Here is a 57,671-nt window from a genome sequence, read left to right as displayed (position 1 = left end):
CCTGGTCGATCAACTGGGACCGCTTCGGCGGCTGGGAGTTCTCGAAGAACTTCGACGCCTACTTCGGCGGCTAGGGGGGAGCCGCCGGACACCCCCTAGTCCCCGGAGGAGCCGTGGAAGCCGATGTGGGTGGGCTGCCCGTCCGTGTACAGCAGGACGTACAGCCCGCTCCACCGCAGGTCCGCCTCGCCCAGCAGGCTTTCCGTGTACTCCTCGTGGCTCATCGCCCGCTCCGCCCGTGCGAGTGCCCCCTCGTACTGGGCCACGGTCGGCCGGTCCGTCCCGAAGTGGTGGAGCAGCCGGTCGGCCGCGAGGGGACGGACGGCGCCGTCCTCCTCCTCCGGGCCGGGGGCGACCCGTACGACGTCGAGGATCGTGTGCGTGCCCTGCGTACCCATGAACTCGTGGTCGGCCCACAGCGCGGCCAGGTCCGGGTAGTCGTCCATCTCCCCGAACTCCTCCGCGAACACCCGCTCCTGAAGGGCGCTCAGTGATGCCTCGACGCTGCCCTCGTACTCCGTGACGTAGTCCCACCCGCTGGCACCCATCGCGCCACCCCTCCCTCGCCGATACGGAACGGGTGTCAGGCTAGGCGGAGGGTCTGACAGCGCGGCGTACGGCGTGGGCGACGGCCAGCAGCAGGGGCGCGCACAGGAAGCAGCTGGCCAGTACGTCCAGGGGCCAGTGCCAGCCGCGCAGGATCAGGCCGGTGGCCGTGGCGGCGGTCAGGACGAGCGCGGCGGCCATCGGCCACGCGCGGCGCGTGTACGGGCCGATCAGCAGGGCCGCGCCGATGTACGCGACGGCGGAGGTGGCCGTGTGGCCCGAGGGGTAGTAGCCGGCGGCCCACGGCTCCAGGGGCCCCGGGCGGGCGGTCCACTCCTTCAGCGGCACGATCACGGCCGGGACCAGGGCCATCGCCAGCCCTGCCGTCAGCGCCGGGACCCAGGCCCGGGAGCGCCGGACGGAGTACGCCATCGCCAGCACCAGGACCGGCACGGCGACCGGGACGTTGCCGAGGTCGGAGAGGCGCTCGGTGACGGAGTCGGGGACCGTACGGACCAGGGCGCGGCTGAGGCTCTCGTCCGGCGTGAGCAGCGGACCCGCGACCAGTACCTGCCAGGTCGTCAGGGCGAGCCCCAGCAGGGAGAGAAGGAGGAGGATGGCCGGCCGTCCCGGAACAGGGGGGATGGTTCCGGGACGGCCGCCCGGATCGGGTTGCCGAGCGCCCCGGGGGGTTTGGGGCGAACGGCCGTCCGATCGGTGAGGAGTGTGCGCGAACGCAGGCCCAGTGCGGCGCTGGGGAAGCCCGGTACTGGTGTCGCCCCCGGTTTCCCGGGAGCGGGGTGTCTCACTCATCTGCAGAAACCGTACGGCAGCGGAAAGGGGACCGACAGCAGGATCGCGCTCCTGCCATCGGCCCCCCACATCTTCTTCACAGCGTCCGCCCGTTACCGGGGGTACCGGCGGGCTCCCGTGTTCGGAAGGTCGCTCAGACGTCCGTGCCGATGGCCGCGAACGCCGCCTCGATGAGGTCCAGGCCCTCGTTCAGCAGGTCCTCGCCGATGACGATCGGGGGGAGGAAACGGAGCACGTTGCCGTAGGTGCCACAGGTGAGGACGAGCAGGCCCTCGGCGTGGCAGGCCTTGGCGAGCGCGCCGGCCGCCTCCGGGAACGGGGTCTTGGACACCGGGTCCTTGACCAGCTCGATCGCGATCATGGCGCCGCGGCCGCGGATGTCGCCGATGATGTCGTACTTCTCCTGCATGGCCGTCAGACGGGTCTTCATGACGGACTCGATCTTCTTCGCCGCGGCGTTGAGGTCGAGCTCCTTCATGGTCTCGATGGAGCCCAGCGCACCGGCGCAGGCCACCGGGTTGCCGCCGTACGTGCCGCCCAGACCGCCCGCGTGCGCGGCGTCCATGATCTCGGCGCGGCCGGTCACGGCGGCGAGCGGCAGACCGCCCGCGATGCCCTTGGCGGTGGTGATCAGGTCCGGGACGATGCCCTCGTCCTCGCACGCGAACCACTGGCCGGTGCGGCAGAAGCCGGACTGGATCTCGTCGGCGACGAAGACGATGCCGTTCTCGTTGGCGAACTTCACGATCGCCGGCAGGAAGCCCTTGGCCGGCTCGATGAAGCCGCCCTCGCCGAGGACCGGCTCGATGATGATCGCGGCGACGTTGTCGGCGCCGATCTGCTTGGTGATCTGGTCGATCGCCTGGGCGGCGGCCTCGGGGCCGCAGTTCTCGGCGCCGGTGGGCCAGCGGTAGCCGTAGGCGACCGGGACGCGGTAGACCTCGGGGGCGAACGGGCCGAAGCCGTTCTTGTACGGCATGTTCTTCGCCGTCAGCGCCATCGTGAGGTTGGTGCGGCCGTGGTAGCCGTGGTCGAAGACGACGACGGCCTGGCGCTTGGTGTACGCACGGGCGATCTTGACGGCGTTCTCGACGGCCTCGGCGCCGGAGTTGAACAGCGCCGACTTCTTCGCGTGGTCACCCGGGGTCAGCTCGGCCAGCGCCTCGCAGACCTCGACGTAGCCCTCGTACGGCGTGACCATGAAGCAGGTGTGCGTGAAGTCCGCGAGCTGCGCGGAGGCGCGGCGCACGACGGCCTCGGCGGAGGCGCCGACGGAGGTCACGGCGATGCCGGAACCGAAGTCGATCAGACGGTTGCCGTCGACGTCCTCGATGATGCCGCCGCCGGCGCGGGCCGTGAAGACGGGGAGCACGGAGCCCACGCCGCCGGCGACCGTCTCGAGACGGCGGGCCTGCAGCTCCTGCGACTTGGGGCCGGGGATCGCGGTGACGATCTTGCGCTCCTGCGGGACAGCGGTCATGGAGGGCTCCTGGGGGGGTGTTTTCGGACGCACTTGTGTCTTTGTCCGCAGGCTAGGCCCGGGGGAGGGGGTACGGCATGCTCCGTTCGGGAGTGGTGCCCGCGTGTCCTTGTCCGTGACGGCCATAGGAAGGACCCGCCGCCTGTCTTGTGGACGCTGCGGAGACAGGGGCTCGTACGGGGCCCACGGCCGCCTCCGGGCAACTACATTGAGCGACGCAGCGCAGGCACGGGCAGGGGGCAGGGGTTTCATGGACACCGACGGCACGTACGGCACGGACGAGAAGCGCCCGCCGCGCGCCGGGCACGTCCCGCGCCCCGCCGGCCCGCCACCCTCACTCCCGCCGAAGCCCGCCCACGCCCCCGCCGGTTCCGCCCCGTCCCTCGCCGACTGGCTGCGCACCCCGCGCAGTTCCGACGGGCCCGGCGTGTGGACGTACGGACACGTGCCGCGCGCCGCCGAGGAGCCCGAGCGGACCCCGACCCGGCAGCTGATCAGCGGTGCGCTGATCGCCCTGCTCGCCGGGCTGCTGCTGTGGTCCCTGCTCTGGAACGGCTACCTGGGCGGCTTCTGGCTCTGGCCGCTCTACATGTTCACGCCCGACTCCTGGGCCGGGAAGCTGCCCTCCGTGGTGGCCTCGTACATCTGGTACGGCCTGGTCATCGCCATCCTGGCCGTCGGTTTCGGGCGGCTCGGCCGCTGGCCCGAACTGGCCCGCCGCATGCTCCGCAGCCGAGCCGTACAGGCGGTGCAGGCGGCCGTCCCGGCCCGGCCCGAGGAGGGCGGTCCCGACGATCCCGTGGGGTGGCCCCAGGTGCGGGGCGCCGGGTTGGGGGAGACCGCCGACCGGCTCGGGGCCGAGGTCGGGGCCGGGCGGATGAACGACGTCGACTACGCGCGGATCCGGCGCGCCTGGGAGTCCGTACGGGCCGAGCCCGCACGGGCCACCGCCTTCGCCGACGCCGTGCGCGACAAGGGCGCGGGCGCCTGCGTCCACCCGTCAGGGGCCCGGGACCTGCCCGTCCGGGCCGCGCGGCACGACCTGCTGGCCCGGCAGGTGCTGCTCGGCACGGTCGACGACAGCGAGCGCAACCCGTACGGCCGGCGCGGCACGCGCCTGGCCCTCGACCCCGCCGTGCTCGGCACCTCGCTGCTCGCCGTCGGCCCGTCCGGCGCGGGCAAGACCCGGCAGCTGGTGCGGCCCGTCGTCGAATCGCTCGCCCTCCAGGCGCTGGCCGGACAGGCCGCCGTCATCGCCGTCGCCTCGGCCGGCGCCCAGCTCGGGCCGGACACCGCGTACGACGTCGTGGTCCGCGTCGGCGACCCCGACTCCGTCTACGACCTCGACCTCTACGGCGGCACCACCGACGCCGACGAGGCGGCCACCCTGCTCGCCGAGGCCTTCGTCGGCGACGTCCCCGGCCTGGAGGTACGCCGGGCCGCGACGGCCCTCGCCCAGCTGCTCGGCCCGTTCCGCGCGGCGTACGGCCGCTTCCCCGCCGTGCCCGAACTGCGCGAACTGCTCGACCGGGTACCCGAGGCCCTCGGCGGACTGCGTACCGACCTCGAAGCCGCCGGACAGCAGGTGATGCTCCGCGAACTCGACGCACGCGAACGGCAGTACGCGGCCCAGGGCGACCCGGGACCCGCCCTCGCGGACCGGGTGGCCCTCCTCGACCGGCCCGCCTTCGCCGGCTTCTTCGACACCACCGGACAGGGGCGGCCCTTCTCGCTGCGCGCCCTGGAACACCCGCTGCGCGTCCGCATCGACCTGCCCGAGCGCGGGCACGCCGACGCCTCCCGGATCCTGGCCCGGCTGCTGCTCGCGCAGTTCAACGCCTCCGCCGCCGCCCGCGCCGACCGGTCGCTGTTCGCGTTCCTCGCCTTCGACGACGCCTCCCACACCCTGACCCCGCAGACCGTGCGGGGCCTGCAGCGGCTGCGCTCGGCGAACGCGGGCGTACTGCTGACGCTGCGCACGCTGGACGACGTACCGGAGGCGCTGCGCACTCCGCTGCTCGGGGCGGTCGGCTGCCGGATGGCCTTCTCCGGGGTCACCACCTGGGACGGCAAGCGCTTCGCCGAGGCCTGGGGCACCGAGTGGGTGGAGACGCGCGACGTCACCCACCGGACCGTCTTCGCCGACCAGCCGCTGACCCGGGCCATCCACGCCTTCCGCAAGCTGGTCACCGGCAAGGCCGTGACCACGGACGCGGTGACCGTGCGCCAGGTGGAGCGGGAGCGGTGGTCGGCCTCCGAGCTGGCGCACGCCGTACCGCCCGGGTACGCGGTGCTCTCGCTGACCTCGGTCCGCGGCGAGCGGGCGGCTCCGCTGCTGGTCCGGCTGGCCGCGACGGGCTGAGCCGACCCGTACGAGGTGGCAGAATCGAGGGGAGTCGTTCATACGACAAGGCGAAATTCCGCGCCGCGCCCCTCCTTCCTCTAAGGCCCCTGGTACCCGATGCCGCTCACCCTCGCCTCGCTCGTCCAGCACTCGGCGCTCAAGCTCAGCGTCCGGGCGGGGGAGAGCCGCCTGGACACCCCCGTCCGCTGGGCCCACGTCAGCGAGCTCGCCGACCCCGTCCCCTATATGGAGGGCGGGGAACTGCTCCTGATCACCGCGATGAAGCTGGACGCCGAGGATCCGCAGGAGATGCGCCGGTACGTACGCCGCCTCGCCGCGGCCGGGGTCGTCGGCATCGGCTTCGCCGTCGGCGTGAACTACGAGGCGGTCCCGGAGGCCCTGGTCGAGGCCGCCCGGGCCGAGGACCTGCCACTGTTGGAGGTGCCGCGCAGGACCCCGTTCCTCGCGATCAGCAAGGCCGTCTCCGCGGCCCTCGCCGCGGACCAGTACCGCGCGGTGACCGCCGGATTCGAGGCCCAGCGGGAGCTGACCCGGGCCGCGCTGTCCGCCGACGGCCCCGCCGAGCTGCTGGCGAAACTGGCGGCGCACGTGCACGGCTGGGCCGCCCTGTACGACACCTCGGGCGCGGTGGTCGCCGCCGCCCCGGAATGGGCCGCGCGGCGGGCCGCCCGGCTGACCCCCGACGTGGAGCGGCTGCGGGAGCGGCCGGCGCCGGCGAGCGCGGTGGTGGGCGGCTCGGAGGACCGGGTCGAGCTCCAGTCGCTGGGGACGGGCCGGCGGGCCCGCGGCGCGCTCGCCGTCGGCACCGGGGCCCCGCTGGGCACGGCCGAGCGGTACGCCGTGCACTCGGCGGTGGCGCTGCTGACCCTGACCACCGAGCGCTCGAGGTCGCTGCACGACGCGGAGTCCCGGCTGGGGGCGGCGGTGCTGCGGATGCTGCTGGACGGGGAGGCCGAGCACGCCCGGGCCGTGGCCGGGGACTTGTACGGGGCGCTGCTGGAGGCGCCGTTCCGGCTGATCGTGGCGGAGCCGGCGCTGCCGGGGACGGCGCAGCCGGAGGGCCTGGCACTGCTGGCCGACGCCGTCGAGTCGGCGGCGGCCCGTGCGGGGGAGGCGCTGCTGGTGGTGCCGGAGCCGGGGCGGCTGGTGGTGCTGGCGGCCGACGGGGGCTCCGCGGTGCAGGCGTGCGCGGACCACGCGGAGGCCCTGGAATCGCGGCGCGGACGGGAGACGACGGGTCCGGAGCCGGACGAGCTGGTGGTCGGCCTGTCCGCCGCCGCGGTGCCTGCTGGGGTGGCGGCGGCGTTCAAGCAGGCCGACCAGGCGCTGGCCGTGGCCCGGCGGCGAGGGCGGCCGATGGTGGAACACGAGGACCTGGCGGCGGGGTCGGTCCTCCCGCTGCTGGCGGATGAAGCGGTACGGGCGTTCGCGGACGGCACCCTGCGGGCGCTGCGCGAGCACGACGAGAAGGGGCGGGGGGATCTGGTGGCTTCGCTGCAGGCGTGGCTGTCGCGGCACGGGCAGTGGGACGCGGCCGCCGCCGACCTGGGCGTGCACCGGCACACGCTGCGGTACCGGATGCGGCGGGTGGAGGAGATCCTGGGTCGCTCCCTGGACGACCCGGACGTCCGCATGGAGCTGTGGCTCGCCCTCAAGGCCACCTCGCCCGCGGCGTAGCCCCGGGCCGCCGCGCAGCGGGACCGGGGCGGCGACACTGACAAAGCGGCGTGGGCAAGGCTCTGCACACTCCACCCCGGCTAAACGCCGAAACCCGGACGGAGTCCTACGGTGGAGGGGACAAGGACCCCGCACACACTCGAAGGGCCGGGATTCGCATGACTTCCACCCACGCCTTCTGGCTCGCCGGCCGCCAGGCCACCGGCGAGGACAGCTTCGACGTCCACTCCCCGTGGGACAACCGGCTCGTCGGCACGGTCAGCGTGCCCACCGACGCCCAGGTCGAAGAGGCCGTGGCCGCGGCGTACGCCGTGACGGCCGAGTTCTCCGCGACTCCCGCCCATGTCCGTGCCGCCGCCCTGGACCACGTGTCCAAGCGGCTCGTCGAGCGCACCGAGGAGATCGCCCAGCTGATCTCCGCCGAGAACGGCAAGCCCATCAAGTGGGCCCGCGGTGAGGTCGGCCGTGCGGTGTCCGTGTTCCGTTTCGCCGCCGAAGAGGCCCGCCGCTTCAACGGCGGAGAGGCCCAGCGCCTCGACACCGACGCCGGTGGCGTCGGCCGTCTCGCCCTGACCCGCCGCTTCGTCAAGGGCCCGGTCCTCGGCATCGCGCCGTTCAACTTCCCGCTGAACCTGTGCGCCCACAAGGTGGCCCCGGCCATCGCCGTCGGCGCGCCGATCATCCTGAAGCCGGCCCCGGCCACCCCGCTCTCCGGCCTGATCCTCGGTGAGCTGCTCGCCGAGACCGACCTCCCGGCCGGTTCCTGGTCGGTCCTGCCGGTCGCCAACGACAAGATGCCGGCCCTGGTGAAGGACGAGCGCCTGCCCGTCATCTCCTTCACCGGCTCCGACAAGGTCGGCTACGCCATCCAGCAGTCGGTGCCCCACAAGCACTGCACCCTGGAGCTCGGCGGCAACGCCGCCGCCGTGGTCCTGGACGACTGGTCCTCCGAGGCCGACCTCGACTGGGCCGCGACCCGTATCGCGACCTTCTCGAACTACCAGGCCGGCCAGTCCTGCATCTCCGTGCAGCGCGTGATCGCCGACGCCGCCGTCTACGACCGCCTCGTCGAGAAGGTCGTCGCGAAGGTCCAGGCCCAGGTCACCGGCGACCCGTCCGACTCCGCGACCGACGTCGGCCCCCTCGTCTCCGAGGACGCCGCCAAGCGGGTCGAGTCCTGGGTCGACGAGGCGATCTCCGCCGGAGCCAAGCTGCTCACCGGTGGCAAGCGCGAGGGTGCCTCGTACGAGCCGACCGTCATCGCCGACCTGCCCGCCGACACCACCCTCGCCGTCGAGGAGGTCTTCGGGCCGGTGCTGACGCTGACGAAGGTCGAGAACACCGACGAGGCCTTCGCCGCCGTCAACGACTCGAAGTTCGGCCTGCAGACCGGCGTCTTCACCCGGAACATCCAGACCGCGTTCCGCGCCCACCGCGAGCTCGAGGTCGGCGGTGTGATCGTCGGCGACGCGCCGTCCTACCGCGCCGACCAGATGCCGTACGGCGGCGTCAAGCAGTCGGGTGTCGGCCGCGAGGGCGTCCGCTACGCGATGGACGACTACACGTACGAGCGGGTCCTGGTTCTGACCGGCCTCGACATCTGATTCTCGTACGGCCCAAAGCCGACGGCCGGAGCCTACTGTGCGGGGGCTCCGGCCGTCCCCCTTTTCTTTGCGGCTCGGTTCGCCTCTTTCTTTGCGGCTCGGTTCGCCTCCGGGGGCGCTGATGCCGGCTCCAGAAGACCGTGCGTCCTCGAAACGGCTCGTTCCTCGCCGTTTCTCCGGGCGCTCGGCCTTCTTCGCCGGCGCGCCCCCTTCGGCTCACTCGCCGGGGTGCGGGTGGCACGCCCCCTTCGGATCACTCGGCAGGCGGTAGCCGCCCGGGCGGGCTGGATTTCCCTCACTCGGACCGTCCCGGCTTTTCCCGGAGGGCCGGACCGGGTACGACTCACAGGTAGCACCGGCCAGTAGGCCGGTACCACCGACTCCGGCGGCGAGGTGAGTCCCCTCATGTCCGCAACACAGCCCGCACAGCCCAAGGTGACCGAGCGCGAGGCACGGCAGGTCGCGGAAGCGGCCCGGGAACAGGACTGGCGCAAGCCCAGCTTCGCCAAGGAACTCTTCCTGGGGCATTTCCGGCTCGACCTGATCCACCCGCACCCGATGCCGGCGGACGAAGACGTCCGGCGCGGCGAGGCCTTCCTGGCCCGGCTGCGGGCGTTCTGCGAGACCGAGATCGACGGTGCGCGCATCGAGCGCGAAGCCAAGATCCCCGACGAGACCGTGCGCGGGCTCAAGGAGCTCGGCGCCCTCGGCATGAAGATCGATCCCAAATACGGCGGCCTGGGCCTCACCCAGGTGTACTACAACAAGGCGCTGGCCCTCGTCGGGTCGGTCAGCCCCGCCATCGGAGCCCTGCTCTCGGCGCACCAGTCGATCGGCGTCCCGCAGCCGCTGAAGATGTTCGGCACGCAGGAGCAGAAGGAAACCTTCCTGCCGCGCTGCGCGACCACCGCCATCAGCGCCTTCCTGCTCACCGAGCCGGACGTCGGCTCCGACCCGGCGCGCCTGGCCACCACCGCCGTCCCCGAGGGCGAGGACGCGTACGTCCTCGACGGGGTGAAGCTCTGGACCACCAACGGGGTCGTCGCGGACCTGCTGGTGGTGATGGCCCGCGTCCCGAAGTCGGAGAACCACCGCGGTGGCATCACCGCGTTCGTCGTCGAGGCCGATTCCCCCGGGATCACCGTCGAGCACCGCAACGCCTTCATGGGCCTGCGCGGCCTGGAGAACGGCGTCACCCGCTTCCACCGGGTCCGGGTGCCCGCCTCGCAGCGCATCGGCGCCGAGGGCGCCGGGCTGAAGATCGCGCTGACCACCCTGAACACCGGCCGACTGTCCCTGCCCGCCATGTGCGTCGGCGCCGGGAAGTGGTGCCTGAAGATCGCCCGCGAATGGTCCGCCGTCCGCGAGCAGTGGGGCCGCCCGGTCGCCAAGCACGAGGCCGTGGGCGCCAAGATCTCCTTCATCGCCGCCACCACCTTCGCCCTCGAAGCCGTCGTCGACCTGGCCTCCCAGATGGCCGACGAGGACCGCAACGACATCCGCATCGAGGCCGCCCTCGCCAAGCTCTACGGCAGCGAGATGGCCTGCCTGATGGCCGACGAGCTCGTCCAGATCCGCGGTGGGCGCGGCTTCGAGACCGCCGAGTCGCTGGCCGCCCGCGGCGAGCGCGCCGTCCCCGCCGAGCAGATGCTGCGCGACCTGCGCATCAACCGGATCTTCGAGGGCTCCACCGAGATCATGCACCTGCTGATCGCCCGCGAGGCCGTCGACGCCCACCTGTCGGTCGCCGGCGACCTCATCGACCCCGAGAAGGCGCTCGGCGACAAGGCCAAGGCCGGAGCCCGCGCCGCCGGGTTCTACGCCCGCTGGCTGCCCAAGCTCGCCACCGGCCCCGGCCACGTCCCCGGCGCGTACCGCGCCTTCCACCCGGGCGGCCACCCCGACCTCTCCGTCCACCTGCGCTACGTCGAGCGCAGCGCCCGCAAACTCGCCCGGTCCACGTTCTACGCGATGTCCCGCTGGCAGGGCCGCATGGAGACCAAGCAGGGCTTCCTCGGCCGGATCGTCGACATCGGCGCCGAACTCTTCGCGATGAGCGCGGCCTGCGTGCGCGCCGAGCACCTGCGCGCCTCCGGGGAACACGGCCGCGAGGCCTACCAGCTGGCCGACGTCTTCTGCCGGCAGTCCCGGATCCGCGTCGAAGAGCTCTTCGGCCGGCTCTGGTCCAACACCGACGACCTGGACCGCAAGGTCGTCGCCGGGGTGCTCTCCGGCACCTACACCTGGCTCGAGGAGGGCGTGCTCGACCCCTCCGGCGACGGCCCCTGGATCGCCGACGCCACCCCCGGCCCGTCGACTCAGAAGAACGTCCACCGCCCCATCCGCTGACCTGCGATCATCGCCGGGTGCCCGTCAGGCGTACGACACTGGCGACAGGGAACCCGGGGAAGCGGATGCATGTGAACGTGGACAGGGAGAGCCGACGGCTCGCCTGGTGCGTGGCGCTCCTGCTGCGCCACGCACCGGACGCCGTCGCCTCCGATCTCCTCGGGCGGCTCGACGCGCCCACCCGCCGGTTCCTGTGCCGGGACGAGTACCTGCCGGCCTCCGCCGTCACCCTGCTGCTGCGCGAGGGCACCGACGAGGACCGCCGCACCATCGCCCGCAGCCCCCAGGTGCACGGCCGCCCCCTGCCCGGCCTGCCCGGCCCCGCGCGGTACGCGGCCCGCCCCGGCCCCTCGCCTGAGCTGCTCGCCACCCTCGGCACCGAGCTCGGCCGCCCGATCGGGCCGCCGTCGACCGGCGTGGGGCCCGGCGGGCCGCCGCTGACCGGCCCCGAGCTCATCGGACTGCTGCGCCGGCACGGCAGCCGCCGCCCGCGGATCCCGCTCGACATCCTGGCCCTCCCGTACGAGCTCGACCCCGAGACCCTGCTGAGCGAGCACGCCCGCGCCCCGCTGCCGCCCGGCTCCGTGGAGGCCCTGCTGCTCGTCGCCGATCTGGACCGGCGGGCCCGGCTCGCGCTGCTCGACACCCGCGCGCAGGCCTCGTACGGCCCGGGATGGCACCGGCCGGCGGTCCGCGCCGTCCGGACCGGCACCCTGACCTTCGACGAGCTCGCGGCGGCCGTCGCACCGGCCCACCGGGCGCTGCTCCTCGGGCAGGCCCACGCCGCCGGCGGCCTCGGCTGGAACCTGGCCGAGTGGGCGGGGATGCGCTCCGCCCTGTTGCGGGTGCTGCGCCCGGCACTCGGCGACGACCCCCGGCTCTGGGCCGAGCTGCAGCGGCACGCCCCCGGATTCGAGGGGACCCTGCCCGAGCTGGCGGCCGCGGTCGCCGCCGGGGCCGCAGCGCCGCCGCAGCCGCAGGCCCCGATACCCGGGCTCGCCGAGGCGGTGGACGCCCTCGCGCCGGGATCCCCGTGGGAGCCGGACGACAGCGTGAACCGCGAGCTGGCCCTCGCGAGCCTCGGGGTGCCCAATGCCATGGGCGATCTGCGCGAGGACGTCCGGTGGGTCCGCGCCTGCCTCGACGACGGGATCCTGGCCGGCGCCGACGTGATCCGGCACAAGGCCCCCGCCGCGTGGGCCCTGGACGAGGGCCACTGGCTGGGCGAGATGGACCACCCCGACCGCCACGACCACCATCCGGCGGTGCTCGCCGCCCGCGCCGAGGCGGACCGGCTGTTCGAAACCGCCCTCGGCGGCGACACCGACGCCTGGTGGCGGGCCGCCCGCGCGCTCCCGGACTTCGCCGGGACCCTGCCCGAACTGCTCGCCGGCGCCGTTCACGGGGACTCCGTGTCCAACCGCTTCTGAGTTGCGGCAACAATGGGGGCATGAGCGACCGCCCAGCCCCCCTCGCCGATCCGCACCTCCTCTTCGACCCCGCGGCCGGCCGGCGGGACATCGTCATCCTCGGATCCACCGGGTCCATCGGTACCCAGGCCATCGACCTCGCCCTGCGCAACCCCGACCGGTTCCGGGTGACCGCGCTGTCCGCCGCCGGCGGGCGCGTCGGGCTGCTGGCCGAGCAGGCCCGGCAGCTGCGCGTGAACACGGTGGCCGTGGCCCGCGAGGACGTCGTACCGGCCCTGAAGGAGGCGCTGGACGCCCAGTACGGCGCCTCCGAGCCGCTGCCCGAGATCCTGGCCGGGCCCGACGCGGCGACCGAGCTCGCTGCCTCCGAGTGCCACACCGTCCTCAACGGCATCACCGGTTCCATCGGCCTCGCGCCGACCCTCGCCGCGCTGCGGGCGGGCCGCACCCTGGCCCTGGCCAACAAGGAGTCGCTGATCGTCGGCGGCCCGCTGGTCAAGGCCCTCGCGAAGCCCGGTCAGATCATCCCGGTCGACTCCGAGCACGCGGCCCTGTTCCAGGCCCTCGCCGCCGGCACCCGGGCCGATGTCCGCAAGCTCGTGGTCACCGCCTCCGGCGGGCCCTTCCGCGGCCGTACCCGCGCCGAGCTGGCGGGCGTCACCGTCAAGGACGCCCTCGCGCACCCGACCTGGGCCATGGGCCCGGTGATCACCATCAACTCGGCGACCCTGGTCAACAAGGGGCTGGAGGTCATCGAGGCGCACCTGCTCTACGACATCCCCTTCGACCGCATCGAGGTCGTGGTCCATCCGCAGTCGTACGTCCACTCGATGGTGGAGTTCTCCGACGGCTCCACGCTCGCCCAGGCCACCCCGCCGGACATGCGCGGCCCCATCGCGATCGGCCTCGGCTGGCCCGAGCGCGTCCCGGACGCGGCCCCCGCTTTCGACTGGACCAAGGCGTCGACCTGGGAGTTCTTCCCGCTGGACACCGAGGCCTTCCCCTCGGTGGGACTGGCCCGGCACGTGGGCACCCTGGGCTCCACCGCCCCCGCGGTGTTCAATGCGGCGAACGAGGAGTGCGTCGAGGCGTTCCTGGCCGGTCGGCTGCCGTTCACAGCAATCATGGATACGGTCTCTGCCGTGGTCGATGAGCACGGGACGCCGGACGCGGGAACTTCTCTCACGGTCGCAGACGTCCTCGAAGCGGAGACCTGGGCCAGGGCCCGGGCACAGGAGATGGCGGCCCGGGCCGCCGTGGAGGCGCGCGCATGACAGCACTCATGACGGTGCTCGGAATACTCATCTTCGTATTCGGGCTGCTCGTCTCCATCGCCTGGCACGAGCTCGGCCACCTCTCGACGGCCAAGCTCTTCGGCATCCGCGTGCCCCAGTACATGGTCGGCTTCGGCCCGACCATCTGGTCGCGCCACAAGGGCGAGACCGAGTACGGGATCAAGGCCATCCCGATGGGCGGCTACATCCGCATGATCGGGATGTTCCCGCCCGGCGAGGACGGCAAGGTGACCGCCCGGTCGACCTCGCCGTTCCGTTCGATGATCGAGGACGCGCGCTCGGCGGCGTACGAGGAGCTCCAGCCCGGCGACGAGACGCGGCTGTTCTACACGCGCAGGCCGTGGAAGCGCGTGATCGTGATGTTCGCGGGCCCGTTCATGAACCTGGTGCTGGCACTGGCGATCTTCTTCGGCGTCTGGATGAGCTTCGGGATCAACCAGACGACCACGCAGGTCGCGAGCGTCTCGCCGTGCGTCATCCAGCAGAGCGAGAAGCGCGAGATCTGCAAGGCCGGCGACCCGGTCGCCCCGGCCAAGGCCGCCGGCCTGCTCGCCGGGGACCGGATCGTGGCGTTCAACGGTCACAAGGTGGCCGACTGGGCCGCCCTGCAGAAGCAGATCCGCGACACCGTCGGCCCCGCCACCGTCACGGTCGTCCGGGACGGGAAGCAGCAGTCCCTGCCGGTCAAGCTCATCGAGAACAAGGTCGCCAAGACGGACGGCCACGGCGGGTACGTCAAGGGCGAGTACGTGACGGCCGGCTGGCTCGGCTTCAGCCCGAAGAGCGAGATCGCCCCGCTGTCCTTCGGCCAGTCCGTGGACCACATGGGCGAGGTCGTCGACAACAGCGTCCAGGGGCTGCTCAAGCTGCCCGCCAAGATCCCGGCCCTGTGGGACGCGGCGTTCAGCGGAGCCGAGCGCGAGCCCGACTCCCCGATGGGCATCGTCGGCGCGGCCCGGATCAGCGGCGAGATCGCCACCCTGGACATCCCGGCCGAGCAGCGGCTGGTGTTCTTCCTCCAGCTCGTCGGGTTCTTCAACCTCTCGCTGTTCCTGTTCAACATGCTCCCCCTGCTCCCGCTCGACGGCGGGCACATCGCGGGCGCCCTGTGGGAGTCGGTCCGGCGGACGGTGGCCCGGGTCTTCCGGCGCCCCGACCCCGGCCCGTTCGACGTGGCGAAGCTGATGCCCGCCGCGTACGTGGTGGCCGGCGTGTTCGTCTGCTTCACGCTGCTCGTCCTCGTGGCCGACGTGGTGAACCCGATCAAGATCACCTAGTACGTCCGCATGCGCGTCAGCCGTACGGAGAGCCGGGCACGCTTCGTGCCCGGCTCCCTACGTTCGGGTGTTCCGGGCCCTCGGATGCAAGGGCCGCCCCGTGGTTGGCGTAATCTCGAAGCCTGGAGCCCGCCGATCTCGGGACCTTGATCCACACCTTGGGGTTGCACAGCAGATGACTGCCATCTCTCTCGGAATGCCGGCCGTGCCGACGAAGCTTGCCGACCGCAGGGTCAGCCGCAAGATCCAGGTCGGTTCGGTGGCCGTCGGTGGCGACGCACCCGTTTCGGTGCAGTCGATGACCACCACCCGAACCTCCGACATCGGCGCCACGCTCCAGCAGATCGCCGAGCTGACCGCCTCCGGCTGCGAGATCGTCCGCGTGGCCTGCCCGACCCAGGACGACGCCGACGCCCTCGCCGTCATCGCGAAGAAGTCGCAGATCCCGGTCATCGCCGACATCCACTTCCAGCCCAAGTACGTGTTCGCCGCGATCGACGCCGGCTGCGCCGCCGTCCGCGTGAACCCGGGCAACATCAAGCAGTTCGACGACAAGGTCAAGGAGATCGCGAAGGCCGCCAACGACGCGCGCACTCCGATCCGCATCGGCGTCAACGCCGGCTCCCTCGACGCCCGGCTGCTCAAGAAGTACGGCAAGGCCACCCCCGAGGCGCTCGTCGAGTCCGCGCTCTGGGAGGCCTCCCTCTTCGAGGAGCACGGCTTCAGCGACATCAAGATCTCGGTCAAGCACAACGACCCGGTCGTCATGGTCAACGCCTACCGCCAGCTCGCCGCCCAGTGCACGTACCCGCTGCACCTCGGCGTCACCGAGGCCGGCCCCGCCTTCCAGGGCACCATCAAGTCCGCCGTCGCCTTCGGTGCGCTGCTCTCCGAGGGCATCGGCGACACCATCCGCGTCTCCCTCTCGGCCCCGCCGGTCGAGGAGGTCAAGGTCGGCATCCAGATCCTGGAGTCGCTGAACCTCAAGCCGCGCCGCCTGGAGATCGTCTCCTGCCCGTCCTGCGGCCGCGCCCAGGTGGACGTGTACAAGCTGGCCGAGGAGGTCACGGCGGGCCTCACCGGCATGGAGGTCCCGCTGCGCGTCGCCGTCATGGGCTGCGTCGTCAACGGCCCGGGAGAGGCCCGCGAGGCCGACCTCGGTGTCGCCTCCGGCAACGGCAAGGGCCAGATCTTCGTGAAGGGCGAGGTCATCAAGACCGTCCCCGAGTCGAAGATCGTGGAGACCCTCATCGAAGAGGCGATGAAGATCGCCGAGCAGATGGAGAAGGACGGCGTGATGTCCGGCGAGCCCACCGTCGCCATCGGCGTCTGAGCACCCCGGGCGCCCCGGCGGCGCCCCGCACGCACACCGGCCCCGGCCCCGTTCCCGCAGCTCGCGGGCGGGGCCGGGGCTTTTTCGTGACCCGTGGGACCGGGCATCCTCCGGTGGCGGCGGGTACAGTGCGGAGATCAGCAGACTTGTATGGTGAGGCCCCAGTGTTGACGCAGACCACCACCCGGGTCCTTGAGCCCAGTGATCTCGACGCCGCCCTCGAAGTCCTCGGACGCGAGCCGGTCGAGAACGCCTTCGTCACCTCCCGGGTCCAGGTCGCCGGCCTCGACCCGTGGCGCCTGGGCGGCGAGATGTGGGGCTACTACGCCGACGGGGAGCTGCGCTCCCTCTGCTACGCCGGCGCCAACCTCGTCCCCGTCTGCGCCGACTCCGACGCCGTCCGCGCCTTCGCCGACCGGGCCCGCCGCACCGGCCGCCGCTGCTCCTCCATCGTCGGCCCCGCCGAGGCCACCCGGCTGCTGTGGCGGCTCCTGGAGCCCAGCTGGGGACCCGCCCGCGACATCCGCTCCCACCAGCCGCTCATGGTCACCGAGCAGGCGTCCGCGGACGTGCGCCCCGACCCGCTGGTGCGGCGCATCCGCAAGGACGAGATGGACCTGATCATGCCCGCCTGCGTGGCCATGTTCACCGAGGAGGTCGGCGTCTCGCCGCTGGCGGGCGACGGCGGTCTGCTCTACCAGGCCCGGGTCGCCGAGCTGGTCGGCACCGGCCGCTCCTTCGCCCGCATCGAGGACGGCAAGGTCGTCTTCAAGGCGGAGATCGGCGCCGCGACCGCCAGGGCCTGCCAGATCCAGGGCGTTTGGGTGGACCCCGAGTTCCGCGGCCGAGGGCACTCCGAGACCGGGATGGCGGCCGTCGTCGAGTTCGCGCTGCGCGATGTCGCGCCCGTGGTCAGCCTGTACGTCAACGACTTCAACACCGCGGCCCGTGCCGCCTACCGCCGCGTCGGCTTCCGCGAGGTGGGCGCGTTCATGAGCGTGCTCTTCTGAACGCGCCGCTCGCGCGGCCCGGCCCCGCGGGCTGGTCCCCCACCCGCGGGGTTGGGGGCCGTACGGACGGGGGCGGGGGGTGCCCAGTAAGGTCGGCCGCATGCTGCCTACCCCCGGGGGCGACGACCCCGACCGGCCCGCCGGACTCCGCATCGGTCCCCTCGACCTCGCCGACCGCGTGGACGAGGCGCTGCGCGTGCAGGCCGTGGCCTTCGGGCTGAGCGAGGAGGAGGTCGGCATCCGGCGCTACATCGTGCAGCGCCACATGACCTGCCGCGGAGCCCGCGCCCTCGGCGCGTTCACCGAGGACGGCGCCCTCGCCGGGTTCGTGTACGGGATGCCGAACGACCGGGCGTACTGGTGGTCCTCGGTCGTCGAGCCGTACCTGCGGGCCGAGGGGCACGACGGCTGGCTCGACGGTGCCTTCGTCATCACCGAGCTGCACGTCCACCCCGGCTTCCAGGGCCACGGCGTCGGCCGCACCCTCATCACCCGGCTCACCGACGCCGCCGAGGAGCCCCGCTCCATCCTCTCCGCCATCGACACCGAGAGCCCGGCCCGCGGGCTCTACCGGGCCCTCGGCTACACGGACCTGGCCCGACAGGTGCACTTCCCGAGCGCGAGCCTCCCGTACGCCGTGATGGGGGCCCCGCTGCCGCTGCGCCGCCCCTGAAACGGGTTTCCGGGGGGCCGGGTGCCCCGGGTAGCCTCCCGTCATGTCATCGCAACACGTGCAGCGCATGTCCCGTCTCATGGCCAAGACCCTCCGCGAGGACCCGGCCGACGCGGAGACCCTCAGCCACCGGCTCCTCGTCCGCGCCGGATACGTCCGCCGCAGCTCCGCGGGCGTGTGGATCTGGCTGCCGCTCGGCAAGAAGGTCCTCGACAACGTCTCGCGCATCGTCCGCGAGGAGATGGACGCCATCGGGGCCCAGGAGGTGCTGCTCCCGGCGCTGCTGCCGAAGGAGCCGTACGAGGTCAGCGGGCGCTGGTCGGAGTACGGGGACCTGCTCTTCCGGCTCAAGGACCGCAAGGGCGCGGACTACCTGCTCGGCCCCACCCACGAGGAGATCTTCACCCTCGTGGTGAAGGACCAGTGCACGTCCTACAAGGACCTGCCGGTCATGCTCTACCAGATCCAGACCAAGTACCGCGACGAGGCCCGGCCGCGGTCCGGCGTGCTGCGCGGGCGCGAGTTCCAGATGAAGGACTCGTACTCCTTCGACGTGAGCGACGAGGGCCTCGCGGAGTCCTACGCCCTGCACCGGGCCGCGTACCAGCGGATCTTCGAGCGCCTCGGCCTGGACCACCGCATCGTGTCGGCGGTGTCGGGAGCGATGGGCGGCTCGGCGTCGGAGGAGTTCCTGGCGCCCGCGCCGGCGGGCGAGGACACGTTCGTGGACTGCCCGTCCTGCGACTACGCGGCGAACACGGAGGCGGTGACCTTCGCGCTGACCCCGGTGGACGCGGAGCACCCCGCGCTGGAGGAGGTGGACACCCCCGACACCCCGACGATCGAGACGCTGGCGGCGCACCTGGGCGTGCCGGCGTCGGCGACGCTGAAGAACCTCCTGGTGAAGGTCGACGGCGAGATCGTCGCCGTGGGCGTTCCCGGTGACCGGGAGGTCGACCTCGGCAAGCTGGGTGAGCATCTGGCCCCGGCGGTGGTGGAGTTGGTGACGGCCGAGGACTTCGTCGACCGCCCCGACCTGGTACGCGGCTACGTGGGCCCGCAGGGCCTCGGCAAGGTCCGCTACCTGGCCGACCCCCGTGTCGCGCCCGGCACTTCGTGGGTGACGGGGGCCAACCGCGAGCACACGCACGCCCGGAACGTGGTCTGCGGGCGCGACTTCGAGGTGGACCAGTACCTCGACGTGGTCGTCGTCGAGCCCGGCGACCCCTGCCCGCGGTGCGGTGCCGGGCTCCGGCTGGACCGCGCGATCGAGATCGGGCACATCTTCCAGCTGGGCCGCAAGTACGCGGACGCGTTCGGGCTGGACGTGCTGGGCCGGGAGGGCAAGCCGGTGCGGGTCACGATGGGCTCGTACGGGATCGGCGTCTCGCGGGCGGTGGCCGCGCTGGCCGAACAGACCGCCGACGAACGGGGCCTGGCCTGGCCGGCTGCGGTGGCCCCGGCGGACGTCCACGTGGTGGCGGCGGGCAAGGCGGTTCCGCTGGCGCTGGCGGAGCGGGCGGCCGAGGCTCTCGCGGGGTCCGGGCTGCGGGTCCTGCTGGACGACCGGCCGGGCCTGTCCCCGGGCGTGAAGCTCACGGACGCGGAGCTGATCGGGGTCCCGTGGATCCTGGTCGCGGGCCGCCGCTCGGCGGACGAGGTGGTCGAGCTCCAGCACCGCGCCACGGGCACCCGCGAGGAACTCCCCCTGCCCGAAGCCCTGTCCCGCCTGACGGCGTGACGGCGTGACGGCGTGACGGCGTGACGGTCAGCCGGCCTGCGCTTCGTCCGTGCCGGGTGCGCCGGAGTCCCGGGTGACGGCGCCCGGGACCCGGCCCCGCGAGCCGTCCACCGTGGAGCCGGGACCGGGGGAGGCGGTCAGTGACGGGCCGGGGTCCGGGGAGCCGTTCAAGGCGGGGCCGGTGTCCGGCGAGCCGTTCAGCGCAGGCCCGGTCTCCCGCGAGGCGTCCAGCGCCGGTCCGGGGTCCGCCGAGCCGTTCAGCTCGGGGGCGGGGGGCGGCGCGGTGGCGAGTTCCGGGCCGGGGGGCGTGGCCCCCGGGGCCGGCGGGGCAGCGCGTTCCAGGAAGCGGAGGAGCTCCACCGGGAACGGGAGGACCAGCGTGGAGTTCTTCTCCGCAGCCACCGCCACCACCGTCTGCAGCAGCCGCAGCTGAAGCGCCGCCGGCTGCTCCGACATCACCGCCGCCGCCTCGGCCAGCTTCTTCGAAGCCTGAAGCTCCGCATCCGCGTTGATGACCCGTGCCCGCCGCTCGCGGTCCGCCTCCGCCTGCCGTGCCATCGACCGCTTCATCGTCTCCGGCAGTGAGACGTCCTTGATCTCGACCCGGTCGATCTGCACGCCCCACCCCACCGCCGGGCTGTCGATCATCAGCTCCAGGCCCTGGTTCAGCTTCTCGCGGTTGGACAGCAGATCGTCCAGGTCCGACTTGCCGATGATCGAACGCAGCGAGGTCTGCGCCATCTGCGAGACCGCGAAGCGGTAGTCCTCCACCTCGATGATCGCGTTCGCCGGGTCCACGACCTTGAAGTACACGACCGCGTCCACCCGCACGGTGACGTTGTCCCGCGTGATGCCCTCCTGCGCGGGCACCGGCAGCGTCACGATCTGCATGTTCACCTTGTGAAGGCGGTCCACGAACGGAAGGATCATGGTGAAGCCCGGCCCGCGGACGCCCTCCCGCAGGCGGCCGAAGCGGAAGACCAGGCCCCGCTCGTACTGCCGCACCACCCGTGCGGCCACGCCCGCGTACGCCGCGACTCCCACGGCCGCTGCGATTCCCGCTGTCAGCAGTTCCTGGACCATGACGGCCTCCTGCGGGGGCACCTACCCGTATCTACGGTATGCCCTACAACCAGGCCGCGAACTCCAGCAGCAGCTCCGCGTCCCGGCGCCGTCCCGCGGTCAGCGCCCGGTTCCCGGACTCCACCGCGCGGAACAGCGTCCAGCCGCGCAGCCGGTCCCGGTCCACCTCCAGGGAGTCGGCCAGCTTGTTCACCCGGCGCCGGGCGCCCGACGCCCCCGCCGACGACGCGACCTGGTCCTCCAGCCGGTCCCGGACCAGCCGGGCCAGGTCGTACGCACGGTCCCCGACCAGCGGGTCCGGGCCGACCGCCAGCCACGGCGCCCGCTCGCCGGCCAGCACCTTGCCCTGCCGGAAGTTCCCGTGCAGCAGCAGCTCTTCGCCGGGCAGCGCCGTCAGCTCCTCGAGGGCCGCGAGCGCGGCGGACGCCAGCGCCTCGGCCTCCGGCGGGGCCTTGCGCAGCACCTCCGCCTGCTGCGCGGTGCGCTCGGCCACCGTCTCGAACGGGTGCCCGGCCGGTGGGGCCACCCACAGCCTGCGCAGCGTCCCGCTCGCCTCCAGCAGGGCCTTCGCCTCCGGCAGCGACCGCAGCGACACCTCGGGGTGGAGCCGCTCCAGCAGCAGCGCCCCGTCCTCCTCGTGGTGCCGGGTGTCGAGGACCCGTACGGCGCCGAACCCGCCCCAGTGCGCCAGCGCGGCCAGCTCCCGGTCGGGCCGCGCGGACGGGGGAGCCAGCTTCACCGCGGCCGGGGTCCCGTCGGCGTAGCGGACGAGGACGACCAGACTGCTCCGGCCGCCCGGAGCCTGCACCCGCTGGGCCTGCACCCCACGCCGGGCCAGCGCCTCCTCGGCGAGCCGGGGCAACTGCCCCAGCCAGTCCGCGTTCTGCGCCGGATCCGGCGTCTCGCCGAGCGCCCGTACAAGCCGCTGCGGCGGTTCGAAAGCCATGCGTGCGTGATCCCTTTCAGCTGGTCCGGGCTCGTTCTCCGCGTTCCGTGAGCCCAGGGAAGGCTACGCCGACACCACGCCAGCGTGCCGCGCGCACGGCCGCGGCGCTCAGCGCGTCGGCCGCCTCGCGGCGCAGCCGGCCGTCCGCGGCCCGCACCAGATCGGAGTACGCACCCGCCACCCGGTCCTCGATCTCGGCGGCCAGCCGCTCGGCATCGGCCGGGGTGCGCACCTCGAAGGGCAGGGCGTACGCCGCCTCCGCGGGCCGCGGCGAACCGCCCATCTCGCGCACCGTCCGGGCGAGCGCGTCCCGCCGGGACAAGTGGCCGCCGTGCGCCTCGCGGGCCTCGGCAGAGTGCGCGGAGGAGGCGCGCGCTCCGATGACCCCGTAGCCGTACGCGGCCGCGTGCTCGGCGGCGAGCGCCGACTGCGCGGCCTCGAGGGCGCGGTTCGCGGGGGAGGGGTCGGTCTTCACGGCTTGTCTCCCTGGGGCGAGGTCAGCAGGTAGGCGTGTACGGCGCCGCACGCGGCCACCGAGGCCAGCAGCCGGGCCAGCTCCCCGGGAGCCCCGGCCAGGGCGATGGTCCGGGCCTCGGCGAGGCTGCGCTCGGCGTCCGCGAGGGCGGTGAGGGCCTCCTCGGGCTTCGGCGGCACGGGCTCGCCGCTCGGCGCGGGGGCGCCGGCCGGCGCGGACGGGCCGGCAGAGGCGGAGGGCGAGGCGGCGCCCGCGGGCTTGCCGCTCGCGGAGTCCGCGGAGGCCAGTGCCCCGGTGTGCGCGGCGACCGACGCCCGCAGCGGTGCGAGGCGCGCGGCCAGGGCCGGATGGGCGGCGGCGGTGGCGTCGTAACGTTCCAGCAGCCGCACGCTGTCCCGAACGGCTGTTTCGCGCATCCGCCGTTCGAGTGGAACCCCGGCAGCGGTGTCCGACGAGCCGTTCCCGTCGGAACACCCGGTGAGCAGCGCGGTGCCGGCCACACCGGCGGCGCCGGCGAGCAGGCTCCTGCGGGAGAGCCGCAAAGGCGAAGTCCAGGGCACGGCGACGTCCTCGAAGGTGGTGACGGGGCAGGGTGTGATCACCGTACCCGGGGCCCTGTCCCCACGGAGGACGGCAACACCCTCCGCGACCGGATACCCTTTGACCTGACACGCGACGTAAACCACAACAGCACACGCGGCCGAGGAGTCACCCGGATGAGCACCACCCAGAGCGACAGGCTGCGCGGATTGCTGGAGCCGCTCGTCGCCGCCAAGGGCCTGGATCTCGAGGACATCGAGATGTCCAAGGCCGGCAAGCGCCGGATGCTGCGCATCATCGTGGACTCCGACGAGGGCGTGGAACTGGACGCGTGTGCCGAGCTGAGTCGCGAGGTCTCCGACAAGCTCGACGAATCCGATGTGATGGGTGAGGACGAGTACGTCCTCGAAGTGAGCTCGCCGGGCGCCGACCGCCCGCTGACCGAGCACCGTCACTACGTACGGGCGATCGGCCGCCTCGTGAAGTTCCAGCAGGTGGAGGGCGGGGAACTGATCGCCCGCATCCTCGATGTGGACGACGAGGGAATGGACCTCGAGGTTCCGGGCGTGAAGGGCCGCAAGGCGACCGCCCGTCGTATTGCTTTCACCGACATCGCCAAGGCGCGGGTCGAGATCGAGTTCAACCGCAAGGACAAGAAGGAAGAGGAGGCGTAGCCGTGGACATCGACATGAGTGCCCTGCGGGGTCTGGTCCGGGAGAAGGAGATCTCCTTCGACCTGCTCGTCGAGGCGATCGAGTCGGCCCTCCTCATCGCGTACCACCGCACCGAGGGCAGCTTCCGGCGCGCGCGCGTGGAGCTGGACCGCACCAACGGCCACGTCGTCGTGTGGGCGACGGAGGACCCGCGGGACCTGGAGGAGGGGCAGGAGGCCAAGGAGTTCGACGACACCCCGTCGGACTTCGGCCGGATCGCCGCGACGACCGCCAAGCAGGTGATTCTGCAGCGTCTGCGCGACGCCGAGGACGACCTGACCTTCGGCGAGTTCGCCGGCCGTGAGGGCGACGTCATCACCGGTGTCGTCCAGCAGGGCAAGGACCCCAAGAACGTCCTCGTCGACATCGGCAAGCTCGAGGCCATCCTGCCGGTGCAGGAGCAGGTCCCCGGCGAGGAGTACACGCACGGTCTGCGGATCAAGGCGTACGTCGTACGGGTGGCGAAGGGTGTCCGCGGTCCGTCCGTGACGCTGTCGCGCACCCACCCCAACCTGGTGAAGAAGCTCTTCGCGCTGGAGGTCCCGGAGATCGCGGACGGCAGCGTCGAGATCTCGGCGATCGCCCGCGAGGCCGGCCACCGTACCAAGATCGCCGTACGGTCCACCCGCTCGGGCCTCAACCCGAAGGGCGCCTGCATCGGCCCGATGGGCGCCCGTGTGCGCAACGTCATGGCCGAACTGCACGGCGAGAAGATCGACATCGTCGACTGGTCGGACGACCCGGCGGAGATGGTCGCGAACGCGCTGTCACCCGCCCGGGTGAGCAAGGTCGAGGTCGTCGACTGGGACTCGCGCTCCGCCCGGGTGACCGTGCCCGACTACCAGCTGTCGCTGGCCATCGGCAAGGAGGGCCAGAACGCCCGCCTCGCCGCGCGGCTCACCGGCTGGCGCATCGACATCCGCCCCGACACCGAGGTGTCCCCGGACGCCGACCGGGCCCGGGACGGGGAATAAATCCGGTACCCGCCGGAGCTGTCCGGCGGGTAGACAGGATCAAGACAGCAGATCTCGACAACATCCGTTCGATTTTTCGCCCGAAGGGGTGAGGTCGGTGCGGGGAGGTAGACTTAGGCGTGTCTGGCCGGACGCAAGCCCGCGCATGCCCCGAACGCACCTGTGTGGGGTGTCGGGAGCGAGCGGCCAAGAGCGATCTGCTGCGCATCGTGGCGATCGGGGACGAATGCGTCCCTGATCCAAGCGGTACGCTGCCCGGCCGGGGCGCCTATGTGCACCCTGCCGTGGTCTGTCTGGACAAGGCGGTCCGTCGCAGAGCGTTCCCCCGGGCCCTACGGTCCCCGGGAGCACTCGACACGACCGGACTGAGCAAAGCCGTGGCCGTCGTGGCCGAGGCGACACCGTAAGAAGTAGTACGGCACGGATACCCCGTGCGGTCAGGTACCTCGCGAGTTGGAAGTAGGTCGAGATTGCGATGAGCACTCGATGAGTACGCGATGAGTACGCCCATGAAGTAGCGACGGTCCGGCGTAACCCGGACCTAAAAGGAGCGAAGTGGCTAAGGTCCGGGTATACGAACTCGCCAAGGAGTTCGGAGTTGAGAGCAAGGTCGTCATGGCCAAGCTCCAGGAACTCGGTGAGTTCGTCCGTTCGGCGTCCTCGACGATCGAGGCGCCGGTTGTACGCAAGTTGACTGACGCACTGCAGGGGCCCGGCGGCAGCGCCGGCAAGTCCGCTGCGAAGCCGGGTGCGCCCCGCAAGGCTGCGCCCGCCAAGCCCGGGGTTCCCACCCCGGGTGCTGTTGCACGTCCCGCTGCCCCCAAGCCCGGCGCCCCGGCCCCCAAGCCGGCCGCTGCCGAGGCTCCGGCTCCCAGCGCGTCCGCCCCGGTGACTCCGGCCGCTTCCGGCCCGCGTCCCGGTCCCAAGGCTCCGGCCGCCCCGAAGCCCGCTCCGGCGGCTCCCGTGGCGACCGAGTTCTCCGCGCCTCCGGCGGCCCCGGCCGCCCCGGCGCGCACCGAGCGTCCCGCCGGTCCCGGTGCGACCCCCGGCCCGCGTCCGGCGCAGCAGCGTCCCGCGGCCCAGGGTGGCCAGGCCGGTGCCCGTCCCGGCGCCCCGCGTCCGGCCGGCTCCGCCCCCGGCGGCCAGGGACAGCGTCCCGCCGGTCCCGGTGGCCAGGCCCCGCGTCCGCAGGGCGCCCGTCCGGCCGGTCCCCGTCCGGGCAACAACCCGTTCACCTCTGGTGGCTCCACCGGCATGGCGCGCCCGCAGGCGCCCCGTCCGGCCGGCGCTCCCCGTCCCGGTGCCCCCGGCGCCGGTGGCGGCCAGGGTGCTCCCCGCCCGCAGGGTGGTCCCGGTGGCGCTCCGCGTCCGCAGGGTCCCGGTGCGGGCCGTCCGACCCCGGGCGGCATGCCCCGTCCGCAGGGCGGCGCCCCGCGTCCCGGTGGCGCTCCCGGTGGTAACCGTCCGAACCCGGGCATGATGCCGCAGCGTCCCGCTGCCGGTGGTCCCGGTCCCCGTCCCGGTGGCGGCCCCGGTGGCCGTGGTCCCGGTGCCGGTGGCCCGCGTCCCGGTGGCGCCGGTCGTCCCGGTGGCGGCGGCTTCGCCGGCCGTCCGGCCGGTCCGGGCTCGCGTCCCGCGGGCGGCGGCGGCTTCGGTGGCCCGCGTCCGGGTGGCGGCGGCTTCGGCGGCGGCCCGGCCGGCGCCGGTGGCGGCGGTCGTCCCGGCTTCGGTGGCCGTCCCGGCGGTCCCGGTGCCCGTGGTGGCACGCAGGGTGCCTTCGGCCGTCCCGGCGGGCCCGCCCGTCGCGGTCGCAAGTCGAAGCGTCAGAGGCGCCAGGAGTACGAGGCCATGCAGGCCCCGTCCGTCGGCGGCGTGATGCTGCCCCGCGGCAACGGCGAGACCGTTCGCCTGTCGCGCGGTGCGTCCCTCACCGACTTCGCGGAGAAGATCAACGCCAACCCGGCGTCGCTGGTCGCGGTCATGATGAACCTCGGCGAGATGGTCACTGCCACGCAGTCCGTCTCCGACGAGACCCTCCAGCTCCTCGCGGGCGAGATGAACTACGAAGTTCAGATCGTCAGCCCGGAGGAGGAGGACCGCGAGCTCCTCGAGACCTTCGACATCGAGTTCGGCGAGGACGAGGGCGGCGAGGAATACCTCATGCCGCGTCCGCCGGTCGTCACCGTCATGGGTCACGTCGACCACGGCAAGACCCGACTGCTCGACGCCATCCGCAAGACGAACGTCGTTGCGGGCGAGGCCGGCGGCATCACCCAGCACATCGGTGCCTACCAGGCGGGTACCAACGTCAACGGTGAAGACCGCAAGATCACCTTCATCGACACCCCCGGTCACGAGGCGTTCACCGCCATGCGTGCCCGTGGTGCCAAGTCGACCGACATCGCGATCCTCGTGGTCGCGGCCAACGACGGCGTCATGCCGCAGACGATCGAGGCGCTGAACCACGCCAAGGCCGCCGGCGTCCCGATTGTCGTCGCGGTCAACAAGATCGACGTCGAGGGTGCCGACCCGGTCAAGGTGCGCGGTCAGCTCACCGAGTTCGGTCTGGTCGCCGAGGAGTACGGCGGCGACACGATGTTCGTCGACATCTCCGCCAAGCAGGGTCTGCACATCGACTCCCTGCTCGAGGCCGTCATCCTCACCGCCGACGCCTCGCTCGACCTGCGCGCCAACCCGGAGCAGGACGCTCAGGGTATTGCGATCGAGTCCCACCTCGACCGCGGCCGCGGTGCCGTCGCCACCGTCCTCGTCCAGCGCGGTACCCTCCGCGTCGGCGACACGATGGTCGTGGGCGACGCCTACGGCCGAGTGCGCGCCATGCTCGACGACAAGGGCAACAACGTCGAGGAAGCGGGTCCGTCGACCCCCGTCCTGGTCCTGGGTCTCACCAACGTCCCCGGCGCCGGCGACAACTTCCTCGTCGTCGACGAGGACCGCACCGCCCGTCAGATCGCCGAGAAGCGTGCTGCGCGTGAGCGCAACGCCAACTTCGCCAAGCGCGTCCGCCGGGTGTCCCTGGAAGACCTCGACTCGGTCCTCAAGGCCGGTCTGGTCCAGGAACTCAACCTCATCATCAAGGGCGACGCGTCCGGTGCGGTCGAGGCCCTCGAGTCCTCGCTGCTCCAGCTCGACGTCGGCGAAGAGGTCGACATCCGCGTCCTGCACCGCGGTGTGGGTGCGGTCACCGAGTCCGACATCGCCCTGGCGATGGGCTCCGACGCCATCGTCATCGGTTACAACGTCCGTGCGGCCGGCCGTGCCGCGCAGATGGCGGACCGCGAGGGTGTCGACGTCCGCTACTACTCGGTGATCTACCAGGCCATCGAGGAGATCGAGGCGGCCCTCAAGGGTCTGCTCAAGCCGGAGTACGAAGAGGTCGAGCTCGGTACGGCGGAGGTCCGCGAGATCTTCCGCTCGTCCAAGCTGGGCAACATCGCGGGTGTTCTCATCCGCTCCGGCGAGGTCAAGCGCAACACCAAGGCGCGGCTCCTGCGCGATGGCAAGGTCATCGCCGAGAACCTCACCATCTCCGGTCTGCGCCGCTTCAAGGACGACGTCACCGAGATCCGCGAGGGCTTCGAGGGTGGTATCAACCTCGGTTCCTTCAACGACATCAAGATCGACGACGTCATCGCGACGTACGAGATGCGCGAGAAGCCCCGCGCGTAAGCGCGAGGCGGTTCGTACCGTGTCGTAACACCGGGGCCGGTCGGCGGAATATCCGTCGATCGGCCCCGGCCGTTGCGTGTACGGTTCTGGTGACCCTGCCGCGCGACGGCCGGCAGGCCACCGAACCCGCACCGGCGGGATATCCGGAACTGAATGTACGTGGGGACTCTGTCCTTCGATCTGCTCCTCGGCGACGTCCACTCGCTGAAGCAAAAACGCTCCGTCGTCCGGCCCATCGTGGCCGAGCTCCAACGCAAGTTCTCGGTCAGCGCGGCCGAGGTGGGGGACCAGGATCTGCACCGCAGGGCCCGTATCGGGGTCGCGCTGGTCAGTGGGGACGCGGGGTTCCTCTCGGATGTACTGGACCGCTGTGAGCGGCTGGTCGCGGCACGTCCGGAAGTGGAGCTGCTGTCGGTGAGACGGCGGCTGCACGGTGATGAAGACTGATTGCAAGACAAAGAAGGAGACGGACCAGTGGCCGACAATGCGCGGGCGAAGAAGCTGGCGGACCTCATCCGGGAGGTGGTGGCCGAGAAGCTGCAGCGTGGTGTCAAGGACCCCCGCCTCGGTACGCACGTGACCATCACGGACACCCGGGTCACCGGCGATCTGCGGGAGGCCACGGTCTTCTACACGGTCTACGGTGACGACGAGGACCGCGCCAGCGCGGCAGCGGGTCTCGAAAGCGCCAAGGGCGTACTGCGCTCCGCGGTCGGCCGGGCGGCGGGCACCAAGTTCACGCCCACCCTGACCTTCGTCGCGGACGCCCTCCCGGAGAACGCCAAGACCATCGAGGACCTCCTCGAGAAGGCGCGGACCTCCGACGCCCACGTGCGGGAGGTGTCCTCCGGAGCGCAGTACGCCGGCGACGCCGACCCGTACAAGAAGCCCGATGAGGACGCCGACGACGCCGAGGACGCAGCCTCCGAATGAGCAACAACGCAGGGAAGACGCCGGACGGGCTTGTCATCGTCGACAAGCCGTCCGGCTTCACTTCGCACGACGTGGTCGCCAAGATGCGCGGGATCGCCAAGACCCGCCGCGTCGGCCACGCCGGCACGCTCGACCCGATGGCGACGGGCGTGCTGGTCCTGGGCGTCGAGAAGGCCACCAAGCTCCTCGGCCACCTCGCGCTCACCGAGAAGGAATACCTCGGGACGATCCGCCTCGGCCAGAACACCCTGACGGACGACGCGGAGGGTGAGATCACCTCTTCGACGGACGCCTCCGCGGTGACCCGCGAGGCCGTGGACAAGGGCATCGCCAAGCTGTCCGGCGAGATCATGCAGATCCCGTCGAAGGTCAGCGCCATCAAGATCAAGGGCGTGCGCTCCTACAAGCGCGCGCGGGACGGCGAGGACTTCGAGATCCCGGCCCGGCCGGTGACCATCTCCTCGTTCCAGGTGTACGACATGCGGGACGCAGAGGCCGAGGACGGCACCAAGGTCGTCGACCTCGTCGTCTCCGTGGTCTGCTCCAGCGGTACGTACATCCGCGCCCTGGCCCGTGACCTGGGCGCCGACCTCGGCGTCGGCGGGCACCTCACCGCGCTGCGGCGCACCCGGGTGGGCCCGTACAAGATCGACCGGGCGAGGACCCTGGACCAGCTCCAGGAGGAGCTGACCGTCATGCCGATCGGCGAGGCGGCGGCCGCCGCCTTCCCGCGCTGGGACCTGGACGCCCGGCGGGCCTCGCTGCTCGCCAACGGCGTGCGGATCGAGATGCCGGACGCGTACCCCGCCGGGAAGACGGTGGCGGTCTACGGGCCGGAGGGCCAGCTGCTCGGCCTCGTGGAGAGCAAGGGCGGCAAGGCGAAGTCGCTGGCCGTCTTCGTCTGATCCGCTTTGTCGTGGAGCGGTGAGCGCACATCGCCTGCTGCTCACCGCTCCACGACCCCCCTCGGGTAGGTGTCTATCCAGCCGGGCCCCCGAATTCACCCGTCCGAGCAGGCGCGCGGGGTGACTGAGGGAGCACAAGGGGGCGCTTTCCGCAGCGCAGGCTCCTGTCGGCGCCCGTTTCCCGCCGAGGCCGGCCTCGTGCCCCCGACTATCTTTTCGCTGCCTCCCGCAGCTTGACGAGCGCCTCGCTCGGCAGGCTCTCGGGCGCTCCGGGGCCGCTGGGACCGCCGGCGGGCGCGTAGGTTCCCGTGGGGTTCACCAGGGGCCCGTCGGTGCCCCAGCTGAAGACGTCGGGGATGCAGGACGGCACCAGCGAGGTGCGCAGCGAGCCGAAGGAACCTCGCCAGGGGCCCTTCTCGTGCATCGTGAAGACGAGGGTGTGCCCCGCCGGAAGCGTCGTTGAGTTGATCTTCAACAGAGGTCCGTCGCCCTCGCTCGTGAGGAGCCCGTTCGCCTCGTCGAATCCGCCGGGCGGCCATTCGGAGCACTCGTTCGCCGGCTTCACGGGGATCCTCGTCAAGCTGACCCCCAGCGCGCGGAGCTCGCGCTCCAGGCCGGGCAGTCCCCCGGGATTGAACAGCTTGACCGTGATGGTGCCGTCGCTGCTCTTCGTCAGGGCGTACGCGGGAGCACCGCCCCCGTCTTCGCCGACGACCGGCAGGGCGACCAGAAGGCCGGCGGCCGCCGCTGCTGCCACGCCGAGGGCGAGCGGCATCCTGAACCGCCGGGCGGGGGAGCGGACGGTGAAGTCGGTCTGCTCCTCGATCCTGCTCCGGTCGGCGGCGATCGCCAGGAGCTCCTCCTTGAGGCGCTCCTCGAACCGGGTGGGCCTGCTGTTCATCGTGCTGCCTCCAACAGGTGTGCAGGGACGGCGTGTTCGGAAGGTGTGGGCGCGTTCCGCAGAATGCGCCGGGCGCGGTGCAGGCGGACCCGGACGGTGGCCTGGGTGACGCCGAGGGCCTGCGCGGCCTCGGCCGGGCTGAGCCCGTCCACGACGACCAGGTCGAGGACGGCTCGAAGCGGCTCGGAGAGGGCGGCATGTCTCTGCGCCATCGCCCGGAACGCCCGCTGGGCGTCGATCCGCTCCTCCAGCGCGGCGACGTCCTCGTCGTCGAGCAGCCGACGGCCGCTGAGCCGCTCCAATGCGCCGCGCTCGCGGGCACGGCCGCGGGCATGACCCGCCAGGACATGCCGCGCGATGCCGTACAGCCAGGCGACCGGGACGCCTCGGTCGGCCCGGTAGCCCGGAGCGGCCTTCAGAGCCGCCAGGAAGATGTCGGCCGTCAGGTCCGCCGCCAGATGCGGGTCGGCGACGCGGCGCGTGACGAACCCCAGAACCGCCTCTATGTGCTCCTGGTAGAACGCCCCGAATCCTTCGGGTGTGGTCAGATCCGGCGGTCCGATTCCCGCCGGCACGGTCTCCTGCTCGGTGCTGCCCACCGGGCCCCCTCCCTGGTGTCCGGGACCCGTACCGGTCCCTCTACCCCTTACTTGGCCGCATCCGCCCCCACCGTTACATCCCCGAGCCGGGGCCCCGCCCTGCCGAGATGACACAGAGCGCCCCCAGCCAGATGCCGATGCGGGGCCCCGGGCACGGGCATGGCAGTCTTAGACCTGCAATCGGCAACCAGGACAGGGCCTACACGGTTCGGGCGAGGAGCGGTCACAGTGCAGCGCTGGCGTGGCTTGGAGGACATCCCCCAGGACTGGGGACGCAGCGTCGTCACCATCGGCTCGTACGACGGTGTGCACAGGGGCCATCAGCTGATCATCGGGCGGGCCGCGGCCAAGGCCCGCGCGCTCGGCGTCCCGTCCGTCGTCGTCACCTTCGACCCGCACCCCAGCGAGGTCGTGCGCCCCGGCAGCCACCCGCCGATCCTGGCCCCGTACGACCGCCGTGCCGAACTGATGGCCGGGCTGGGAGTGGACGCGCTGCTGATCCTGCCGTTCACGGCGGAGTTCTCGCAGCTCTCCCCGGCCGACTTCATCGTCAAGGTGCTCGTCGACAAGCTGCACGCGCGGGCCGTCATCGAGGGCCCGAACTTCCGCTTCGGCCACCGGGCCGCCGGAAACGTCGACTTCCTCCGCGAGCTGGGCGGCACGTACGACTACGAGGTCGACGTCGTGGACCTCGTCGAGCGCGGCGCGGCGGGCGGCGGCGTGCCGTTCTCCTCGACCCTGGCTCGAAAGCTGGTCGCGGAGGGAGACATGGCGGGTGCAGCCGAGATCCTCGGACGGCCGCACCGGGTCGAGGGCGTCGTCGTACGCGGCGCCCAGCGCGGGCGCGAGCTCGGCTACCCGACGGCCAACGTCGAGACCGCCCCGCACACCGCCATCCCGGCGGACGGCGTGTACGCGGGCTGGCTCACGGCCAACGGCGAGCGGATGCCGGCGGCGATCTCGGTCGGCACGAACCTGCAGTTCGACGCCACCGAGCGGACCGTCGAGGCGTACGCGATCGACCGGATCGGCCTGGACCTGTACGGCCTGCACGTGACCGTGGACTTCCTCGCGTACGTGCGCGGCATGGCGAAGTTCGAATCGCTGGACGGCCTGCTCGAGGCCATCGCCGACGACGTGAAGCGGGCCCGGACGCTCACCGAGGCGTACGACGCGGAGCACTGAGCCGCGGGCGGCCGCCCCGGCGCGCACGAGAAGGGCCCGTACCTCCCCGGGGAGGTACGGGCCCTTCCTGCTGCCGTCGCCGGCGTCAGCCGAGGCGCGGGTCGCGCGGGGGCTGCTGCGGGTGCTGGGGCTGCTGGGGCGGCTGCTGCTGAGGCTGCCAGGGCTGGCCGGGCTGCGGATACGGCTGGGCGTACGGCTGTGGCGGCTGCTGGTACGGGGACGGGCCCTGGGGCTGGCCGTACGGCTGGCCCTGCGGCTGCGGCTGCTGCGGTGACTGGTGCGGCTGGGGCTGCTGCAGCTGGGGCTGCTGAGGCTGCTGAGGTGCTCCCCAGTGGCCCTGGGGGGCCTGCTGGGCGGCACGGACGAAGTCCTCGGCCACGAGCGCGGAGAGGTTGAAGTACGCCTCCCGGGTCTTCGGCCGCATCAAGTCGAGGTCGACCTCGGCACCGGCCGCGAGGTGCTCGTCGAACGGCACGACGACGACGCCGCGGCAGCGGGTCTCGAAGTGCTGCACGATGTCCTCGATCTTGATCATCTTGCTGGTCTCGCGGACCCCCGAGATGACGGTGAGCGAGCGGGAGACCAGGTCGGCGTACCCGTGCGCGGAGAGCCAGTCGAGCGTCGTGCTCGCGCTGCTGGCACCGTCCACCGACGGGGTCGAGATGATGATCAGCTGATCGGCCAGGTCCAGGACGCCGCGCATGGCGGAGTAGAGGAGGCCGGTGCCCGAGTCGGTGAGGATGATCGGGTACTGGCGGCCCAGCGTGTCGATGACCCGGCGGTAGTCCTCGTCGTTGAACGTCGTCGAGACGGCGGGGTCCACGTCGTTGGCGATGATCTCCAGGCCGGAGGGGGCCTGGGAGGTGAACCGCCGGATGTCCATGTACGAGTTCAGGTACGGGATCGCCTGGACCAGGTCCCGGATGGTGGCCCCGGTCTCGCGGCGGACACGGCGGCCGAGGGTTCCGGCGTCGGGGTTCGCGTCGATGGCCAGGATCTTGTCCTGGCGCTCGGTGGCGAGGGTCGCGCCGAGGGCGGTGGTGGTCGTGGTCTTGCCGACGCCGCCCTTGAGGCTGATGACGGCGATGCGGTAGCAGGACATGACCGGGGTGCGGATGAGCTCGAGCTTGCGCAGGCGCTCGGCCTCGGCGGCCTTGCCGCCGAAACGGAACCCGGAGCGCTGGGGCTTGGGCTTCTGCTTGCCGCGCAGGAGCCGGTCGGAGGACAGCTCGACGGCGGCGGTGTAGCCGAGGGGCGCCCCGCCGCCGGCCGGGCCGGGCTGGTAGCGGGGATCGTGCGGCTGCGGGCCCGGCTGGGGCCCGGCGGACCACTGGGCGCCGCCGGTACCGGGGTCGTACTGCGGCTGCTGCTGCAGGTGCTGCTGGTGCTGCTGCGGTACGGGCGCGGGGGCCGGGGCCGGTGCGGGCTGCGCCGGCGGGAAGGCGTAGTCGCCGACGGGCGGCTGCGGGTCCGGCTGGGGCTGCGCCGGTGCGGGCGCCGGCGGGAAGCCGTACCCGTCCTGGGGCGCGGTGGCGGCCGGTGCGGGGGCCGGGGGGAAGCCATACCCGTTCTGGGGCGGCGGCGGGAAGCCGTACCCGTCCTGGGGTGCGGTGCCGGCGGGGCGGGGGGCCGGCGGGAAGCCGTAGCCGTCCTGCGGAGCCGTGGTGGCGGGGAACGCGGGCGGCAGCGCCGGAAGTTCGCCTCCGGGTCCCCCGAAGGGGGCTTCCACGGGCGGGTGAACCGCATCCACGGGGGTGACGGGCTCCGGGGCCTGCGGTACGGGGGCCGCAGGGACGGCGTCGGCGACGGGCGCGGGAACGGGCGCGGGAACGGCGTCCCGGGGAGCCTCCGGAGCCGCGGGCTCGGGGTTCGCGAACGGGATGGCCGTCCCGTCAGGCGGCGTGGCGTGCCGCTGGACGGGGGCGGATCCCTCGGAGGAGGCCTTCACGAGCGGTCCGGGTGCGTCGGCGGGAGCCTCGGCGGAGGGCATGTCGAGGGGCGCCGGGGCCGGTTCCGGGGCCGGTTCCAGGGCTGGTGTCGGCGTCGGCACGGCGGGTGCCTTGTCCAGGGTCAGGCCCGCCGAGGGCAGGCCGGGGTGGCCGGCGGGTGCCGGTGCCGGCGGAGCCGGTACCTCGGCGGGTGCCGGGAGCGCCGCGGGCGCGCCGGTGGGGTCCGCCGGTTCCGGGGCCGGGGCCGGGAAAGTCGTGGGGGCGCCCGTGTTGTCGGCGAGCGCCGGGGGCGGGAAGGCCGCAGGCGGGGTGGCGTTGTCGGCCGGCGTGCTGAAGGGTGCCGGGGCCGCCGGGGCCGGCGCCGGGAACGGCGAGGGCACGCCCGCGCCGTCCGACGGGGTGCGCGGGGCCGGCGGGGCGATCCGCATCGTCGGGGGCGAGGCCACGTCCGACGGGCGGTGGGGTTCGAAGCCGCTGCCCTCGGGGAGGCCCGGTACCGGCGTGGCCGGGGCCGCGCCCTGCGTGTACCAGGCCGGTGGGGTGTAGTCGATGGTGAACTCGCCCGTCATCTCGGGCTCCGCGTCGGACTGATCGTCCGTCGGGACGTCCCAAGTCCCGCCGCGCCTCTCGTTCCGATCGCCGCTCACTGGTCCTCCTGGTCTGTCGAACACTGGTCCGGCGCCCACCTCGACGCCGCGCCCGCGCCCAGCCTAATCGCGTGCCGACACCGGTGTCCGCCCCCGTTGGACGTCCCGCGGTGCGGGGGCCCTTGCGGGCCGGCTCGGTGCCGTCGTCCTTGCCGTCCTGCCTACAGGGTGGCTGCCTCCTGAGCAACCGTCACCGGCCCGGTGGGGTCGGGCGTGGTGCCGCTGCGCGGGGCTGTTCTCCCCGCCCCGCCCTTTCTCCGTTTCCCGGACTCTGCCCGGACCCGCGCCTCAAACGCCGGCGGGGCTTGATGGTGTCGGCGGGCCTGGAGCGGCCCTGGGGCTCCGCCCCGTTCCCGGTGCCCGTCCGGCCCGCTGCGCCCGCCCCCACTCGAACGGCCCGCCCAGCCCGTCCGGCCAGCGTGACCCGTTCGGAGCGACCACCTGCCCCGGCCAGCATGGTCCGCCGGGCCAACCTGGCCCGCGTGGCCCGACCGGCCTGGGCGGTCCGCTTGGCTCGTCCTGCCCGGCCGCCACGGCCGTACCGGCCCCAGCCCGTCCGGCGCGTCCAGCCCGTCCGGCCCACCCAGCCCGTCCGGAGCGACCACCCGCCCCGACCGGCCGGCCCCGGCCCGCGCGGCCCGGCTGCGTCGGCCCCAGCCCGGGCGGCACACAGCCGACCGGCCCGGCCGGCTCGCCCGGCTGATCGGGACCTCCCCGCCGGACCTCGTGGCAGCGGTGTGGGTGGGCATCCGGGCGTCAGTCGATGCGGCGGGAGGGGCCCAGGAGGCCTGTTTCCGGTTCCGTGCCTTGGGTCATCACGAACTGGCGGTCCCTCGGCGTGCACCACAGGGTGACGCCGTCGCCCAGCGTCGGCAGGGAATCCACCGCCGCCCGCGGCAGGTTCATCAGGCGGCCGAGCTGCTCCGCCTCGTCCGGGGACACCCGCTGGACGCCCACCAGCGACGAGTTCTGCAGCAGCCTCGGCGCCGTCGGGCTCAGGTACGGCAGCAGGGTCAGCACCGACTGCCAGGGGCCCGCCACCACGCGCCCGCGCGGCGGCCGCATCCCGCAGTCGCGGATCACCAGCACCGGGCTGCCCGCCGACGCGCCCTGCGGCGGCACCCGGCCGACCTCGTGCAGCGTCACGCACTGCTGGCCGCCGCCCGCCGCCTGGGCCAGCCCGGACCACACCTGCCCGCGCCCGGTCTCCACCGCGACCCGCGCGCCCGTGGCCGCCGCGCGCAGCGCCAGCACCTGCGCCGTCCACAGACCGCCGATCAGCGTCACCTCGTACGGCGTCGGCCGGTTGATGCCGAGCACCGCCGGACGCCCCTCGGCGTCCACGCCGATGACGACCCCGTCGTCCCCGACGGGCAGCGCCAGCGCGTCCAGGTCCACCGCGGGGACCGCGTGCCGTTCCCGGCGCGGGCCGATCAGCCCGAACCCGCCCCTCATCGCGCCCCTCCCAGCGGCAGCGAAGCCAGCAGCCCCGGTACCTGTTCACGGTCGAGCCGGACCAGCCCGGTGCGCACACCGCGGGCCGTCCGTTCCAGTTCCCGGCGGGCCGCCACGAGTTCCTCGTCGCTGCGTCCCGTGACCCGGACGTGGCCGGTCAGCGTCACGCCCCGGCGCTCCGCCGGAGCCATCGTCAGGCTGAAGTTCGTCGCCAGTGCCGGCAGCGAGGTCAGCAGCGCCACGAACTGCGGCAGGGACGCCGCCCCGCTGCCGCCGAGCTGTGGCCAGCGGCCTATCCAGTACGTGGTGTGCCGCCGGTCGTCGCAGCGCCAGATCCGCGCCGTCTCCTCCGTCCGACGGCCGGTGCTCGCCGAGCGCCCCGCCTGCGTGATCGCCATCGGGTTCGCGCACGAGGAGGTGGCCAGCGCAGCCGTCAGCTCCTGCTCGGTGAGCACGGTCGCCCGGAAGCCGGCCCCGGTCAGCCGGCTCGCCAACTGGTCGGCCGCCCGCACCACACAGCGCTGCGCACCCGCGAGCCCGCCGCCGCGCGCGGTGACCGCCTCGGGGCACAGCTCCGGGTCGAGCTTGAGCGCGATCCAGGTCAGCCGCACCGCAGGAGTGCCCGTGGCGGCCTGCAGCGGCGCGTAGTTGCGGGTGGCCATCGACTGGGCCGGCAGATGCGGGGCAGGCGCCGGCTGAGTGTGCTGCACCAGCTGCGCCGACTCCAGCCGGATGCCGTCGACTTCGAGGATGTCCCGTACGAGTGCCAGCGGCAGCGGCCGGGCTCCGCGGTCGGGCCGCAGCGCGGTGGCGTCCGTGTCCACCTGGACGACGGCGGTCAGGAACGTCCCGTCACCGACCATCCCGACGGGCCGCCGGTCGCGGTCGCTGAACGTGAGCGTCCGCAGCGCCGGATCGGCCTCGACGAGCGGGGCCAGCCCCGGCTCGGTACCCGCCGGCACCGCGAACGACGCGGCCCGGCGCCGCCGGGTGCGCAGCGCGAGCGCGCCGCCGATCCACTCGGGCAGGGAGCGCTGGTGGCGGCGTACGACGGCGAGCACCACCAGGACGAGTGCCAGGACACCGGCGGGGATCAGCAGCATCGGCTCCACGACCCAGGCCACCAGCAGGGCGGCCACGGCGATCTGGAGCAGTACGAGTTGTTGCAATCGGAACGGGCCGAAACGGCCCGGGCTCGACTTCGGATACGGCGTCACCCCGCCGCGTGCGGGTGCGGGTGCACCCGTCTGCGGCTGCGTCGCGGTGGCCATCACTCGCCCACCTCCCCTTCCCGGGGCCGTACCCCGTGAGTGCCGGAGCCGGGCGCTGCCCGCTGCATGACCCCGGATCTCCCCAATCCACCCCAACAAGCCCTGAATACCCCGACGACCCCTGAATCGCGCGGCCCGGAAGACAGTGAGCGGCGGCCTCACCCTACCCGGCCCCTACGCACCCTCCGTCAAGAGGCATAGTAGGTCCCCGGTCCGACAATCGAGGCCCGGGGACCGTACTCACCGACCGGGCCGTGCGGGGAGAAGCAGGCGGTCATGGCATCACGACGTGATGAACTCAACGCGTACACCTTTGCGAAGCGGCGCACGGTGGCCGCGTTCCTCCAGCCTTCCGCCACGGGGTCGGAGGAAGGTGCGCCGCGTCCGCTGCGCGCGGTCCTGCCCGGGCTGGTGGCGGGGGCGCTCGTACTCGCCGCGTTCGGTGCCTGGGGAATGTTCAAGCCGCAGGCGCCCAAGGGCTGGGACGAGGCCGGCACCAAGGTCATCGTCGGCAAGCAGTCGACGACCCGGTACGTGGTGCTGACGACGAAGGTGAACGGCAAGGACCAGACCCGGCTGCACCCGGTGCTCAACCTGGCCTCCGCCCGACTCCTCCTGGATCCGCAGAAGTTCAAGGTCATCCAGATCGACGACAAGGTCCTGGACGCGGGCAAGCCGCCGCGCGGGCCCATCATCGGCATCCCGTACGCCCCCGACCGGCTGCCGGCCCCGCAGGACGCGGGCAAGGCGAAGCGCTGGGCCGTCTGTCAGGCGCCGGGCGGCAACGGCAAGACCGTGCAGACCGCGACGTTCGTCCTCGCCGACCGCGAGGCGGGACTGATGGACGACGCCCGCAAGGTCACCGACAGCCAGATGCTGTACGTGCAGAGCACCGGCGGGGCCAAGGAGCGCTACCTGGTCGACGCGACGGGGACGAAGTACAAGTTCCCCGAAGGCGGCCCGGACGCCGGGAAGATGACCAACGCGCTGGTCGGCAGCACCGGCGCCACCCCGCAGCAGGTCACCGAGACGTGGCTGGCCACCCTCAACTCCGGGGACGACCTGGCCTTCCCGCAACTGCCCGTCGCGGCCGGCACGAAGGCCGACGTGCAGGGCCTGACCACCGGTGACAACAAGGTCGGGATGGTGCTGAAGGCGCAGACCGGCTCCGGTACGCAGCACTACGTCGTCCTGCCCGGGAAGGTCGCCCCGGTCTCCGACTTCGTCGCATGGCTGCTGATCTCGGCGCCCGCGACCGACGGCCTCAACATGCACGGAAAGCCCCGCGAGGTCGACCTCCAGTCGCTCAACCCGGACGCCACGGCGTTCAAGGGCGAGGCCAAGTGGCCGCAGAAGAAGTCCGACCGGATCAACCAGCCCGCCGGCTCCGGCGCCCGCGACACCGTCTGCAACGTGCTGCGCTCGGTCGACGGCCAGGGCAACCAGACGCTGAGCACCTGGGCCGGCACCGGATTCCCCATCGACATCACCGCCAGCGGCACGAGCGCGTACGTCACGCCCGGCTCGGGGCTGCTCTACACGCAGGTGCAGGGCAAGCAGACCACCGCGGGGGGTGCACTGTTCCTGGTCACCGACACCGGTCTGCGGTACGCGGTGCAGGCCAACGGGGACAGCGACGCCGAGAAGTCGAAGATCGGCGCCCCCGACCAGCCGAACGGCCAGGCCGGCGCGGACGGCCGCCCCGAGGCCAGCCAGGCGCAGATCAGGCTCGGCTACGGGACGGTGGTACCGGCCATGGTGCCCATCGCCTGGTCCGAGTTCCTCTCGAAGGGGCCGCGCCTGGACACCAACTCCGCCCGCCAGCCCCAGGGTTCGTGAGGACGCCGCCGATGCCCATGTCCCCGTACACGCGCAGCGCACTCGCCACCGCGGCCCTCGCCGTGGCCGCCCTGTCCGGCACGACGGCGGCGGCCGCGACCGGTACCGCCGCGGCGGCGGCCGCACCCCACCCGGAGCCCGTCAGTGCCCCGGCCCTGGACCTCGCGGGCGCCGGCGAGTGCACCTTCCCCATGAAGAAGCAGATCGCCGACCGCCCCTGGGCCCTGCAGCGGCTGCTGCTCGATGCGCTCTGGGCGCAGACCAAGGGCAAGGACAAGAACGGCAAGCCCGTCCGCGTCGCGGTCATCGACACCGGCGTGGACCGGGCGAACCCGCAGCTCAGCGGCGCCATCGACGTCGGCGCCGGCAAGGACTTCGTCGACCCCAAGGGCGGCGACGGCACGACCGACACGGTCGGCCACGGCACCAAGGTGGCCGGGCTGATCGCGGCCCGGCCGCAGGAGGGCACCGGCTTCGTCGGCCTCGCCCCCGACTCGACGATCATCCCGATCCGGCAGAACGACGGGCAGGGCAAGGGCAACGCCCTCTCCCTGGGCCAGGCGATCGACCACGCGGTGTCCAAGGGCGCCCAGGTCATCAACATCTCCCAGGACACCGACGTCCCCCTGAGCGCCGACTCGGAGCTCGGCAAGGCGGTCCAGCGGGCCGTCGACGCGAAGGTCGTGGTCGTGGCCTCGGCGGGCAACGACGGCATGAGCGGCGAGAAGCGCAGGACCTACCCGGCGGCCTTCCCCGGCGTCCTCGCCGTGGCCTCCTCGGACCGCAACAACGAGCGGGCCGCCTTCTCCCAGCCCGGCGACTTCATCGGCGTCGCCGCGCCCGGCGTCGACATGGTCTCCACCGTCCCCGGCTTCGGCCAGTGCATCGACAACGGAACCAGCTTCTCGGCGCCCTACGTCGCCGGAGTCGCCGCCCTGCTGCGCGCCGAGCACGAGGACTGGACCCCGCAACAGATCATCTGGCAGATCCAGGGCACCGCCGAGCGCTCGGTCAACGGCCGTGACGACTACGTCGGTTGGGGCGTCGTCGACCCGGTGCGCGCGGTCACCCAGGACCACGAGGTCCCCAAGGCGCCCGTCCCGGATCCCGGTCCGCCCCCGGCGGCCGCCCCCGAGGCGGCGGCGCTGCGGATGACCGAGTCGGCGCAGGAGCGCGAGGAGCGGTTCGGCACGTACGCTCTTGGGATCACGGGCGTGCTGATCGCGGTCATCGCGGGCACGGCGACGGTGGTCCGGGACGCCCGCAAGCGGCGAGGCCGTTTGCAGTGAACCGTCACAGTTCATCTACGGAAGCGGCCCACTGGTGTTGGGGCTGTCAGATGAACTGGCTAGAGTGACACCAGGCTTCACGACTGTGATCGGGGGATCGCGTGAGGCGGAGGGGGATTTCCGGCGGCGCGTGGCTCAGATCCGCGCCCGGGACCTCCCTTCCGCTGCGCAATCCGCCGGTTCTGCCGGCGAATTGAGAAGTGAGGAGCTTCGGATGAGCAATTTCGGACTCGCAGACGATCCGATCGTCCAGGCGAAGAACAAGATCGAGACGACGGCCCGTGCCGTCACCACCCAGTCCCGTGAGCTGGCCGACATCCTCGCCACGGTGAGTGCCGGCTGGACCGGTGTGGGTGCCTCGGGCTTCGTCTCCGCCCAGACGGTCGTCAACGAGGACCACGACGAGATCCGTCGTCTGCTCGGGGTGCTGCACAACGCGGTCGCGCAGACCAAGAACCTCAGCAACGCGCAGGACGACGACGTGCGCGCGGCGTTCAAGACGGTGCAGGCCTCCGCAGGCCAGGGCGGCTCCGGCCTCAACGGCATCTGACCTGCCCTTTCCGTCTTTACGTCGTTTCCCACTCAGCTCAGCGCGAAGGAGAAGAACATGGCTGGTTCCGACGGCCACACCAAGGTCCGGTATGAGAGCGTCCAGGAGATGGCGAACCGCATCCGCGTCGTCTCGAAGAAGATCATGACGGACCTGGAGGAGATGGACCAGGCCCTCAAGGTCGTCACGGACACCTGGGACGGTGAGGCGCACCAGGCGTACGTCACCCTCCAGGGGAAGTACAAGGGCAAGGCCGACCACATGCACAAGCAGCTCGAGCAGGTCGCCGCGCTGATCGAGCGCGGCAAGGGCGACTACCGCGCCACCGACGTGAAGGCCTCGCGCCTGTTCACCGAGGCCTACTGAGCCAGGTCGACCGCAGTCGCCTGCGGATACGGGGCGCGCCCGCACCGGGCGCGCCCCGTCGTCGTACCCCGGGGTACCGGCCTCAGCGGGAGCCGCGGTCGAGGTCGAACTCCCCGTCCCTGGCACCGAGCACGAACGCCTCCCACTCGGCCGCCGTATAGCGCAGGACGGTGTCCCGGTCGAGCGAGGACCGCATGGCCACGGCGCCCTCGGGCAGCCGGGCGATCTCGACCCGCTCCTCGTCGGGGCTGGTCCCGGGCGGGCCCTCCCACTCCACGCCGCTGATGTCGAGCGCGTACAGCTCGTCCTTCTCCTGCTGAGTGCCCATGTGCGGCCTTTCCCTCGGCGGTGCGGTGCTACCGCGGTCTTCACCGCCGATTATCGGTGCTGCGGGGCGGGCCGGGGGAGTGTTCCCGTTGATCAAAGGAAAGCGGGGCCCGGTCCGACCGGGCCCCGCTTCTCGTCAGCCGACTCCTACATCCCCGGCAGTCGCCCCAGCTGTACGAGCGACGTGCCGCGCTTGCGCGAGGAGAAGTACGCCCGGCCCGGCGGCATCGGCCGCGGCCGGACGTTGCCGATCAGGTCACCCTCGGACGGGTCGCCCGACAGCACCACGCCCTGCGCGCCGAGCTCCTTGAAGCGCTGCATGAACGGCTCGTACATGGAACGCGAGGCGCCCGCCGAGTTGCGCGCGATGATGAAGCGGACACCCGTGTCCCGGGCGAACGGCAGGAACTCGACCAACGGGGCCAGCGGATTGCCCTGGCTGGTGGCCACCAGGTCGTAGTCGTCGATGACGATGAACACGTCGGGGCCGGTCCACCAGCTGCGGTCGCGCAGCTGCTGCGGAGTGACGTCGGTCGGCGGCTGCCGCCGGGAGAACACCCCGCCCAGCGCCTCCATGTGCGTCTGCAGGGAGCTCGCCATCGGCGCGTACTCCAGCAGGTGCTCCTCAGGCAGCGCACCGAGCAGGCTGCGCCGGTAGTCGCCGACGACGAGCCGGGCCTGGTCCGGGGTGTACCGCTCCGCGATCTGCTGGCAGATCAGCCGCAGCAGGTTCGTCTTGCCGGACTCGCTCTCGCCGAACACGAGGAAGAACGGGTCGCTCTCGAAATCGACGAACACCGGCTCCAGGTCCGTCTCGTCGATGCCGATGGCCAGCCCGCGGCCGGGGTTGTCCCCGCCCCTGGGTAGCTGGTCGGCGTGCAGCAGGCGGGGCAGCAGCCGGACGCCCGGAGCAGCGGCCCCCGCCCAGTTCTGCTTCACCAACGACACGAAGGCGGCCGTGGCCTCCGACAGGTCCTCCGGGTCGTGCGCACCGTCGATCCGCGGCAGCGCGCCGAGGAAGTGCAGCTTCTCCGCCACCTGCCCGCGGCCCGGCATCCCCGTCGGGACGTTCGCCGCGACCTTGCGGTCGAACTCGGAGTCCATGACGTCACCGAGCCGCAGCTCCAGCCGGTTCAGCATCTGGTCCTTGAGCGCGGCGCGCACCTCCATGTACCGCGCCGCCGTGATCACCACGTGGATGCCGTAGCCCAGACCGCGCGAGGCGATGTCCGTGACCACCGACTCCAGGCCTTCGTACTCGGTGCGGAAACCGCCCCAGCCGTCGATGACGAGGAACACGTCGCCCCACGCCTCGCCGGGCAGCTCGCCGGCCGCACGCCGCCGCCGGTACGTGCCGATGGAGTCGATGTTGTTCGCGCGGAAGAACTCCTCGCGGCGGTTGAGGATGCCGCCCACCTCCGCGACCGTACGCCGTACCCGCTCCGGGTCCAGGCGCGAGGCGATCCCGCCCACGTGAGGCAGCTCGGCGATCGACGACATGCTGCCGCCACCGAAGTCCAGCCCGTAGAACTGCACCTCGCGCGGCGTGTGCGTCAGCGCGAACGAGGCGATCAGCGTGCGCATCAGCGTCGACTTGCCCGACTGCGGACCGCCGACCACCATCATGTGGCCCGCCGCACCCGAGAAGTCCCGGTACAGCACCTCACGGCGCTGCTCGAAGGGCTTGTCGATGAGGCCGAGCGGCACGACGAGCCCGCCGGGCCGCGTGTACCCCTCCGCGTGCAGCCCCCGCTCCGCCGAAGGCGCCAGCGCCGGCAGCAGCTGGTCCAGCGGCGGGGCCTGGTCGAGCGGCGGCAGCCACACCTGGTGCGCCGGCACGCCCTGGCCCTCCAGCCGGGCCACGATCACGTCCAGCACCGTGTCCGCGAGGGCGTCGTCCTCGCGTTCCGACTGCGCCGCCAGGTACGCCGGGTCCGGCGCCGCGTACACGACCGGCACCGGTGTCGCCGTGAAGAGCGCGGGGCGCCGCTCCACGGGGAACAGGCCGACCGACAGGTCCGGCCCGCCCGAGCGGTAGGTGCCCGACACGTACGCGGCCTTGAACCGCGTCATCTCGTCCGTACCGAACTTCAGGTATCCCGAACCCGGCACCGACGGCAGGTGGTACGCGTCCGGCACGCCGATCGCGGTCCGCGACTCCGCCGCCGAGAAGGTCCGCAGGCCGATCCGGTACGACAGGTACGTGTCCAGCCCGCGCAGCTTGCCCTCCTCCAGGCGCTGCGAGGCCAGCAGCAGGTGCACGCCCAGCGAGCGTCCGATGCGGCCGATCTGGATGAACATGTCGATGAAGTCGGGCTTCGCGGTCAGCAGCTCGCTGAACTCGTCGATGACCAGCACCAGCGAGGCCAGCGGCTCCAGCGGGGCACCCGCCGCGCGCGCCTTCTCGTAGTCGTGGATGTTCGCGTAGTTGCCCGCCGAGCGCAGCAGCTCCTGTCGGCGCTGCAGCTCACCGCGGATCGAGTCGCCCATGCGGTCCACGAGCGTGAGGTCGTCGGCCAGGTTGGTGATGACCGCGGCCACGTGCGGCATCTGCCCCATGCCCGTGAACGTCGCACCACCCTTGAAGTCCGCGAGGACGAAGTTCAGCGTCTCCGAGGTGTGCGTGACCGCGAGGCCCAGCACCAGCGTGCGCAGCAGCTCCGACTTGCCGGAACCGGTCGCGCCCACGCAAAGGCCGTGCGGGCCCATGCCCTCCTGCGCGGCCTCCTTGAGGTCCAGCATGACCGGCGCGCCGTCCTCGCCGACACCGATCGGCACGCGCAGCCGCTCGCCGGCCGACCGCGGCCGCCAGGTCCGGGCCACGTCGATCGAGGCCGCGTCGCCCAGGTTCAGCAGGTCCGTGAAGTCCAGGTTGGCCAGCAGCGGTTCGTCGTCGTCCCCGCCGCCGGTGCGCAGCGGCGCCAGCTGCCGCGCGAGCGCCTCCGCCGCGGGCAGCGACAGCGTGTCCGGTACGCCCTCGTACGCGATCCCCGCGCCCGACTCCAGCCGCAGCCGACCCGGCCGCACCACGACCGACAACCCGCCGCGCGGCTCGTCGAGCTCGCCCGCGACCACCTCGACGATGGTCACGCCCTGCAGTCCCTCGGCCGCCGCGAACGCCGAGTCCGGCGGCACCAGGCCGCCCCGGGAGTTCGCGTCCAGCACGACGACCAGGTGCGGCTGGTCCAGCACCGGGGACACGTCCCGGCTGAACCGCGGCCGCCCCTCCAGACGCGGCGCGAGCAGCCCCTCCAGCTCGGCCAGGTCATCGCTGAACAGCCGCTTCGTACCGGCCCCGTCGACCTGCCCGGGGACCTGCGTGTGCGGCAGCCACTTCGTCCAGTCCCACGCGGGCACCGCGCCGGGCGCGGCCACCACGGCCACCACCAGGTCCTCGGGGGAGTGCAGCGTCGCCAGCTGCGCCACCAGCGCCCGCGCCGCCCCGCGCGCCGACTCCGGCTCGCCGGACACCGTCACGTGGTAGAACGCCCGCAGCGACACCGCCACCGGCAGCCCGTCCAGGGACGAGTGCACCTTCAGGAAGCGCTGCATCGCGCCCGCCGTCAGCGGCTCCAGCTCGTCCACGGGCGCCGTGTCCGGCGCGACCAGTGGAGTCGCGAGGCGCTGCGCGCCCAGCCCGAGCCGGGCCTGGCCGAAGTCCTCGTCGCCGACGCGCCGCTCCCACAGCCGCGAACCCTCGGCCACCACCGACCACAACTGCTCCGGCGCCGGGTGCAGATACAGCTGCGCGTCGCGCTGCGCCCGCGCGGTCCTGCGGACCTGACGTCGGGTCTGCGCAAGATATTTCAGGTAGTCCCGCCGCACATCGGCCATTTGCCCCTGCGTACCGCGCCGGTGGCGCACCAGCTGGGCGAGGACCATGCCCACCGTGGACACCAGCATCAGCACACCCATGATGCGCATGAAGGGCGCCGCACCCGGCATGAAGAAGAAGACGACCGACGAGCCCATGCCGAGCATCGGCAGGAGCTGCATCAGCATGCCCTCCTGCTGCCCGCGGGGAAGCTCCGGCGGAGCCTCCAGCCTCAGCTCGTCCGAAGGAACTTCGGGCGGCAAGGACCGCGGCGGGCGTTTGACGACGATCTGACTCACCGGAGCATCAATCCCTCGAAAACGGACGGGACGTCGCAACCGGCGCCCCCAAGTCCCGGGCGCGAAGGGGGTCTCCCCTGCGCGACGGTGATCCTACTTGCCGACAGTCACTCATACTCCCGGTAGGGTGGCCCGCGCAGTATGCGCATCCGCGAATCCAAGGCGAGAGCCCATGCATCCGCTTCGCCAACCAGGGGGGTCACACAGGTGAGTACGGCCGCAACGACGGGCTTCTGCAGGGTCACCGTCGTGGCCCCCGACAGCCGCATCGACGTCGCCCTCCCGGAGGACATCGCCGTCGCCGACGTCTATCCCGAACTCCTGCGCCTCACCGGCCAGACCCAGCCCGTCGGCGCCCCCACCGGTTTCCACCTGGTCCGCCGCGACGGCACGGTCCTCGACGGCGCCCGCACCCTCGCCGCCCAACAGGTCCTCGACGGCGAGGTGCTGAGCCTGCGCCCGTTCGCCGAGTCGCTGCCGCCGGCCGTCTTCGACGACGTCTCCGACGCCGTCGCCTCCGCCGTCGTCCGCGACCGCCACCTCTGGAGCGACGACATGCTGCGCGGCGCGGGCCTGGCCGGCGCCGCCCTGCTGCTCGTCCTGCTCGGCTTCGTCCTCTGGTACGCCGACCCGGTCCGCCACGACATGCACGGCCTGCCCGGCATCATCGCCGGCGCCGCGGGCGTGTTCCTCACCGCCGCCGCCGGAGTGCGCGCCCGGGTCTACCGCGACCGCGGCTCCGCCGTCGCCCTCGGCCTCGGCGCCCTCCCGCACCTGCTGATCGCCGGCTCCGGCATCATCGCCGCCGGCGCCGGCGAAGGACCCGGCCGGCTCCAGTTCCTGCTCGGGTGCGTCTGCGTCCTGGTCGCCTCCGTCGCCCTGGTCGCGCTCACCCCCAACGGGGACGCCCCCTTCGTCGCGGCCACCTTCCTCGCCGCCACCGGAACCCTGGCCACCTTCCTCGCCATCGTCACCGAGGCCTCCGCCACCGCGACCGCCGCCGTCTGCGCCCCCGTCGCCATCGGCCTCGTCGCCTTCCTGCCCGGCCTCTCCGCCCGCTTCGCCCGGCTGCCCATCGGCTACGCCGCCCCGCAGAGCGCCGTGGAGAGCTACGAAACCCCGGACCGCTACGAGACCGAGCCGTACGGCGACCCCGCCGGCCCCGAGCAGCACGAGGCGGGCACCCCCCTCGACGCCGAGGCCATCGCCACCCAGGCCCGCCGCGGCCACGAGATGCTCCTCGGCCTGGTCGGCGGCTGCGCCGCGGTCGTCGTCGGCTCCGCCGCCGTCCTCGGCTTCTCCGACAACACCTGGGGCCGGCTGCTGGCCCTCACCACCGGGCTGGCCATGCTGCTGCGCGCCCGCCTCTTCCGCTACACCTCCCAGGTCGTGTGCACCCTGGTCGCCGGCCTGGCCGCCATCGGACTGCTGATCCTGGGCCTGGCCCTGCACCCGCCGGCCGACCTGGTCCGCGAGCTCGTGCAGTACCACGACCGCGGCGGTCTGGACCTCCGTACGATCTGGCTCTCCGCAGCCGTCGCCGCCGGCGCCGCCCTCCTCGCGGGAATTGCGCTTGTCATCCCCCGCAAGGGCCTGTCACCCTTCTGGGGACGGCTGCTCGACCTCACCGAGGCGGCAGTACTTCTCAGTCTTGTCCCGCTGGCCCTCGCCGTGCTGGACGTGTACGCCCGGGCCCGCTCTCTCACCAGCTGAGACGGGGGCCGGGCGGCAGCCTGGTACGCTGTGTGACGGCCGTTTGTGTACGCGCCCCCGGAAACCCTCTGGAGGCTGCGCTCAGCGGACCCCGCCTCCCGAGTTACGGAAGATCCCCAGAGAATTCGACCTGGGGCACTCGGTGGCCACGAAGACCTATACGAGGAGTACGCGTGTCGCTCGACGCCGCTACGAAGAAGCAGATCATCGCCGAGTTTGGTGCCAAGGAGGGCGACACCGGCTCCCCCGAGGTCCAGGTCGCGATGCTCTCGAAGCGCATCACGGACCTGACCGAGCACCTCAAGACCCACAAGCACGACCACCACTCCCGTCGTGGTCTGCTGATCCTGGTCGGCCAGCGTCGCCGCCTGCTGCAGTACCTGGCCAAGAAGGACATCCAGCGCTTCCGTACGCTGGTCGAGCGCCTCGGCATCCGCCGCGGTGCGGCCGGCGTCAAGTAAAGACGCTGTGAAGGGAGCGGTTCCCACACTGAGGGGGCCGCTCCCTTTGCTGTACGTGCAGTCGCTCTACGTGCGGGACGTACCGGACGCTTTGTAGTCTGGACGCACGCGCACGCGAACCACGTGCACAACTGAAGAGGAGGAGCGCCCTCCCAGGCCGCCGGTCCTCGGTAGTGGTACCCGGAAAGCCCCACGGGCACCGAACCGGGTACTTCGATCGAAGACCGGCCCGCACGCAAGGAGCGCTTCTCCGCACCGTCCGCAGCCACACGGGCAGCGGACGGAGACGACGAAAATGGAGAAAACGCTAGTGGAGAACGAGACCCACTACGCCGAGGCCGTCATTGACAACGGTTCCTTCGGCACCCGCACCATCCGCTTCGAGACGGGCCGTCTGGCCCGCCAGGCCGCCGGCTCCGCCGTTGCCTACCTGGACGACGACACGATGGTGCTTTCCGCCACCACCGCGTCGAAGAAGCCCAAGGACCAGCTCGACTTCTTCCCCCTGACGGTGGACGTCGAGGAGCGCCAGTACGCGGCCGGCAAGATCCCCGGCTCGTTCTTCCGTCGTGAGGGCCGCCCCTCCGAGGACGCGATCCTCACCTGCCGTCTGATCGACCGCCCGCTGCGCCCGTCCTTCAAGAAGGGCCTGCGCAACGAGATCCAGGTCGTCGCCACCGTCATGGCGCTGAACCCGGACCACCTGTACGACGTCATCGCGATCAACGCCGCGTCCGCGTCCACGCAGCTGGCCGGCCTGCCCTTCTCCGGCCCGATCGGCGGCGTCCGCGTCGCGCTGATCCGCGGCCAGTGGGTGGCCTTCCCGACGCACACCGAGCTCGAGGACGCCGTCTTCGACATGGTCGTCGCGGGCCGCGTCCTGGAGGACGGCGACGTCGCGATCATGATGGTCGAGGCCGAGGCCACCGAGAAGACCATCACCCTGGTCAAGGGCGGCGCCGAGGCGCCGACCGAGGAGATCGTGGCCGCCGGCCTCGAGGCCTCGAAGCCCTTCATCAAGGCCCTCTGCAAGGCCCAGGCGGACCTGGCGGCCAAGGCCGCCAAGCCCGAGGGCGAGTTCCCGGTCTTCCTGGACTACCAGGACGACGTGTACGAGGCCCTCGCGGCCGCCGTCAAGGGCGAGCTCTCCCAGGCGCTGACCATCGCGGGCAAGCAGGACCGCGAGTCCGAGCTGGACCGCGTCAAGGAGATCGCCGCCGAGAAGCTCCTCCCGGCCTTCGAGGGCCGCGAGAAGGAGATCTCCGCCGCCTACCGCAGCCTGACCAAGGCCCTGGTGCGCGAGCGCGTCATCAAGGACAAGGTCCGCATCGACGGCCGCGGGATCACGGACATCCGTACCCTCGCCGCCGAAGTCGAGGCCATCCCGCGCGTGCACGGCTCGGCGCTGTTCGAGCGTGGCGAGACCCAGATCCTGGGCGTCACCACCCTCAACATGCTCCGTATGGAGCAGCAGCTGGACACCCTTTCCCCGGTGACCCGCAAGCGCTACATGCACAACTACAACTTCCCGCCGTACTCCGTCGGTGAGACCGGCCGCGTGGGCTCGCCCAAGCGCCGCGAGATCGGCCACGGCGCGCTCGCCGAGCGCGCGATCGTGCCGGTCCTCCCGACCCGCGAGGAGTTCCCGTACGCGATCCGCCAGGTGTCCGAGGCCCTCGGCTCCAACGGTTCGACGTCCATGGGCTCGGTCTGCGCCTCCACCATGTCGCTGCTGAACGCCGGTGTGCCCCTCAAGGCCCCCGTCGCCGGTATCGCCATGGGCCTGATCTCCCAGGAGATCGACGGCAAGACGCACTACGTCGCCCTCACCGACATCCTCGGTGCGGAGGACGCCTTCGGCGACATGGACTTCAAGGTCGCCGGCACCAAGGAGTTCGTGACCGCCCTCCAGCTGGACACCAAGCTGGACGGCATCCCGGCCTCCGTCCTGGCCGCGGCCCTCAAGCAGGCCCGCGACGCCCGTCTCCACATCCTCGACGTGATGATGGAAGCGATCGACACGCCGGACGAGATGTCCCCGAACGCCCCGCGGATCATCACCGTCAAGATCCCGGTGGACAAGATCGGTGAGGTCATCGGCCCCAAGGGCAAGATGATCAACCAGATCCAGGAGGACACCGGCGCCGAGATCACGATCGAGGACGACGGCACCATCTACATCGGTGCCGCCGACGGCCCGGCTGCCGAGGCCGCCCGCGCCACGATCAACGGCATCGCCAACCCGACCATGCCGGAGGTCGGCGAGCGCTACCTGGGTACGGTCGTCAAGACCACCACCTTCGGTGCCTTCGTCTCCCTGCTCCCGGGCAAGGACGGGCTGCTGCACATCTCGCAGATCCGCAAGCTCGCCGGTGGCAAGCGCGTGGAGAACGTCGAGGACGTGCTCGCGGTCGGCACCAAGGTCCAGGTCGAGATCGCCGAGATCGACCAGCGCGGCAAGCTCTCCCTGATCCCCGTGATCGACGGCGAGGCTGCCGGCGACGACGCTGACAAGGACGACTCCGACAAGTGACGTCGCGTAGTTCCCGTGTGACGGCCCGCCCCTCTTCGGAGGGGCGGGCCGTCGCCCGTACCCAAACCCTCCTCAAGGGCGAGAACGGCATCGGCACCGTCCGGCGCACCGTCCTCCCCGGCGGACTGCGCATCGTCACCGAGACGCTGCCCTCGGTCCGCTCCGCCACCTTCGGCATCTGGGCGCACGTGGGCTCCCGCGACGAGACGCCCACGCTCAACGGTGCCACGCACTACCTCGAGCACCTCCTCTTCAAGGGCACCGCCCAGCGCACCGCCCTCGACATCTCCTCCGCGATCGACGCGGTCGGCGGCGAGATGAACGCCTTCACGGCGAAGGAGTACACCTGCTACTACGCACGGGTGCTCGACACCGACCTGCCGCTGGCGATCGACATCGTCTGCGACATGCTCACCGGCTCGCTGATCCGTGAGGAGGACGTCGACGCCGAGCGCGGCGTCATCCTCGAAGAGATCGCGATGACCGAGGACGACCCGGGCGACTGCGTGCACGACCTGTTCGCGCACACGATGTACGGGGACACCCCGCTGGGCCGCCCCGTCCTCGGCACCGTCGACACGATCAACGCCCTCGGCGCCGACCGGATCCGCCGCTTCTACAAGAAGCACTACGACCCCCGCCACCTGGTGGTCGCCGCGGCCGGCAACGTCGACCACAACAAGGTCGTACGCCAGGTCCGCGCGGCCTTCGAGAAGGCCGGTGCCCTGCGGCACACCGACGCCGAGCCGATCGGCCCGCGCTCCGGAGCCAAGCGCATCCGCACCTCCGGCCGCGTCGACCTGATCAACCGCAAGACCGAGCAGGCCCACGTGGTCCTCGGCATGCCCGGCCTGGCCCGCACCGACGAGCGCCGCTGGGCGCTCGGCGTGCTGAACACGGCCCTCGGCGGCGGCATGTCCTCCCGCCTCTTCCAGGAGGTCCGGGAGAAGCGCGGGCTGGCCTACAGCGTGTACTCGTACACCTCGGGCTTCGCCGACACCGGGCTGTTCGGCGTGTACGCGGGCTGCCGCCCGAACCAGGTCCACGACGTGCTGCGGATCTGCCGCGGCGAGCTCGACAAGGTCGTCTCCGAGGGGCTCACCGACGAGGAGATCAAGCGGGCCATCGGCCAGCTGTCCGGCTCCACCGTCCTCGGCCTGGAGGACACCGGCGCGATCATGAACCGCATCGGCAAGAGCGAGCTCTGCTGGGGCGACCAGATGTCGGTCGACGAGATGCTGGCCCGGATCGCCTCCGTGACCCCGGACGACGTCCGCTCGGTCGCGCAGGATGTACTGGCCCAGCGGCCGTCGCTCGCGGTGATCGGCCCGCTGAAGGAGAAGCAGGCCGCCCGCCTCGACGAAGCGGTGTCCTGAGACCCGGAGACCCTGGATACCTTGGGGCCGGGCACCGGCCGCCTGCCGGTGCCCGGCCCGTACGACAGGAAGCGAAGAAGCATGAGCAGCAAGCTGCGGGTGGCCGTACTCGGCGCCCAGGGCCGCATCGGCTCCGAGGCGGTCAAGGCCGTCGAGGCCGCGGAGGACATGGAGCTGGTGGCCGCCCTCGGCCGCGGCGACAAGCTGGAGACGGTGGCCGAGGCCGGCGCGCAGGTCGCCGTCGAGCTGACCACCCCCGCCTCGGTCATGGAGAACCTGGACTTCCTCATCCGCCACGGGATCCACGGAGTGGTCGGCACCACCGGCTGGACCGAGGAGCGCCTCGCCCAACTGGACACCTGGCTCGCCGCCTCCCCGCAGACCGGCGTGCTCATCGCCCCGAACTTCTCCATCGGCGCCGTCCTCACGATGAAGTTCGCCGCGCAGGCCGCCCGCTACTTCGAGTCCGTCGAGGTCGTCGAGCTCCACCACCCGAACAAGGTCGACGCCCCCTCCGGCACGGCGACCCGTACGGCGCAGCTCATCGCGGCCGCCCGCGCCGAGGCCGGCTGCGCCCCGCAGCCCGACGCCACCGCCACCGCTCTGGAGGGCGCGCGCGGCGCGGACGTCGACGGCGTCCCGGTGCACGCGATCCGCCTGCGAGGCCTGCTGGCCCACCAGGAGGTGCTGCTCGGCGGTGAGGGCGAGACCCTGACGATCCGTCACGACTCGCTGCACCACAGCAGCTTCATGCCGGGCATCCTGCTCGGTGTGCGCCGCGTCGCGGCGACCCCGGGCCTCACGTTCGGCCTGGAAAACTTCCTCGACCTCGGCTGATGAGCAGGCAGTAGTACCCATGCGCGCGAAGATCACTTACTTCCTCACGGCCGCCGTCCTGGTCGTCTACTTCGTCCTGGTCGGCAGCCGGGGCGTGCTGCTGATCCGCCAGGGCACCTGGCTGACCGTGACCTTCGGCGCGGCCGTGCTGATCCTGCCGGTCATCGGCGTCTGGTTCCTCTGGAAGAACACGCAGTTCGTGACCAGGGCGAACCAGCTCGCGACCGAGCTGGAGGCCGAGGGCGGACTGCCCGTGGACGAGCTGGAGCGGGACGAGTACGGCCGGATCCTGCGGGACTCCGCCGACGAGGTCTTCGCGCGCCGCAAGGCCGAGACGGAGGACGCGCCGGGGGACTGGCGCAGCTGGTTCCGCCTCGCCGTCGCCTACCACGACGCCCGCGACACCCCGCGGGCCCGCAAGGCCATGCAGCGGGCCATCGCCCTGCACGGCGGACCGCGCGGGCAGGCCGTCCCGTAGGCCCGTAGGCCCGTGGAACCCGGAAGCCCGTACAGAGCCCGCCTGAGCGGATCCTGTACGGGCTTCCAGGGCACTGCACGTCGGTGTCAGGCGGGCACGGCCCGGTACTCGTCGGCCCAGGCCTCGACCATGTCGGCGGCCCGGTCGAACGCCTCGGCCCGCGACAGGAAATCGGCGTTGTGGTCGGTCAGCAGCACCGGCAGCTCCGCGCCGTCGCGCGCGGCCGCCGTCAGGGCCTGGCCCTGGACGGTCCGCGGCAGCCCCAGCCAGCGCACCGGCTGCTGGACCGTACGGACCTCGGTGATCTCGTCCCAGGCGATCGAGCGGGTCCGGAAGAAGCCCACCCGGCGAAGCCCCGCCGGGCTCACCCAGACGCCCGCCATGAGCAACCGCAGCGCCGACCCGATCACGCCGAGCGCGGCGGCCACGCAGACACCGGCACCGGCCCAGGCGCCCGCGAACGCGATGATCATCGTGGCGAGCAGCATGAACGCGGCCAGCAGGAGCAGCAGGGCGGCGCCGGCCACCCGCCAAGGCCCGGGCCGGTAGGGCCGGCGCCAGCGGTCGGGGTCCTCGTGGGCGAGTACGTCGTCGCCGGTGTCTTCGTGCGCGTCGAACGCGCGGTCGGCCGTCAAGAAGGGCAGGGGCACGGCTGTACCTCACTCACATGCACGTTCGGTTGGGCTGTGCCCGAGAGGCTACCGCCCCTCGGAGGCCTCCGACTGCTGCGACTTGGCGGGCGCCTGGTGGGGCTGCAGTGCGGGCATGCCGAAGAGCAGGGAGCCGACGAGCCCCGCCACCACGGTCAGCCCGACCAGACTACGGGCGGCCATCTGGGCCGCGCCCAGACGCTCGCGCGGCGGCGGAGTGACATTGCTGCGGAAACGGTCGGCCTCGGCGACGAAGGCGAACGGGACGGGTTCGCTCCGGCGAAACATAGAGCGACTCTCCTCACGGTCAGGGCCCTGGGGCGGCGGTGGCGGGTGCGTACGGCCTGTACCGGTGAAGACGTACGAACCGCCCAATCGGTGCCGGAATTCGGGACATTAACCAAATTTTATGGCTGGGCGTCAGCTGAAAGGGTGACGCAGCCGCCGCCCCGGCCTGCGCCTGATCCGCCCGAGAGCTGCACGGGGAGCCGCGAGCTGCGCCGTAGAGTGGGCGCGCCCCATGTGAGTCGTTCGGAAGGACCCCCGGTGAGCGAGACCGCCGCTTCAGACCTGAAACCCAGCTTCCGCAGTGATGTGACGGTGGAGCTGGTGAAGCACTCCGCCGCCGACTCCGACGTGCTGTGGGCCGCCCGTGTCTCCACGGCCGGCGAGCAGTCCCTCGAAGAGCTCCAGAAGGACCCCGAGCGCTCCAAGGGCCTCATCAACTACCTGATGCGGGACCGCCACGGCAGCCCCTTCGAGCACAACTCGATGACCTTCTTCATCAGCGCCCCGATCTTCGTGTTCCGCGAGTTCATGCGGCACCGCGTCGGCTGGTCGTACAACGAGGAATCGGGCCGCTACAGGGAGCTCGAGCCGGTCTTCTACGTCCCGGACGCCGAGCGCAAGCTCGTCCAGGAGGGCCGCCCGGGCAAGTACGTCTTCGTCGAGGGCACCGCGGCCCAGCAGGAACTGACGGGCCGGGTCATGGAGGACTCGTACCGTCAGGCGTACGAGGCCTACCAGGAGATGCTGGCCGCGGGCGTGGCCCGCGAGGTTGCCCGTTCGGTCCTGCCGGTCGGACTTTTCTCCTCGATGTACGCCACCTGCAACGCGCGCTCGCTCATGCACTTCCTCGGCCTGCGCACGCAGCACGAGCTCGCGACCGTCCCCTCCTTCCCGCAGCGGGAGATCGAGATGGTCGGCGAGAAGATGGAGCAGCACTGGGCCGCGCTCATGCCGCTGACGTACGCCGCGTACAACGCCAACGGCCGCGTCGCCCCGTAAGGGCCGGTAGCGCCGGATGGGCATGGATGGACCCACTCCGTACAGATGTACGGAGTCAAGTCCGAAGTGTCCGTATTGCCACGTTTCGTAAAGTTCATCTAGGCTGATCAAACGGACCCGGCACTGCTTGAACCCCCGAGCAGGCAGTGCCGGGATCCAACAGACGTCCCGCCCCGTGCCGGGAGCCACACCCTGTTGACGTCCCCCGAGGGGACACTGCGAGCATGGCAGCGAGTAGCGTGTTACCCATGGCTCCGATCTCGACTCCGCAGACCCCCTTCGGGCGGGTCCTCACCGCCATGATCACGCCCTTCACGGCGGATGGCGCACTCGACCTCGACGGCGCGCAGCAGCTCGCCGTCCACCTGGTGGACGCAGGCAACGACGGCCTGATCATCAACGGGACCACCGGCGAGTCCCCGACCACCACCGACGCGGAGAAAAACGACCTCGTACGAGCCGTCCTCGAAGCGGTCGGCGACCGTGCCCACGTCGTCGCCGGCATCGGCACCAACGACACCCGCCACACCCTCGAGCTGGCCCGCCAGGCCGAGCGCACCGGCGCACACGGCCTGCTCGCGGTGACCCCGTACTACAGCAAGCCGCCGCAGGAAGGCCTCTACCGGCACTTCACGGCGATCGCCGACGCCACCGAGCTCCCGGTGATGCTCTACGACATCCCCGGCCGCAGCGGCGTCCCGATCAACACCGAAACCCTGGTGAGGCTCGCCGAGCACCCCCGTATCGTGGCCAACAAGGACGCCAAGGGCGACCTCGGCCGCGCCAGCTGGGCCATCGCCCAGAGCGGACTCGCCTGGTACTCCGGCGACGACATGCTGAACCTGCCGCTGCTGTCCGTCGGCGCCGTCGGCTTCGTCTCCGTGGTCGGCCACGTGGTCACCCCCGAGCTCCGCGCCATGCTCGAGGCCCACCTGGGCGGCGACGTCCAGAAGGCCACCGAGATCCACCAGAAGCTGCTCCCCGTCTTCACCGGCATGTTCCGCACGCAGGGCGTGATCACCACCAAGGGCGCCCTGAACCTGCAGGGCCTGCCCGCCGGCCCGCTGCGGCTCCCGCTCGTCGAGCTGACGGACGAAGAGGCGGCCCAGCTCAAGATCGATCTTGCCGCCGGCGGGGTACAGCTCTGACATCAGACTTCACAACTGAATAAGCAAGACGAACAAAACAGACGAATGCAAGTGCACGAATGACATGCGCGCCACGTGCCTTACGAGGTACGTGGCGTGTGTGGTGAGGAGATACTTTTGAGCCATCCGCACCCTGAACTCGGCCCGCCGCCGAAGCTCCCCAAGGGCGGCCTCCGGGTCACCCCCCTGGGCGGTCTCGGCGAGATCGGCCGCAACATGACCGTCTTCGAGTTCGACGGCCGCCTGCTGATCGTCGACTGCGGCGTCCTCTTCCCCGAGGAGGAGCAGCCCGGCATCGACCTGATCCTGCCGGACTTCTCGTCCATCCGGGACCGCCTCGACGACATCGAGGGCATCGTCCTCACGCACGGCCACGAGGACCACATCGGCGCCGTCCCCTACCTCCTGCGGGAGAAGCCGGACATCCCGCTGATCGGCTCCAAGCTGACGCTGGCCCTCATCGAGGCCAAGCTCCAGGAGCACCGCATCCGCCCCTACACCCTCGAGGTGAAGGAGGGCGAGCGGGAGAACCTCGGTCCCTTCGACTGCGAGTTCATCGCCGTCAACCACTCCATCCCGGACGCCCTGGCCGTCGCGATCCGGACCCCCGCGGGTCTCGTCGTCGCCACCGGCGACTTCAAGATGGACCAGCTGCCGCTGGACAACCGCCTCACCGACCTGCACGCCTTCGCGCGCCTGAGCGAAGAGGGCATCGACCTCCTCCTCTCGGACTCGACGAACGCCGAGGTCCCGGGCTTCGTCCCGCCGGAGCGCGACATCTCCAACGCCATCCGCGGTGTCTTCGCGGGTGCCCAGAAGCGGATCATCGTGGCGTCCTTCGCCAG

The 57,671-nt window shown here is 72.1% G+C and carries 49 protein-coding genes (2 of these 49 only partly in view); 33 read left to right on the top strand and 16 right to left on the bottom strand.

Translation table 11 applies throughout. The features are described 5' to 3' along the window. Window positions 1–74 carry the 3' end of a chitinase gene (locus tag AB5J51_RS12925; RefSeq protein ID WP_369780252.1) on the top strand. The gene continues 1,729 nt to the left of window position 1, outside the view, so the window shows 74 of its 1,803 coding nt (coding positions 1,730–1,803); its start codon lies off the left edge, out of view; it ends in the stop codon at window positions 72–74. A 21-nt stretch (window positions 75–95) separates the two neighbouring features. Here the strand turns inward: AB5J51_RS12925 and AB5J51_RS12920 are convergent, their stop codons facing one another. The 3 genes from AB5J51_RS12920 to gabT all read right to left on the bottom strand — a co-directional run bounded on the left by AB5J51_RS12920 (window position 96) and on the right by gabT (window position 2,839). Next, entirely contained in the window at window positions 96–548 is a 453-nt protein-coding gene (locus AB5J51_RS12920) for a hypothetical protein (protein ID WP_369777757.1), read from the bottom strand. A 40-nt stretch (window positions 549–588) separates the two neighbouring features. After that, window positions 589–1,359, bottom strand: coding sequence for a phosphatase PAP2 family protein (locus tag AB5J51_RS12915; RefSeq protein WP_369777756.1), 771 nt, complete (start codon window positions 1,357–1,359; stop codon window positions 589–591). A 133-nt stretch (window positions 1,360–1,492) separates the two neighbouring features. Then, a complete protein-coding gene (gabT, locus tag AB5J51_RS12910) occupies window positions 1,493–2,839 on the bottom strand; it encodes a 4-aminobutyrate--2-oxoglutarate transaminase (RefSeq protein WP_030298357.1) in 1,347 nt (448 codons plus the stop codon). Window positions 2,840–3,089: 250 nt separating this feature from the next. Here gabT and AB5J51_RS12905 point away from each other — a divergent pair, with 250 nt between their 5' ends. The 11 genes from AB5J51_RS12905 (at window position 3,090) to AB5J51_RS12855 (ending at window position 19,593) form a co-directional block, all read left to right on the top strand. Continuing rightward, complete coding sequence (locus tag AB5J51_RS12905) at window positions 3,090–5,201, top strand: ATP-binding protein (protein WP_369777755.1); 2,112 nt, start codon at window positions 3,090–3,092, stop codon at window positions 5,199–5,201. 99 nt (window positions 5,202–5,300) lie between these two features. Beyond that, window positions 5,301–6,881 carry a PucR family transcriptional regulator gene (locus AB5J51_RS12900; protein WP_053786166.1) on the top strand — a complete coding sequence of 527 codons (1,581 nt, stop codon included), beginning with the start codon at window positions 5,301–5,303 and terminating at the stop codon, window positions 6,879–6,881. Between the two features lie 158 nt (window positions 6,882–7,039). Next, window positions 7,040–8,485 (top strand): aldehyde dehydrogenase family protein, encoded by a 1,446-nt coding sequence (locus AB5J51_RS12895; protein ID WP_030298348.1) that lies wholly within the window; start codon window positions 7,040–7,042, stop codon window positions 8,483–8,485. 405 nt (window positions 8,486–8,890) lie between these two features. Then, window positions 8,891–10,834: an acyl-CoA dehydrogenase family protein gene (locus tag AB5J51_RS12890; protein WP_133896740.1), complete on the top strand. Its 1,944-nt coding sequence runs from the start codon at window positions 8,891–8,893 to the stop codon at window positions 10,832–10,834. 77 nt (window positions 10,835–10,911) lie between these two features. Then, window positions 10,912–12,264: a hypothetical protein gene (locus tag AB5J51_RS12885; protein WP_159047163.1), complete on the top strand. Its 1,353-nt coding sequence runs from the start codon at window positions 10,912–10,914 to the stop codon at window positions 12,262–12,264. Between the two features lie 20 nt (window positions 12,265–12,284). Then, the gene (gene dxr / locus AB5J51_RS12880; RefSeq protein WP_053786168.1) at window positions 12,285–13,538 is read left to right on the top strand and encodes a 1-deoxy-D-xylulose-5-phosphate reductoisomerase; all 1,254 of its coding nucleotides are present in this window, start codon (window positions 12,285–12,287) and stop codon (window positions 13,536–13,538) included. Next, entirely contained in the window at window positions 13,535–14,836 is a 1,302-nt protein-coding gene (locus AB5J51_RS12875) for an RIP metalloprotease (protein WP_053786169.1), read from the top strand. Before dxr ends, AB5J51_RS12875 begins: the two co-directional genes overlap by 4 nt. A gap of 175 nt (window positions 14,837–15,011) precedes the next feature. Next, window positions 15,012–16,169: a flavodoxin-dependent (E)-4-hydroxy-3-methylbut-2-enyl-diphosphate synthase gene (ispG, locus tag AB5J51_RS12870; protein WP_030298338.1), complete on the top strand. Its 1,158-nt coding sequence runs from the start codon at window positions 15,012–15,014 to the stop codon at window positions 16,167–16,169. A 167-nt stretch (window positions 16,170–16,336) separates the two neighbouring features. Then, complete coding sequence (locus AB5J51_RS12865) at window positions 16,337–17,179, top strand: DUF4081 domain-containing GNAT family N-acetyltransferase (protein ID WP_053786170.1); 843 nt, start codon at window positions 16,337–16,339, stop codon at window positions 17,177–17,179. Between the two features lie 100 nt (window positions 17,180–17,279). Beyond that, window positions 17,280–17,852, top strand: a complete 573-nt coding sequence (locus AB5J51_RS12860; RefSeq protein ID WP_030298335.1) for a GNAT family N-acetyltransferase — start codon at window positions 17,280–17,282, stop codon at window positions 17,850–17,852. A gap of 43 nt (window positions 17,853–17,895) precedes the next feature. Continuing rightward, entirely contained in the window at window positions 17,896–19,593 is a 1,698-nt protein-coding gene (locus AB5J51_RS12855; RefSeq protein WP_136225884.1) for a proline--tRNA ligase, read from the top strand. Between the two features lie 27 nt (window positions 19,594–19,620). Here the strand turns inward: AB5J51_RS12855 and AB5J51_RS12850 are convergent, their stop codons facing one another. Genes AB5J51_RS12850 through AB5J51_RS12835 form a run of 4 tightly spaced genes read right to left on the bottom strand, consistent with a single transcriptional unit; the run spans window position 19,621 to window position 22,699 of the window. Next, window positions 19,621–20,676: a slipin family protein gene (locus AB5J51_RS12850; protein WP_136225883.1), complete on the bottom strand. Its 1,056-nt coding sequence runs from the start codon at window positions 20,674–20,676 to the stop codon at window positions 19,621–19,623. 43 nt (window positions 20,677–20,719) lie between these two features. Further along, entirely contained in the window at window positions 20,720–21,622 is a 903-nt protein-coding gene (locus AB5J51_RS12845) for an aminoglycoside phosphotransferase family protein (protein WP_053786173.1), read from the bottom strand. Window positions 21,623–21,638: 16 nt separating this feature from the next. After that, window positions 21,639–22,097, bottom strand: a complete 459-nt coding sequence (locus AB5J51_RS12840) for a ferritin-like domain-containing protein (protein ID WP_369777754.1) — start codon at window positions 22,095–22,097, stop codon at window positions 21,639–21,641. After that, window positions 22,094–22,699 (bottom strand): hypothetical protein, encoded by a 606-nt coding sequence (locus AB5J51_RS12835; RefSeq protein WP_240805462.1) that lies wholly within the window; start codon window positions 22,697–22,699, stop codon window positions 22,094–22,096. The genes AB5J51_RS12840 and AB5J51_RS12835 overlap by 4 nt, the downstream gene beginning before the upstream one ends. A 114-nt stretch (window positions 22,700–22,813) precedes the next feature. On the opposite strand from AB5J51_RS12835, the gene rimP reads away from it, so the two are divergent. The 7 genes from rimP to truB all read left to right on the top strand — a co-directional run bounded on the left by rimP (window position 22,814) and on the right by truB (window position 29,852). Next, complete coding sequence (gene rimP / locus AB5J51_RS12830; RefSeq protein WP_053786175.1) at window positions 22,814–23,311, top strand: ribosome maturation factor RimP; 498 nt, start codon at window positions 22,814–22,816, stop codon at window positions 23,309–23,311. 2 nt (window positions 23,312–23,313) lie between these two features. Beyond that, window positions 23,314–24,324, top strand: a complete 1,011-nt coding sequence (gene nusA, locus AB5J51_RS12825) for a transcription termination factor NusA (RefSeq protein ID WP_030298321.1) — start codon at window positions 23,314–23,316, stop codon at window positions 24,322–24,324. A 119-nt stretch (window positions 24,325–24,443) separates the two neighbouring features. Then, window positions 24,444–24,731, top strand: coding sequence for a YlxR family protein (locus AB5J51_RS12820; protein WP_078622365.1), 288 nt, complete (start codon window positions 24,444–24,446; stop codon window positions 24,729–24,731). A gap of 148 nt (window positions 24,732–24,879) precedes the next feature. After that, a complete protein-coding gene (infB, locus tag AB5J51_RS12815; protein ID WP_078987280.1) occupies window positions 24,880–28,014 on the top strand; it encodes a translation initiation factor IF-2 in 3,135 nt (1,044 codons plus the stop codon). Between the two features lie 153 nt (window positions 28,015–28,167). Beyond that, window positions 28,168–28,461, top strand: a complete 294-nt coding sequence (locus AB5J51_RS12810) for a DUF503 domain-containing protein (RefSeq protein WP_053786177.1) — start codon at window positions 28,168–28,170, stop codon at window positions 28,459–28,461. 27 nt (window positions 28,462–28,488) lie between these two features. Continuing rightward, complete coding sequence (gene rbfA, locus AB5J51_RS12805) at window positions 28,489–28,947, top strand: 30S ribosome-binding factor RbfA (RefSeq protein ID WP_053786178.1); 459 nt, start codon at window positions 28,489–28,491, stop codon at window positions 28,945–28,947. After that, complete coding sequence (gene truB, locus AB5J51_RS12800; RefSeq protein WP_053786179.1) at window positions 28,944–29,852, top strand: tRNA pseudouridine(55) synthase TruB; 909 nt, start codon at window positions 28,944–28,946, stop codon at window positions 29,850–29,852. Before rbfA ends, truB begins: the two co-directional genes overlap by 4 nt. 208 nt (window positions 29,853–30,060) lie before the next feature. Here the strand turns inward: truB and AB5J51_RS12795 are convergent, their stop codons facing one another. Both AB5J51_RS12795 and AB5J51_RS12790 read right to left on the bottom strand, forming a co-directional pair. After that, window positions 30,061–30,753, bottom strand: coding sequence for a hypothetical protein (locus AB5J51_RS12795; protein ID WP_369777753.1), 693 nt, complete (start codon window positions 30,751–30,753; stop codon window positions 30,061–30,063). Beyond that, entirely contained in the window at window positions 30,750–31,352 is a 603-nt protein-coding gene (locus AB5J51_RS12790) for an RNA polymerase sigma factor (protein WP_234382033.1), read from the bottom strand. The genes AB5J51_RS12795 and AB5J51_RS12790 overlap by 4 nt, the downstream gene beginning before the upstream one ends. A 228-nt stretch (window positions 31,353–31,580) precedes the next feature. Between AB5J51_RS12790 and AB5J51_RS12785 the strand changes: the two genes are divergently transcribed. Then, complete coding sequence (locus AB5J51_RS12785) at window positions 31,581–32,537, top strand: bifunctional riboflavin kinase/FAD synthetase (protein ID WP_369777752.1); 957 nt, start codon at window positions 31,581–31,583, stop codon at window positions 32,535–32,537. Window positions 32,538–32,622: 85 nt separating this feature from the next. Here the strand turns inward: AB5J51_RS12785 and AB5J51_RS12780 are convergent, their stop codons facing one another. From AB5J51_RS12780 to eccE, 3 genes are all read right to left on the bottom strand, one after another. Beyond that, window positions 32,623–35,133: an SCO5717 family growth-regulating ATPase gene (locus AB5J51_RS12780; RefSeq protein ID WP_369777751.1), complete on the bottom strand. Its 2,511-nt coding sequence runs from the start codon at window positions 35,131–35,133 to the stop codon at window positions 32,623–32,625. Window positions 35,134–35,889: 756 nt separating this feature from the next. After that, entirely contained in the window at window positions 35,890–36,588 is a 699-nt protein-coding gene (locus tag AB5J51_RS12775; RefSeq protein WP_053786182.1) for a hypothetical protein, read from the bottom strand. Continuing rightward, window positions 36,585–37,859 carry a type VII secretion protein EccE gene (gene eccE / locus AB5J51_RS12770; protein WP_053786183.1) on the bottom strand — a complete coding sequence of 425 codons (1,275 nt, stop codon included), beginning with the start codon at window positions 37,857–37,859 and terminating at the stop codon, window positions 36,585–36,587. The genes AB5J51_RS12775 and eccE overlap by 4 nt, the downstream gene beginning before the upstream one ends. A gap of 276 nt (window positions 37,860–38,135) precedes the next feature. Between eccE and eccB the strand changes: the two genes are divergently transcribed. The 4 genes from eccB (at window position 38,136) to AB5J51_RS12750 (ending at window position 41,903) form a co-directional block, all read left to right on the top strand. After that, entirely contained in the window at window positions 38,136–39,698 is a 1,563-nt protein-coding gene (gene eccB / locus AB5J51_RS12765; RefSeq protein WP_053786184.1) for a type VII secretion protein EccB, read from the top strand. Between the two features lie 17 nt (window positions 39,699–39,715). Next, complete coding sequence (gene mycP, locus AB5J51_RS12760; RefSeq protein WP_369780251.1) at window positions 39,716–40,987, top strand: type VII secretion-associated serine protease mycosin; 1,272 nt, start codon at window positions 39,716–39,718, stop codon at window positions 40,985–40,987. Between the two features lie 214 nt (window positions 40,988–41,201). Beyond that, a complete protein-coding gene (locus tag AB5J51_RS12755) occupies window positions 41,202–41,537 on the top strand; it encodes a hypothetical protein (RefSeq protein ID WP_030303610.1) in 336 nt (111 codons plus the stop codon). Window positions 41,538–41,594: 57 nt separating this feature from the next. Next, complete coding sequence (locus AB5J51_RS12750) at window positions 41,595–41,903, top strand: WXG100 family type VII secretion target (protein ID WP_053786185.1); 309 nt, start codon at window positions 41,595–41,597, stop codon at window positions 41,901–41,903. An 82-nt stretch (window positions 41,904–41,985) separates the two neighbouring features. On the opposite strand, the gene AB5J51_RS12745 is transcribed toward AB5J51_RS12750, so the two are convergent. Together AB5J51_RS12745 and eccCa are read right to left on the bottom strand one after the other, a co-directional pair. Further along, window positions 41,986–42,231 (bottom strand): DUF397 domain-containing protein, encoded by a 246-nt coding sequence (locus AB5J51_RS12745; protein ID WP_053786186.1) that lies wholly within the window; start codon window positions 42,229–42,231, stop codon window positions 41,986–41,988. 146 nt (window positions 42,232–42,377) lie between these two features. After that, on the bottom strand, window positions 42,378–46,343 hold the full coding sequence (gene eccCa, locus AB5J51_RS12740; protein ID WP_053786187.1) for a type VII secretion protein EccCa: 3,966 nt from the start codon (window positions 46,341–46,343) through the stop codon (window positions 42,378–42,380). Window positions 46,344–46,550: 207 nt separating this feature from the next. On the opposite strand from eccCa, the gene eccD reads away from it, so the two are divergent. The 6 genes from eccD (at window position 46,551) to AB5J51_RS12710 (ending at window position 53,741) form a co-directional block, all read left to right on the top strand. Then, complete coding sequence (gene eccD / locus AB5J51_RS12735; protein ID WP_369777750.1) at window positions 46,551–48,056, top strand: type VII secretion integral membrane protein EccD; 1,506 nt, start codon at window positions 46,551–46,553, stop codon at window positions 48,054–48,056. Window positions 48,057–48,229: 173 nt separating this feature from the next. After that, entirely contained in the window at window positions 48,230–48,517 is a 288-nt protein-coding gene (rpsO, locus tag AB5J51_RS12730) for a 30S ribosomal protein S15 (RefSeq protein ID WP_030161433.1), read from the top strand. 310 nt (window positions 48,518–48,827) lie between these two features. Beyond that, window positions 48,828–51,050 (top strand): polyribonucleotide nucleotidyltransferase, encoded by a 2,223-nt coding sequence (locus AB5J51_RS12725; RefSeq protein WP_053786189.1) that lies wholly within the window; start codon window positions 48,828–48,830, stop codon window positions 51,048–51,050. Further along, a complete protein-coding gene (locus tag AB5J51_RS12720; protein ID WP_053786190.1) occupies window positions 51,047–52,426 on the top strand; it encodes a pitrilysin family protein in 1,380 nt (459 codons plus the stop codon). The genes AB5J51_RS12725 and AB5J51_RS12720 overlap by 4 nt, the downstream gene beginning before the upstream one ends. Window positions 52,427–52,507: 81 nt before the next feature. Next, entirely contained in the window at window positions 52,508–53,263 is a 756-nt protein-coding gene (gene dapB, locus AB5J51_RS12715; protein ID WP_369777749.1) for a 4-hydroxy-tetrahydrodipicolinate reductase, read from the top strand. Window positions 53,264–53,282: 19 nt separating this feature from the next. Further along, a complete protein-coding gene (locus tag AB5J51_RS12710; protein WP_053786192.1) occupies window positions 53,283–53,741 on the top strand; it encodes a hypothetical protein in 459 nt (152 codons plus the stop codon). A gap of 86 nt (window positions 53,742–53,827) precedes the next feature. Here AB5J51_RS12710 and AB5J51_RS12705 read toward each other — a convergent pair whose 3' ends face one another. Beyond that, window positions 53,828–54,391 carry a PH domain-containing protein gene (locus tag AB5J51_RS12705; protein WP_053786193.1) on the bottom strand — a complete coding sequence of 188 codons (564 nt, stop codon included), beginning with the start codon at window positions 54,389–54,391 and terminating at the stop codon, window positions 53,828–53,830. A 48-nt stretch (window positions 54,392–54,439) separates the two neighbouring features. After that, window positions 54,440–54,679, bottom strand: coding sequence for a hypothetical protein (locus tag AB5J51_RS12700; protein WP_053786194.1), 240 nt, complete (start codon window positions 54,677–54,679; stop codon window positions 54,440–54,442). Between the two features lie 258 nt (window positions 54,680–54,937). Between AB5J51_RS12700 and thyX the strand changes: the two genes are divergently transcribed. The 3 genes from thyX to AB5J51_RS12685 form a co-directional block, all read left to right on the top strand. Continuing rightward, window positions 54,938–55,678: an FAD-dependent thymidylate synthase gene (gene thyX, locus AB5J51_RS12695; protein WP_053786195.1), complete on the top strand. Its 741-nt coding sequence runs from the start codon at window positions 54,938–54,940 to the stop codon at window positions 55,676–55,678. A gap of 248 nt (window positions 55,679–55,926) precedes the next feature. Beyond that, window positions 55,927–56,826 (top strand): 4-hydroxy-tetrahydrodipicolinate synthase, encoded by a 900-nt coding sequence (dapA, locus tag AB5J51_RS12690; protein WP_053786196.1) that lies wholly within the window; start codon window positions 55,927–55,929, stop codon window positions 56,824–56,826. 117 nt (window positions 56,827–56,943) lie between these two features. After that, window positions 56,944–57,671 carry the 5' end (the start) of a ribonuclease J gene (locus tag AB5J51_RS12685; RefSeq protein ID WP_053786197.1) on the top strand. The gene runs 958 nt beyond the window's last position, so only the first 728 of its 1,686 coding nucleotides appear in the window; its start codon is at window positions 56,944–56,946; its stop codon lies off the right edge, out of view.

Source organism: Streptomyces sp. R33 (genome assembly GCF_041200175.1).
In the GTDB taxonomy this organism is placed as follows: domain Bacteria; phylum Actinomycetota; class Actinomycetes; order Streptomycetales; family Streptomycetaceae; genus Streptomyces; species Streptomyces katrae_B.
Note: the sequence above shows the minus strand (reverse complement) of the source record. Positions and strands in the feature narration are given on the sequence as shown.

Coding starts and splice junctions, on each gene's coding strand:
- AB5J51_RS12905 (WP_369777755.1), top strand. CDS start 3,090: ATGGACACCGACGGCACGTACGGCACGGACGAGAAGCGCCCGCCGCGC.
- eccE (WP_053786183.1), bottom strand. CDS start 37,859: ATGGCCACCGCGACGCAGCCGCAGACGGGTGCACCCGCACCCGCACGC.
- AB5J51_RS12915 (WP_369777756.1), bottom strand. CDS start 1,359: ATGAGTGAGACACCCCGCTCCCGGGAAACCGGGGGCGACACCAGTACC.
- AB5J51_RS12710 (WP_053786192.1), top strand. CDS start 53,283: ATGCGCGCGAAGATCACTTACTTCCTCACGGCCGCCGTCCTGGTCGTC.
- gabT (WP_030298357.1), bottom strand. CDS start 2,839: ATGACCGCTGTCCCGCAGGAGCGCAAGATCGTCACCGCGATCCCCGGC.
- AB5J51_RS12895 (WP_030298348.1), top strand. CDS start 7,040: ATGACTTCCACCCACGCCTTCTGGCTCGCCGGCCGCCAGGCCACCGGC.
- mycP (WP_369780251.1), top strand. CDS start 39,716: ATGTCCCCGTACACGCGCAGCGCACTCGCCACCGCGGCCCTCGCCGTG.
- ispG (WP_030298338.1), top strand. CDS start 15,012: ATGACTGCCATCTCTCTCGGAATGCCGGCCGTGCCGACGAAGCTTGCC.
- truB (WP_053786179.1), top strand. CDS start 28,944: ATGAGCAACAACGCAGGGAAGACGCCGGACGGGCTTGTCATCGTCGAC.
- dapB (WP_369777749.1), top strand. CDS start 52,508: ATGAGCAGCAAGCTGCGGGTGGCCGTACTCGGCGCCCAGGGCCGCATC.
- AB5J51_RS12860 (WP_030298335.1), top strand. CDS start 17,280: ATGCTGCCTACCCCCGGGGGCGACGACCCCGACCGGCCCGCCGGACTC.
- rimP (WP_053786175.1), top strand. CDS start 22,814: ATGAGCACCACCCAGAGCGACAGGCTGCGCGGATTGCTGGAGCCGCTC.
- AB5J51_RS12750 (WP_053786185.1), top strand. CDS start 41,595: ATGGCTGGTTCCGACGGCCACACCAAGGTCCGGTATGAGAGCGTCCAG.
- eccB (WP_053786184.1), top strand. CDS start 38,136: ATGGCATCACGACGTGATGAACTCAACGCGTACACCTTTGCGAAGCGG.
- AB5J51_RS12755 (WP_030303610.1), top strand. CDS start 41,202: ATGAGCAATTTCGGACTCGCAGACGATCCGATCGTCCAGGCGAAGAAC.
- AB5J51_RS12745 (WP_053786186.1), bottom strand. CDS start 42,231: ATGGGCACTCAGCAGGAGAAGGACGAGCTGTACGCGCTCGACATCAGC.
- dxr (WP_053786168.1), top strand. CDS start 12,285: ATGAGCGACCGCCCAGCCCCCCTCGCCGATCCGCACCTCCTCTTCGAC.
- AB5J51_RS12700 (WP_053786194.1), bottom strand. CDS start 54,679: ATGTTTCGCCGGAGCGAACCCGTCCCGTTCGCCTTCGTCGCCGAGGCC.
- AB5J51_RS12855 (WP_136225884.1), top strand. CDS start 17,896: ATGTCATCGCAACACGTGCAGCGCATGTCCCGTCTCATGGCCAAGACC.
- AB5J51_RS12775 (WP_053786182.1), bottom strand. CDS start 36,588: ATGAGGGGCGGGTTCGGGCTGATCGGCCCGCGCCGGGAACGGCACGCG.
- AB5J51_RS12845 (WP_053786173.1), bottom strand. CDS start 21,622: ATGGCTTTCGAACCGCCGCAGCGGCTTGTACGGGCGCTCGGCGAGACG.
- AB5J51_RS12875 (WP_053786169.1), top strand. CDS start 13,535: ATGACAGCACTCATGACGGTGCTCGGAATACTCATCTTCGTATTCGGG.
- AB5J51_RS12795 (WP_369777753.1), bottom strand. CDS start 30,753: ATGAACAGCAGGCCCACCCGGTTCGAGGAGCGCCTCAAGGAGGAGCTC.
- AB5J51_RS12890 (WP_133896740.1), top strand. CDS start 8,891: ATGTCCGCAACACAGCCCGCACAGCCCAAGGTGACCGAGCGCGAGGCA.
- AB5J51_RS12900 (WP_053786166.1), top strand. CDS start 5,301: ATGCCGCTCACCCTCGCCTCGCTCGTCCAGCACTCGGCGCTCAAGCTC.
- AB5J51_RS12850 (WP_136225883.1), bottom strand. CDS start 20,676: ATGGTCCAGGAACTGCTGACAGCGGGAATCGCAGCGGCCGTGGGAGTC.
- dapA (WP_053786196.1), top strand. CDS start 55,927: ATGGCTCCGATCTCGACTCCGCAGACCCCCTTCGGGCGGGTCCTCACC.
- AB5J51_RS12810 (WP_053786177.1), top strand. CDS start 28,168: ATGTACGTGGGGACTCTGTCCTTCGATCTGCTCCTCGGCGACGTCCAC.
- AB5J51_RS12920 (WP_369777757.1), bottom strand. CDS start 548: ATGGGTGCCAGCGGGTGGGACTACGTCACGGAGTACGAGGGCAGCGTC.